Source organism: Microbispora sp. KK1-11 (assembly GCF_006874435.1).
Classification (GTDB): domain Bacteria; phylum Actinomycetota; class Actinomycetes; order Streptosporangiales; family Streptosporangiaceae; genus Microbispora; species Microbispora catharanthi.
In genome coordinates, this window is record NZ_VIRJ01000037.1 from 1 (window position 1) to 57,168 (window position 57,168).

51 protein-coding genes and 1 tRNA gene (1 of these 52 only partly in view) are annotated in these 57,168 nt (G+C 71.4%); 22 read left to right on the forward strand and 30 right to left on the reverse strand.

The features are described from left to right. On the forward strand, positions 1–576 hold a 576-nt coding region (locus tag FLW16_RS36615), incomplete at its 5' end, for a lectin (RefSeq protein ID WP_142565444.1). Positions 577–714: 138 nt separating this feature from the next. On the opposite strand, the gene FLW16_RS36620 is transcribed toward FLW16_RS36615, so the two are convergent. The 8 genes from FLW16_RS36620 to topA all read right to left on the reverse strand — a co-directional run bounded on the left by FLW16_RS36620 (position 715) and on the right by topA (position 13,745). Next, positions 715–2,883: a helicase-associated domain-containing protein gene (locus FLW16_RS36620; protein WP_142565326.1), complete on the reverse strand. Its 2,169-nt coding sequence runs from the start codon at positions 2,881–2,883 to the stop codon at positions 715–717. A 156-nt stretch (positions 2,884–3,039) separates the two neighbouring features. Next, positions 3,040–3,891, reverse strand: coding sequence for a regulatory iron-sulfur-containing complex subunit RicT (locus FLW16_RS36625; protein ID WP_142565446.1), 852 nt, complete (start codon positions 3,889–3,891; stop codon positions 3,040–3,042). A gap of 146 nt (positions 3,892–4,037) precedes the next feature. Next, entirely contained in the window at positions 4,038–5,582 is a 1,545-nt protein-coding gene (locus tag FLW16_RS36630) for a hypothetical protein (protein WP_142565328.1), read from the reverse strand. Then, the gene (locus tag FLW16_RS36635; RefSeq protein WP_260615986.1) at positions 5,579–6,091 is read right to left on the reverse strand and encodes a SigE family RNA polymerase sigma factor; all 513 of its coding nucleotides are present in this window, start codon (positions 6,089–6,091) and stop codon (positions 5,579–5,581) included. The genes FLW16_RS36630 and FLW16_RS36635 overlap by 4 nt, the downstream gene beginning before the upstream one ends. Positions 6,092–6,176: 85 nt before the next feature. Continuing rightward, positions 6,177–7,349, reverse strand: a complete 1,173-nt coding sequence (locus FLW16_RS36640) for a DNA polymerase III subunit delta' (protein ID WP_142565332.1) — start codon at positions 7,347–7,349, stop codon at positions 6,177–6,179. A 6-nt stretch (positions 7,350–7,355) separates the two neighbouring features. Then, positions 7,356–9,419 (reverse strand): dTMP kinase, encoded by a 2,064-nt coding sequence (tmk, locus tag FLW16_RS36645; protein WP_142565333.1) that lies wholly within the window; start codon positions 9,417–9,419, stop codon positions 7,356–7,358. 155 nt (positions 9,420–9,574) lie between these two features. Continuing rightward, complete coding sequence (locus tag FLW16_RS36650) at positions 9,575–10,897, reverse strand: metallophosphoesterase (RefSeq protein WP_260615988.1); 1,323 nt, start codon at positions 10,895–10,897, stop codon at positions 9,575–9,577. A 172-nt stretch (positions 10,898–11,069) separates the two neighbouring features. Then, complete coding sequence (gene topA, locus FLW16_RS36655; protein WP_142565335.1) at positions 11,070–13,745, reverse strand: type I DNA topoisomerase; 2,676 nt, start codon at positions 13,743–13,745, stop codon at positions 11,070–11,072. A gap of 268 nt (positions 13,746–14,013) precedes the next feature. Here topA and FLW16_RS44730 point away from each other — a divergent pair, with 268 nt between their 5' ends. Beyond that, positions 14,014–14,199 (forward strand): DUF5703 family protein, encoded by a 186-nt coding sequence (locus FLW16_RS44730; RefSeq protein ID WP_079320786.1) that lies wholly within the window; start codon positions 14,014–14,016, stop codon positions 14,197–14,199. A 335-nt stretch (positions 14,200–14,534) separates the two neighbouring features. Here the strand turns inward: FLW16_RS44730 and FLW16_RS45660 are convergent, their stop codons facing one another. From FLW16_RS45660 to FLW16_RS36675, 3 genes are all read right to left on the reverse strand, one after another. Then, positions 14,535–16,616, reverse strand: a complete 2,082-nt coding sequence (locus FLW16_RS45660; protein ID WP_142565336.1) for a chaplin family protein — start codon at positions 16,614–16,616, stop codon at positions 14,535–14,537. Positions 16,617–16,819: 203 nt separating this feature from the next. Then, the gene (locus tag FLW16_RS36670; protein ID WP_142565338.1) at positions 16,820–17,446 is read right to left on the reverse strand and encodes a hypothetical protein; all 627 of its coding nucleotides are present in this window, start codon (positions 17,444–17,446) and stop codon (positions 16,820–16,822) included. Positions 17,447–17,556: 110 nt separating this feature from the next. Continuing rightward, positions 17,557–18,852: a M20/M25/M40 family metallo-hydrolase gene (locus tag FLW16_RS36675; RefSeq protein ID WP_142565340.1), complete on the reverse strand. Its 1,296-nt coding sequence runs from the start codon at positions 18,850–18,852 to the stop codon at positions 17,557–17,559. A 208-nt stretch (positions 18,853–19,060) separates the two neighbouring features. Between FLW16_RS36675 and FLW16_RS36680 the strand changes: the two genes are divergently transcribed. Continuing rightward, positions 19,061–19,146, forward strand: a tRNA-Leu gene (locus FLW16_RS36680). Between the two features lie 188 nt (positions 19,147–19,334). Here FLW16_RS36680 and FLW16_RS36685 read toward each other — a convergent pair. Then, the gene (locus FLW16_RS36685) at positions 19,335–19,793 is read right to left on the reverse strand and encodes a helix-turn-helix domain-containing protein (RefSeq protein ID WP_221891462.1); all 459 of its coding nucleotides are present in this window, start codon (positions 19,791–19,793) and stop codon (positions 19,335–19,337) included. An 81-nt stretch (positions 19,794–19,874) separates the two neighbouring features. On the opposite strand from FLW16_RS36685, the gene FLW16_RS36690 reads away from it, so the two are divergent. The 3 genes from FLW16_RS36690 (at position 19,875) to FLW16_RS36700 (ending at position 22,361) form a co-directional block, all read left to right on the forward strand. Beyond that, positions 19,875–21,038, forward strand: coding sequence for an MFS transporter (locus FLW16_RS36690; RefSeq protein ID WP_142565344.1), 1,164 nt, complete (start codon positions 19,875–19,877; stop codon positions 21,036–21,038). Further along, complete coding sequence (locus tag FLW16_RS36695; protein WP_142565346.1) at positions 21,035–21,235, forward strand: hypothetical protein; 201 nt, start codon at positions 21,035–21,037, stop codon at positions 21,233–21,235. The genes FLW16_RS36690 and FLW16_RS36695 overlap by 4 nt, the downstream gene beginning before the upstream one ends. 115 nt (positions 21,236–21,350) lie before the next feature. After that, entirely contained in the window at positions 21,351–22,361 is a 1,011-nt protein-coding gene (locus FLW16_RS36700) for a YbhN family protein (protein WP_142565348.1), read from the forward strand. Between the two features lie 3 nt (positions 22,362–22,364). Here the strand turns inward: FLW16_RS36700 and FLW16_RS36705 are convergent, their stop codons facing one another. Continuing rightward, entirely contained in the window at positions 22,365–23,006 is a 642-nt protein-coding gene (locus tag FLW16_RS36705) for a TetR/AcrR family transcriptional regulator (protein ID WP_142565351.1), read from the reverse strand. A gap of 32 nt (positions 23,007–23,038) precedes the next feature. Beyond that, positions 23,039–23,587, reverse strand: a complete 549-nt coding sequence (locus FLW16_RS36710; RefSeq protein WP_142565353.1) for a DUF1707 domain-containing protein — start codon at positions 23,585–23,587, stop codon at positions 23,039–23,041. 110 nt (positions 23,588–23,697) lie between these two features. On the opposite strand from FLW16_RS36710, the gene FLW16_RS36715 reads away from it, so the two are divergent. The 5 genes from FLW16_RS36715 to FLW16_RS44120 all read left to right on the forward strand — a co-directional run bounded on the left by FLW16_RS36715 (position 23,698) and on the right by FLW16_RS44120 (position 27,318). Further along, positions 23,698–24,387, forward strand: a complete 690-nt coding sequence (locus tag FLW16_RS36715; protein WP_185949752.1) for a TetR/AcrR family transcriptional regulator — start codon at positions 23,698–23,700, stop codon at positions 24,385–24,387. Between the two features lie 34 nt (positions 24,388–24,421). Further along, positions 24,422–24,838, forward strand: coding sequence for a hypothetical protein (locus tag FLW16_RS36720; RefSeq protein WP_142565356.1), 417 nt, complete (start codon positions 24,422–24,424; stop codon positions 24,836–24,838). A gap of 349 nt (positions 24,839–25,187) precedes the next feature. Then, positions 25,188–25,415 (forward strand): hypothetical protein, encoded by a 228-nt coding sequence (locus tag FLW16_RS36730; RefSeq protein ID WP_142565358.1) that lies wholly within the window; start codon positions 25,188–25,190, stop codon positions 25,413–25,415. 393 nt (positions 25,416–25,808) lie between these two features. Further along, on the forward strand, positions 25,809–26,207 hold the full coding sequence (locus tag FLW16_RS36735) for a MerR family transcriptional regulator (protein WP_142565360.1): 399 nt from the start codon (positions 25,809–25,811) through the stop codon (positions 26,205–26,207). A gap of 100 nt (positions 26,208–26,307) precedes the next feature. Beyond that, positions 26,308–27,318 (forward strand): hemerythrin, encoded by a 1,011-nt coding sequence (locus tag FLW16_RS44120; protein WP_185949753.1) that lies wholly within the window; start codon positions 26,308–26,310, stop codon positions 27,316–27,318. Here FLW16_RS44120 and FLW16_RS36745 read toward each other — a convergent pair whose 3' ends face one another. After that, positions 27,319–30,612 (reverse strand): BTAD domain-containing putative transcriptional regulator, encoded by a 3,294-nt coding sequence (locus tag FLW16_RS36745; RefSeq protein ID WP_142565362.1) that lies wholly within the window; start codon positions 30,610–30,612, stop codon positions 27,319–27,321. 100 nt (positions 30,613–30,712) lie between these two features. On the opposite strand from FLW16_RS36745, the gene FLW16_RS36750 reads away from it, so the two are divergent. Beyond that, positions 30,713–31,558, forward strand: a complete 846-nt coding sequence (locus FLW16_RS36750) for a hypothetical protein (protein ID WP_142565364.1) — start codon at positions 30,713–30,715, stop codon at positions 31,556–31,558. A 147-nt stretch (positions 31,559–31,705) separates the two neighbouring features. Continuing rightward, positions 31,706–32,167, forward strand: a complete 462-nt coding sequence (locus FLW16_RS36755) for an ATP-binding protein (protein ID WP_221891463.1) — start codon at positions 31,706–31,708, stop codon at positions 32,165–32,167. An 18-nt stretch (positions 32,168–32,185) separates the two neighbouring features. Here FLW16_RS36755 and FLW16_RS36760 read toward each other — a convergent pair whose 3' ends face one another. From FLW16_RS36760 to FLW16_RS36775, 4 genes are all read right to left on the reverse strand, one after another. Then, positions 32,186–33,166 (reverse strand): AraC family transcriptional regulator, encoded by a 981-nt coding sequence (locus FLW16_RS36760; RefSeq protein WP_142565366.1) that lies wholly within the window; start codon positions 33,164–33,166, stop codon positions 32,186–32,188. 114 nt (positions 33,167–33,280) lie between these two features. Further along, entirely contained in the window at positions 33,281–33,598 is a 318-nt protein-coding gene (locus FLW16_RS36765) for a hypothetical protein (RefSeq protein WP_142565368.1), read from the reverse strand. Positions 33,599–33,680: 82 nt separating this feature from the next. Further along, the gene (locus tag FLW16_RS36770; protein WP_142565370.1) at positions 33,681–34,703 is read right to left on the reverse strand and encodes a LacI family DNA-binding transcriptional regulator; all 1,023 of its coding nucleotides are present in this window, start codon (positions 34,701–34,703) and stop codon (positions 33,681–33,683) included. Then, a complete protein-coding gene (locus tag FLW16_RS36775) occupies positions 34,687–37,122 on the reverse strand; it encodes a glycoside hydrolase family 3 N-terminal domain-containing protein (protein ID WP_142565372.1) in 2,436 nt (811 codons plus the stop codon). The genes FLW16_RS36770 and FLW16_RS36775 overlap by 17 nt, the downstream gene beginning before the upstream one ends. 339 nt (positions 37,123–37,461) lie before the next feature. Between FLW16_RS36775 and FLW16_RS36780 the strand changes: the two genes are divergently transcribed. The 4 genes from FLW16_RS36780 (at position 37,462) to FLW16_RS36795 (ending at position 42,609) form a co-directional block, all read left to right on the forward strand. Then, the gene (locus tag FLW16_RS36780; protein WP_260615992.1) at positions 37,462–38,826 is read left to right on the forward strand and encodes an extracellular solute-binding protein; all 1,365 of its coding nucleotides are present in this window, start codon (positions 37,462–37,464) and stop codon (positions 38,824–38,826) included. 2 nt (positions 38,827–38,828) lie between these two features. Beyond that, positions 38,829–39,749: a carbohydrate ABC transporter permease gene (locus FLW16_RS36785; protein ID WP_142565454.1), complete on the forward strand. Its 921-nt coding sequence runs from the start codon at positions 38,829–38,831 to the stop codon at positions 39,747–39,749. Between the two features lie 2 nt (positions 39,750–39,751). Beyond that, complete coding sequence (locus FLW16_RS36790) at positions 39,752–40,657, forward strand: carbohydrate ABC transporter permease (RefSeq protein ID WP_396686943.1); 906 nt, start codon at positions 39,752–39,754, stop codon at positions 40,655–40,657. A gap of 239 nt (positions 40,658–40,896) precedes the next feature. Next, entirely contained in the window at positions 40,897–42,609 is a 1,713-nt protein-coding gene (locus tag FLW16_RS36795; RefSeq protein WP_142565374.1) for a fibronectin type III domain-containing protein, read from the forward strand. A gap of 48 nt (positions 42,610–42,657) precedes the next feature. On the opposite strand, the gene FLW16_RS36800 is transcribed toward FLW16_RS36795, so the two are convergent. The 8 genes from FLW16_RS36800 to FLW16_RS36835 all read right to left on the reverse strand — a co-directional run bounded on the left by FLW16_RS36800 (position 42,658) and on the right by FLW16_RS36835 (position 50,587). Beyond that, on the reverse strand, positions 42,658–42,876 hold the full coding sequence (locus tag FLW16_RS36800) for a hypothetical protein (RefSeq protein ID WP_142565376.1): 219 nt from the start codon (positions 42,874–42,876) through the stop codon (positions 42,658–42,660). Positions 42,877–43,021: 145 nt separating this feature from the next. Beyond that, a complete protein-coding gene (locus tag FLW16_RS36805; RefSeq protein WP_142565378.1) occupies positions 43,022–43,951 on the reverse strand; it encodes a formylglycine-generating enzyme family protein in 930 nt (309 codons plus the stop codon). Between the two features lie 2 nt (positions 43,952–43,953). Continuing rightward, the gene (locus tag FLW16_RS36810; RefSeq protein ID WP_221891464.1) at positions 43,954–45,372 is read right to left on the reverse strand and encodes a sulfatase; all 1,419 of its coding nucleotides are present in this window, start codon (positions 45,370–45,372) and stop codon (positions 43,954–43,956) included. Next, the gene (locus FLW16_RS36815) at positions 45,369–46,838 is read right to left on the reverse strand and encodes a sulfatase-like hydrolase/transferase (RefSeq protein ID WP_260615994.1); all 1,470 of its coding nucleotides are present in this window, start codon (positions 46,836–46,838) and stop codon (positions 45,369–45,371) included. The genes FLW16_RS36810 and FLW16_RS36815 overlap by 4 nt, the downstream gene beginning before the upstream one ends. Further along, positions 46,835–47,833 (reverse strand): aliphatic sulfonate ABC transporter substrate-binding protein, encoded by a 999-nt coding sequence (locus tag FLW16_RS36820; protein ID WP_142565379.1) that lies wholly within the window; start codon positions 47,831–47,833, stop codon positions 46,835–46,837. The genes FLW16_RS36815 and FLW16_RS36820 overlap by 4 nt, the downstream gene beginning before the upstream one ends. Then, positions 47,830–48,615 carry an ABC transporter ATP-binding protein gene (locus FLW16_RS36825; RefSeq protein ID WP_142565381.1) on the reverse strand — a complete coding sequence of 262 codons (786 nt, stop codon included), beginning with the start codon at positions 48,613–48,615 and terminating at the stop codon, positions 47,830–47,832. Before FLW16_RS36825 ends, FLW16_RS36820 begins: the two co-directional genes overlap by 4 nt. Beyond that, on the reverse strand, positions 48,612–49,412 hold the full coding sequence (locus FLW16_RS36830; protein WP_205825849.1) for an ABC transporter permease: 801 nt from the start codon (positions 49,410–49,412) through the stop codon (positions 48,612–48,614). The genes FLW16_RS36825 and FLW16_RS36830 overlap by 4 nt, the downstream gene beginning before the upstream one ends. Beyond that, positions 49,412–50,587, reverse strand: a complete 1,176-nt coding sequence (locus FLW16_RS36835) for an ROK family transcriptional regulator (protein ID WP_221891465.1) — start codon at positions 50,585–50,587, stop codon at positions 49,412–49,414. The genes FLW16_RS36830 and FLW16_RS36835 overlap by 1 nt, the downstream gene beginning before the upstream one ends. A gap of 221 nt (positions 50,588–50,808) precedes the next feature. Here FLW16_RS36835 and FLW16_RS36840 point away from each other — a divergent pair, with 221 nt between their 5' ends. The 3 genes from FLW16_RS36840 to FLW16_RS36850 all read left to right on the forward strand — a co-directional run bounded on the left by FLW16_RS36840 (position 50,809) and on the right by FLW16_RS36850 (position 54,039). Further along, on the forward strand, positions 50,809–53,100 hold the full coding sequence (locus FLW16_RS36840) for a family 43 glycosylhydrolase (protein WP_221891466.1): 2,292 nt from the start codon (positions 50,809–50,811) through the stop codon (positions 53,098–53,100). A gap of 116 nt (positions 53,101–53,216) precedes the next feature. Continuing rightward, complete coding sequence (locus tag FLW16_RS44125) at positions 53,217–53,618, forward strand: hypothetical protein (protein ID WP_185949754.1); 402 nt, start codon at positions 53,217–53,219, stop codon at positions 53,616–53,618. 7 nt (positions 53,619–53,625) lie between these two features. Continuing rightward, positions 53,626–54,039 (forward strand): hypothetical protein, encoded by a 414-nt coding sequence (locus FLW16_RS36850; protein WP_142565386.1) that lies wholly within the window; start codon positions 53,626–53,628, stop codon positions 54,037–54,039. Here the strand turns inward: FLW16_RS36850 and FLW16_RS36855 are convergent. After that, positions 54,011–54,850: an SMP-30/gluconolactonase/LRE family protein gene (locus tag FLW16_RS36855; RefSeq protein WP_142565388.1), complete on the reverse strand. Its 840-nt coding sequence runs from the start codon at positions 54,848–54,850 to the stop codon at positions 54,011–54,013. The genes FLW16_RS36850 and FLW16_RS36855 overlap by 29 nt on opposite strands. Positions 54,851–55,072: 222 nt before the next feature. On the opposite strand from FLW16_RS36855, the gene FLW16_RS36860 reads away from it, so the two are divergent. Together FLW16_RS36860 and FLW16_RS36865 are read left to right on the forward strand one after the other, a co-directional pair. Further along, on the forward strand, positions 55,073–55,483 hold the full coding sequence (locus FLW16_RS36860) for a hypothetical protein (protein ID WP_142565390.1): 411 nt from the start codon (positions 55,073–55,075) through the stop codon (positions 55,481–55,483). 120 nt (positions 55,484–55,603) lie between these two features. Continuing rightward, the gene (locus FLW16_RS36865; protein WP_142565392.1) at positions 55,604–55,927 is read left to right on the forward strand and encodes a hypothetical protein; all 324 of its coding nucleotides are present in this window, start codon (positions 55,604–55,606) and stop codon (positions 55,925–55,927) included. Positions 55,928–55,946: 19 nt separating this feature from the next. Here the strand turns inward: FLW16_RS36865 and FLW16_RS36870 are convergent, their stop codons facing one another. Together FLW16_RS36870 and FLW16_RS36875 are read right to left on the reverse strand one after the other, a co-directional pair. Next, the gene (locus FLW16_RS36870; protein WP_260615997.1) at positions 55,947–56,306 is read right to left on the reverse strand and encodes an STAS domain-containing protein; all 360 of its coding nucleotides are present in this window, start codon (positions 56,304–56,306) and stop codon (positions 55,947–55,949) included. Next, positions 56,296–57,168 carry the 3' portion of a PP2C family protein-serine/threonine phosphatase gene (locus tag FLW16_RS36875; RefSeq protein ID WP_142565394.1) on the reverse strand. It continues 426 nt past the right edge of the window, so the window shows 873 of its 1,299 coding nt (coding positions 427–1,299); its start codon lies beyond the right edge, outside the window — the gene reads right to left on this strand; it ends in the stop codon at positions 56,296–56,298. Before FLW16_RS36875 ends, FLW16_RS36870 begins: the two co-directional genes overlap by 11 nt.

A 57,168-nucleotide genomic window follows, 5' to 3' on the forward strand; every position in this document is an offset into this window, starting at 1 on the left:
CAGACCTGGACCACCGTCTCCTGCCCCGTCACCGGCGCGACCGGCACCCACGACCTCTACCTCAGATTCACCGGCGGCAGCGGCTACCTGTTCAACCTGAACTGGTGGCAGTTCACCGGCAACGACGGGCCGCCCACCAGCCCCTCGCCGTCTCCTTCCCCGTCCTCCTCGCCGACGGGCACTCCGCAGGCGACGAACGCGATCCGGGGCGTGGGCTCGGGCCGGTGCCTGGACGTCGCCGACGCCTCACAGGCCAACGGGGCGCAGGCGCAGATCTGGGACTGCAACGGGCAGCCCAACCAGCAGTGGACCTCCACCAGCGCCGGTGAGCTGCGCGTCTACGGCAACAAGTGCCTGGATGTGAACGGCGGCGCCACGGCGGACGGGACCAGCGTGATCATCTGGGACTGCAACGGCCAGAACAACCAGAAGTGGCGCCTCAACTCCGACGGGAGCATCACCGCCGTAGGCGCGAACAAGTGCCTCGACGTGTACAACAGCGGCACCGCCAACGGCAGCAAGGTCATCATCTGGACCTGCAACGGCCAGAACAACCAGAAGTGGACCCGCACCTGACGCTGTCCCCAGTCACCCTGGCTGCCAGAGGATCGGCCAGATGAGGGGCGGCGCGCCGAGCGCCGTCCCTCGGGCCGCTCACGGCCGGGGGGACGACACCACTCGCACACCCCGGCTCTCGGACCGGCCGGCCGCACGTCACGCACGTCGGCGAGCGGCCCGCTCGATGACCGCCGCCCCGGTCTCGGACTCCAGGGCCGGGGTGTAGCCGGCGGCGCGCAACCGGGCCAGGGTCTCCTCCTCGCTCACCGCGCTGATCAGCACGGTCGGGGCGATCTTGCGCAGGCCCAGCGTGCGCAGCGCCTGAGAGCGGGCGAGTTCCTCGACGAGCGCTTCGTCGTCGGAACGGAGGCAGCACCCGGAGCGCACCACCCGGACGCGCCCGTGCGTACGGGCGGTGTCCTTGATCAGATATTCCAGCGGTTGCGGCAGGGGCGCCTCGGCCACCTCGGCGAGCCGCGCGAGCAGGGCGTCGGCCTCGTGCCCCCGATCGAAGGCCCGGCGCACGGTCGCACCCGAGAAGCGCCAGACAACGGCGTGTCCCTCCGACTCGCGGTCGGCGACGTCGTCGAGCAGTTCGGCGAGCTCCGGGCCGGGCATCCCGCGGACCACGGCCGTCAGGTCGGCCTGGAAGAAGGCCGTGGCCTGCGCGGGCGGGAGCATGGCCGCCAGGGCGGCGGTCAGCGCGGGCTCCGGCGAGGTCCAGGCCTCACCACTGAGCAGCAGATCGCGTACGACACGGCCGACGCCGGTGAGGGCGCCCCCGGCGACCAGGCCGAGCGACTCGGCCTCACGCACGACGGCGCCGACAAGCTCGTCGTCCGCCCCCGACTCGGCGAAGTGGTGCGGGCGGTGCCAGGCCGCCCGTTCCGTCACGTACGGCAGGCCGTCGGCGGATACGCCCTTGCCCGGGGGAAGCGCGGCGAGCGCCTCGAAGACGGCGGCCCTGACGCCGACCGCGTTCGGATCGTCGGGCTCGGTGAGGGCGACCGGCGTCCCGGCCTCCTCCGGCCAGAACGTGTAGACGGCCGGTATGGTCGCCCAGGTGGCGATGATCGTGACCAGCCGCTCGACGGGGGACCGCTTCAGCCAGTCGTCGTACTCCGTCGTGGGCAGCAGGCTCACGACCGGCTCGGGTAGCTTGCCGCGATGGCCCTTCGGCCGCTGCACCGGCTCGGCATGCAGGCCGAGCAGTCCGGCCTGCGTTGCCAGGTCGAGCCAGAGCCGGGTGACGTCCTCGGCTACGCCGGCCGCCTTGGCGATCCGCCTGGTGTCGCGGACCGCGAGACCGCCGGCCTTGCGAAGGACGGGAGGCTGGTCGGCGCACGCGGCGAGCACGCGTTCGATCTGGGACAGCGCGGCGGTGGCGGCCGCCTGGGCGGAACCGTCGGCCCCGGCGGCAATGGGCAGACCGGCCGGGACCGGCGGCTCCGGGGCGAACGGAACGCGCAGCTCGCCGAGGGCGGCCACGGCGACCTCGATCGGCACCTCCGCCGTGTCGTGAGGCCCGGCGGGCAGGAGGAGCCCGCGCGCGGCCAGCCAGTCGGTGTTCGGGTCGCCGGAACCTCCGGGCCGGAAGGCGTACTTCGGCGCCTGCTGGTAGCCGAAGCCGCCGCGCGCCTGATAGGCGTGGGTGAGCACCTGCGATCCGTGCCCGATGATGTCGAGCAGCCACTCCCGGGCGTCCGCGGGGGCCTGTCCGAGCAGGGCCCGCACCCGCTCCTGGTCGGTGAGCAGGCCGAGCACGTTCCGCTCCGCGCCCTCCCGCGCCCTGGCCTTTGGGAATCCCAGGGTCTCGGCGATCGCGTGGACCTCCGGAGCGTTGAAGTGCAGCCTGATGAGCTCGGCCGCCGGGCGGCCCAGCCCCGCGGTCTCGGCGAGGTGCGCGTGGACGCCTGTGGAGACGATCACCTGGTCGTCATGCGGCGGAAGCACCAACGCCGTGTCGGCGAGCGCGTCAAGAGTGGCGGCGGCGCGCGCCCGCAGGGCGGGATCGCTCCCGGCCAGCAGGTCGAGCACCTCGGCGCGGGGCACTGCCCGTGTGGCCGGGTCCGCGTCATGCCAGAGGTTGAGCAGCGGCCCGTGCCGCTGTGCCGCCAGCCACGCGACGGCCGACAGCGCCTGGTGCTGAGGAAGAGTGCAGAACCGCGCGAGCGCGAGCGCCGCACGCGGCTGGAGCAGCAGCCGGGCGAGGTCCTGCGGGGTGATGTCGTCATCGGAGGTGAACCCCACCCGGGCGAGGATCAGCCGCCGGTCCTCTGGCGGCTTCGTCTCCAGCCATGTCGCAAGGCGGCGCCGGGTGCTCATCACCGCAGCGTATTACGCCGCATCCGGTGACCAGGCCTGTCCAGCCGCGCCGTCCGCACCCGGCCGGCCTGGCAGTCGTCCGGTCTGAACAGACGGCACGCCGCGTGAACGCCCACCCCAGCCACCTGAACGCCCACCCCAGGGGAAAGCCGCCCGCTACTCCTCAGGGTCGCTCACGGCCACTGCCTGCGCGTCGCCGTACATCGCGTCATGCTGCTTGCGTGGGGCGCAGACGCTGGCCTTGGAGCAGGCGCAGCGGCGGCCGCCCTCGTTGAGGCGGACGATGACGGAGTCGGACGGCACGTTGTGCCCCACCACCGTGCCCGGGCCCTGCGGGGTGTCCACCGCGAGGCCCGTGCGCGGCGCCGACGCCCGGAACTCCTGGTAGAGCGGGTGCTCGTACTTCAGGCAGCACATCAGCCGGCCGCAGGCGCCCGCGATCCTGAGCGGGTTGACGGGCAGGTCCTGGTCCTTGGCCATCCGGACCGAGACGGGCTCGAAGTCCTTGAGGAACGTCGCGCAGCACAGGTCGCGTCCGCAGGGGCCGATGCCGCCCTGGAGCCTGGCCTCGTCACGCGGGCCGATCTGCCGCAGCTCGACCCGGGCACGCAGGTTGCGGGCCAGGTCGCGCACGAGCGCGCGGAAGTCGACCCGGTGGGGCGCGGAGAAGTACACGGTGTAGACGTTGTCGGCGTCCAGGTAGTCGACGCCGACCACCTTCATCGGCAGCTCGTGCCGTTTGATCAGGCGCTTGGACACACTGCGGGCCTCCGCCCTGCGGCGGCGGTTGGTCTCGTCGCGGGCCAGGTGCTCCTCGGCCGCGATGCCCTGGCAGACGGGCAGGCCTTCGACGTCCTCACTCACGTACTGCGGCGCCCACACGCACTCGGCGACCTCGGGCCCGGAGTCGGTCGGCACGAGGACCTTGTCGCCCACCTTCGGAGAGTGGCCGCCCGGATCGAGGTAGTAGAGCCGTCCGTAGCGGGTGAAGCTCACGGCCATCATCATGCCCAAGCGCCGGCCCTCCTCGATCCGTACGGCTAACGCGTCCGAACCCACCATACGTGCCGTACGGCACCGGCAATCATCGCCTGTGGACAACCTCCTGCGGACCGGGAGGCCCGGCCCGCCGGAGGACTCCGCCTGCGGACCGTCTACCAGGCCGCCGGCCGCGCGACGCCGCCGTCGTCCGTGAACAGCCTGCGATATCCGGATTCCGTCACCTCTCCCGTCTCGTCCGGCCCGACCACCAGAAGGAGCCGCCCGGTGCCGTCCACATCGACACGCTCGAAGACAGGCCGTCTTTCCTCATCGCGATAGAGGGTCTGCACGGCCCGCCCGGTGGCGACGTCGTACGCCACGACCTCGGCGACCGCCCCCGCGAGCTTGGTCACACCCTGCACCCGCGCCAGCTTGCTCCAGCCCACCGTGGCCAGGACACGTCCTCCGTCCGGCGTGAGGGTGACATCGTGGATCCCGCCCGTCGTCGGGGCGGACGATTCCCCCAGCGTGATCGCACGCACGTCGTCGAGGCCGCCGGGGGTGCCGGTGTCGAGCACCCACACGGTGTGGGAGATCGAGCATTCCCAGGCGACCGCCGTCGCCGGGACACCGGAGGAAGGCGCCGTGCCCGAGGCCGGAGTCTCCGCCGGGACCTCCACCGTCCTGGCCGGTATCAGGCATGTCCACCCCTTGGGGAGCGGCGGAGCGGACGGCTCGGCCGACGCCGCCTCGGGCTGCTCGCGCGGCGCGGCCCCCGTCTCCGGCTCCGCCGAAGCGACCGGGAACGGCGCCGTCCCCGGTTCTGCCGGAGTCACGCGCGGCTCCGGCAGGACGCCGCCGTCGCCTTGTGGGAGAGCCGATTCGAGAGGGGCGGGGGATCCCGAGGTCGCCTCCGGCGTGGTTTCCGGCTTCAGAGACGCTTCCGTCGGGGCGGCCGGCTGCGTGATCGCCTCCGTCGACGTCCCCCAGACCACGCCCGCCCGGCGGAACACCAGGGTGCGCCCGTCGTCGCTCATCGAGACGTCCTCGACGGCGGACGCGTGTGCGGACGTCCAGGTACGGCTGTCACCGGTCGCCGTATCCGTGACGACCAGGGACGCGCCCTTGCCGCCCGGCGTGCAGGAAGACAGCCCGTAGGCCAGCGTGGAGCCGTCCCCGTTCACCGCGAACGAGGTGACGGCGGTGCCCTCCGGCGGCGTGAACGGGAGCGCGCCGATGGAGCCGACCTCCCCGCTGTCACTGAGACTGAACCGGTAGAAGCGGGACCGGCACGCGTCCTGCTCGGCCACGGCGTAGAAGAGGCGGTTGTCCCGGGTGGCCTGCACCTGGGTGAACCGCTCGCCCTCCGGCCCCGGCACCGTGGCCGTCACGTGGCCGTCGGCGACGCTCCTGACCGCCATGCCCCCGGAGCGGATCTGCACGAGGAAGGACGGCTGGGCGGCGGGGCCCGCCGTCGTGCCGGCGGCCGTGTCCATGGTCCCGCCGCCGTGGCGCGCGACGGCCGCCCCGCCCGCGACCGCGACCGTCACGGCGGCCGCCGCCGCGACCGGAAGCAACCAGGTCCTCCCCCGCGCGGCGCCCCCGGGCGTACGACGGCGGGCGGGGGCGGCGGCCGGGTCGAACGGCGGGACGGCCTCGACCGTCTCCCCCACCGCGTGGGCGGCGTCCTGCAACCGGCGGATGACGTCGTCGTTCATCGGGTCTCTCCCAGGAGGCGGCCGAGCGCGTCGAGCGCCCGGGAGGTGGTGGACTTCACGGTGCCCCGGCTGATCTTCATGACCCGGGCCGTCTCCTCTTCGGACAGCTCGGCGTAGTAACGCAGGACCAGGGCCTCCCGCTGGCGCCGGGGCAGGCGGTGGAGGGCCTCCATGACCTCCCGCCGCTCCGCGCCGAGGATCGCGGCCGACTCGGCCGACCAGACGGGCGGGTCGTACGTGCCGGCGAACCAGGACGGCAGCCGCCGCCTGCGCAGCACGGAGCGGGCGTTGTTCAGCACCGCGGCGCGCACGTAGACGAGCGCCTTGTCCCGGTCGCGCAGGCCGTCGAAGCGCCGGTGCAGGCCGAGGAACGCCTCCTGCACGACGTCCTCGGCGCTCTCCCGGTCGCCGACCATGATCAGGGCCAGCCGGGTGAGGCCGAGGGCGTGCTCGGCGTAGAGTCCGCTGATCGTGTCGTCGGCGCCCGCCGACAGGGGCGGGACGCTCACGGGCTCCCCGGGTTGCTGATCGAGATCGAGCGTTTCGGCCTTCATGTACCAGAGACGCCGTACGCCCGCCGGGGTTGCTTGCGTCCTAGGCGGGCGAGCGGAGAGCGAGGGTCATGGCCTCGACCGCGATCTGCGGGTTCACGTTGGCCGCCAGCCGCTCCCGGCACTTCATGATCGCATCCGTACGGCGGAGCGTCTGCTCGGGGGTGGACGCGCGCGCGACGGCCTCCACCTCGTGCCTGCGGTCCTCGTTGGCCAGCTCGACCGGGGCCCCGAACTGCACGGCCAGCACGTCGCGGTAGAACGCCACGAGTTCGAGCAGCGCGAGGTCGAGGGAGTCCCGCTTGATGCGGGTCGCCCGCGACTTCTGCATGGTCTCGAGTTCCTTGAGCGCTCCCGCGCCGCCCCGCACGAGGCCCTTGTTGAGCCCCTTGCCGGAGGAGCCCTCGCCGTAGACCTTGCGCAGCTCGGCGGTCTCGACCTCGTTCAGCGCGGTCGTGGCCGCGTCGGCGTCCTCGGTGGAGGTCTTCACCAGCCGCTCGGCGGCGGTGATGCACTCCGCCACACCGGTCAGGGATCGAGGGATCGACAGCACGTCGTCGCGCCGGCGCCGCGCCTCCTCGTCCAGCGCGAGCCGCCGCGCCCGGCCGATGTCCCCCTGGGCCGCCCGCGCGGCGTCGAGCGCCACGTCGTGGGGCACCCCGTCTCGGGTCACCAGCACGTTCGCGACCGCCTCGGTGGACGGCGTGCCCAGCGTCACGACCCGGCAGCGCGAGCGGATCGTGATGATCATGTCGTCCGGTGAGGGCGCGCACAGCAGCCACACGGTCCGCGGCGGCGGCTCCTCGATGGCCTTGAGCAGCGCGTTGGCCGCCGCCTCCGTCACCCGGTCGGCGTCCTCGAACAGCACGATCCGCCAGCGGCCTTGCGTGGGCGCCCCCGCCGCCTTGAGCACGAGTTCGCGCGTCTGGCGCACGCTGTACGACAGGCCCTCGGGCCGGACGAACGTGACGTCCGGGTGCGAACCCACCTCGACCTGATGGCAGTGGTCGCAATGGCCGCATCCCTGGTCGGGACAGAGCAGCGAGGCCGCGAACGCCGTGGCGGCCGCGGACCGCAGGGCCGGCCCGGCGAACAGCCAGGCGTGGGTCATGCCCGCGCCGCGGCCTCCGGCGATGACCTCCGCGGCGGCCGACGCGGCCCGCCGCATCACGTCGATCGCCCGATCCTGCCCGACTAGATCCCCGAAAACGGTCATGTGCGGCTACCCGAAGTCACGGATGGCGGGCATCGTGCCGGTGGCCTCCTCGGCCTCCTGCGGCACCGGGTCGGGCAGGATCTCCCGCACCCGGTCCTGGATCAGGCGCGTCACCTCCCGCTGGTCAAGCGTGCCGTCCACCAGGAGGTAGCGGTCGGGGTCGGCCGCCGCCAGCGCCCGGAACTCCCGCCGCACCCGCTCGTGGAACTCCAGCGGTTCGGCCTCGATGCGGTCGGCGGGCGAGGCCATCCGCCGCAGCCCGACCGCGGGCGGCACGTCGATGAGCACGGTCAGGTCGGGGACGAGCCCGCCCGTCGCCCACCTGTTGATCCTCGCGACGTCCTCCTGGTCGAGCGACCGCCCGGCGCCCTGGTAGGCCAGCGACGAGTCCACGTACCTGTCCGAGATCACTGTCGAACCGCGCTGCAGAGCGGGCCTGATGACCTTCTCCACGTGCTCGGCCCGGTCGGCGGCGTACAGCATGGCCTCGGCCCGCGGGGACAGGCCCTGGTGGGCGGCGTCGAGCAGGATCGCCCGCAACCGCATGCCGACCTTGGTCGAGCCCGGCTCGCGGGTCTGCACGACGTCGAAGCCCTGGTCGCGCAGCCAGATCGCGAGCAGCCGCGACTGGGTGGTCTTGCCCGAGCCCTCGCCGCCCTCGAAGGCGATGAACAGACCGCGCTCGGGGTCCGCCTCCTCCGGCACGAACCGCCGCCCGCGCAGGGCGGTCAGCAGGTCGACCGCGATGGGAACCCCCGGCCGGTCGTCCATGTGCCGCAGCGCGACCACCCCGACGGCGATCGCCAGCAGCGCGCCCAGGAGCAGCACGAGGTTCGTGCCGTCGAAGCGGTAGCTGATCCCGGCGACCGCGAGGGCGTGCGTGCCGAACAGCGCGGCCAGCGTCGAGGCCACCGCCACGACCAGCAGCAGCACCACCCGGGCCAGCGACTGCAGGAAGGAGAACGTGCGGCCGCGCAGCCCGTCCTCCACCTCCAGGCCGATCACCGTGTAGCCGATGATCCAGGCGATGCCGGCGCAGGCGCCCAGCACCACGGTCAGCACGACCACGACGACCAGGTTCTGGATGAGCGCGACGGCGGCCAGCGTCAGCCCCGCGAGCACGATCGACAACCCGAACAGCCGCCGCCTGGACAGGCCCTTCAGCAGCCGCAGGCCGAAGAACATGCCGAACGCCATGCCGAGGAAGACGGCGCAGAACACGGCGCCGTACCCCGCGTCGCCGCCGCCCAGGGCCTGCACGTACGCCTTGGCGACGCCGATGACGGCGCCCCCGGCGGCGAACGCCCCGAGCATGCCGATGATCAGTCCGCGCACGACGCGGTTGCCGCCGACGAACCGCCATCCCTCGGTGATCTGCCGGAACACCGAGGGCGTGGACACGTGCCTGACGTGGTTCTTCGGAATGGCCCGCAGCGTGAAGACCATCACGGCGGAGGCGAGGTAGGCCAGCGCGTTGGCGTACAGCGCGACGCTGGTGGCCGCGACGTCGAACGACGGGGCGGCCGCCGAGATCGTCGTGACCACGCCCGACACGATCGCGAACAACGCGGCGGCCACGGGCGCGGTGCCGTACGTGACGAGGAGGTTGAGCTGGTTGGCCTCCTCGAGCCGCTCCTTGGGCACGAGGTTGGGCACGGTGGCGTCCTTGGCGGGCACCCAGAAGAGGTTCACGCACTCGACCAGGAACGTCGCGATGATCACCCACTGGTAGTTGCCGACCAGCGGGATCGACAACACCACCGCGAACCTGGCGAGGTCGGCGACGACCATCGTCAGCCTGCGGTCGAACCGGTCGGCCACCGCTCCCGCGAGCGGGCCGAGCAGGATCGCGGGCAGCATCTTGGCGACGAAGACGCCGCCGATGGCGAGGCTCTGCGCCTGGAAGCCGGACCTCGCGGTGAGGTTACCGGCCAGGGCGGTCAGCGCGATGATGTTGAGCCAGTCGCCGAGGCTGCACGTCGCCATCGCCGTCCACAGTCTGCGGAACGGCGCGTTCGCCAGCACGTGCGGCTGCTTGCGGCGCGCGGCGGCCCGGCCAGTGGTGCTCATGATGTCAGCGTATCCAGGTGCTCGCTGGGCTTGGGAGACGGACGAGCGGGCCGCTGGGGCCTGCCCGTCGCCTGAGGGTATTACGTCCGCCTCGTCCTCGCTGTCGAGATGGCACCAATGCTCTGCCCGGTTCCGCTTCCGAACATCCGGCGCGGTCAGGCGCGCAGCTCGATGAGGGTGATCTCGGGCGGCGCGCCCACGCGGACCGGCGGCCCCCAGAAGCCCGCACCGCGTGTCACGTAGACCTGGGTGTCGCCGCCGCCCGTGCGCGGCACGCTCGCCAGCCCCGCCACCACGGGCTGCTGCAGCGGCACGAGCAGGTTGAACGGCGCCATCTGCCCGCCGTGGGTGTGCCCGGACAGCTGGAGATCGACGCCGTGCGCGGCGGCCTGCGTCACCTGGACGGGTTGGTGGGCCATGAGCACGACGGGCCGGTTCACGTCGCGGCCCCCGAGCGCCTTGTCGAGGTCCGGGCCGTCGCCCGACGGCACGCCGTTGAGGTCGTTGACGCCCGCGAGGTCCAGTACGGCTCCCGCGTGCCGGATCTCGACCCGCTCGTTGCGCAGCGGCCGGACGCCCAGCGAGCGCAACTCCTCGATCCATTCCTGGGGGCCCCCGGCGGTGTAGTACTCGTGGTTGCCGGTCACGAAATACGCGCCGTAGCGGGATTCAAGGGACCCGAGCGGCGTGGCGAGACGGCCGAGCTCGGCGACCGTGCCGTCCACCAGATCGCCCACGATCGTCACCGCGTCGGCCTGCAGGCCGTTGATCATCCGGACGATCCGCTCGGTGTGCCCCCGGCCGCTCAGCGGGCCGAGGTGGATGTCGCTGACGACCGCGATGCGCAGCCCGCTCATCCGGGGGTCGAGCCTGGGCAGGCGGATCGGCACCCGCTCGATCACCGGATCGCCCAGGGCCCGGCTCACGCCGTACCCCACGGTCGCGAGCGCTCCCGCGGCCACGACCGCGGAGGCCGTGCGGGAGATGAACAGCCGGCGGTCCATCGCCGGGGCGTCCGCCGCGGCCGCCTCCGCCGCCGGCCTGCCCGTCGTGGCCGTGCCGTTGGCGGTGAGGCCTCCCCCGGCCGCGGCTCCGGCGAGGACCACCTCGTCCACCGGCGCCGTCTCCCCCTCGGCCCGCTCGGCCGAAGCCGCCGTTTCGGCCATGCCGCGGCGTCTGGACACGACGAACGTCGCGACCGCCCGGGGCACCTCCATGACCAGGCCGAACACGAACAGGTAGAACATCACGGCCAGCCACAGGTAGCCGGGCCAGGCCACGACCCGCTCCACGTCCATGCCGAGGCCGAGCCGGCTCCCGGCGAAGGTCACCACCATCACGACGGCCATGACCACGAGCGCCCATGTCAGCACCCGGCGCGAGCGCGATCCCGGCGTCGTCGACGCCCTGACGAGCCGCCACCACAGATAGGCGTGCACGACGACGACGGCCGTCACAATCATGCCGACGAACCCCACGAGAACTCCCCTCGACCGGCTGGCGATCAAGGGCCGGCTGAGACGATGCTACGAGCTCACGCCGACGGCCGCGTCCGTTGTCCACAGCCGGGGACCGGCTGTGGACAGGCGCGGCGACACGGCGCGAAGCCGCGCCGGGCATGGCACCTCCCGCGAGACGCGGAAACCGGGGTCAGGACTTCCCGGCGGGCTTCTTCGCGGTGGTCCTGGTCCGGGGCGTGCGCTTGGTGGCGGGCGCCCGCTCCCGCCGCTCGGCCAGCAGCTCCGCCGCCCGCTCCAGCGTGATGTCCTCGACCGTGTCGCCCTTGCGCAGCGACGCGTTGGTCTCGCCGTCGGTGACGTAGGGGCCGAAGCGGCCCTCCTTCACCACGATCGGCTTCTTGGAGTTCGGGTCTTCGCCCAGCTCACGAAGGGGCGGCGCGGCGGCGGCACGGCCGCGTCCACGGGCCTTCGGCTGCGCGAACAGCTCCTTGGCCTGCTCGATCGTGATCGTGAGCAGGTCCTCCTCGGACGGCAGCGACCGCGAGTCGGTGCCCTTCTTGATGTAGGGGCCGAACTTGCCGTTCTGCGCGGTCACCTCCTCGCCGTCGATCTCGCCGACGATCCGTGGAAGCTGGAGCAGCTTGAGCGCCTGCTCCAGCGTGATCGTGTCCAGGTCCATCGTCTTGAACAGCGAGCTGGTCCGCGGCTTGGGCGCGTCCGCCTTCTTCGTCCGCTTCTTGCCGTCCTCCGGCGCCGGCTCCTCGGGCAGGATCTCAGTGACGTACGGGCCGTAACGGCCGTCCTTGGCCACGATCCTGCGGCCGGTCGCCGGGTCGACGCCCAGCTCGCGGTCGCCGCTCGGGCGCGAGAACAACTCCTCGGCCTTCTCGGCGGTCAGCTCGTCGGGCGCCATGTCCTCGGGGATGTTCACCCGGGCGCCGTCGCGGTCCAGGTAGGGCCCGTAGCGGCCGACCCTGATCACGATGTCCGTCCCCCTGATCGGGAACGAGCTGATCTCCTTGGCGTCGATCTCGCCGAGGTCGGTGACCATCTCCTTCAGGCCCTCGTCGCCGTCTTCGCCGCCGAAGTAGAAGCGCCGCAGCTCGGGCACCCGCTCGGCGCGGTCGTTGGCGATGTCGTCGAGGACCTTCTCCATGTCGGCCGTGAAGTCGTAGTCGACCAGGTTGCCGAAGTGCTGTTCGAGCAGGTTGACCACGGCGAACGCGAGGAACGACGGCACCAGGGCGGTGCCCTTCTTGAACACGTAGCCCCGGTCGAGGATCGTTCCGATGATCGACGCGTACGTCGACGGCCGCCCGATCTCCCGGTCCTCCAGCTCCTTGACCAGCGACGCCTCGGTGTAGCGCGCGGGCGGCTTGGTCGAGTGCCCGAGCGCGGTCAGCTCGGCCGCCGTGAGCCGGTCGCCCTCGGTCAGCGTGGGCAGGCGCTTCTCCGAGTCGTCGCGGTCGGTCGAGGGGTCGTCCGCGCCCTCCACGTACGCCTTGAGGAAGCCGTGGAAGGTGATCGTCCGGCCGGTGGCGCTGAACTCCACGTTCTCTCCGGCGCTGGACGTGCCGCCGACCTTGACCGACACCGACTCGCCGACCGCGTCCTTCATCTGGGAGGCGACCGTGCGCTGCCAGATCAGCTCGTACAGCCGGAACATGTCCCCGGACAGGCCGGTCTCGCCCGGCGTCCGGAACTCCTCGCCGGAGGGCCGGATGGCCTCGTGCGCCTCCTGGGCGTTCTTCACCTTGCTGGTGTAGACGCGCGGCTTGTCCGGCACGTACGCCGAGCCGTACAGCTTGATCGCCTGGCTGCGGGCGGCGGCGACGGCGGTCTCCGACAGCGTGATGCTGTCGGTACGCATGTAGGTGATGTAGCCGTTCTCGTACAGCCGCTGGGCCACCTGCATCGTGTACTTGGCGGAGAAGCCCAGCTTGCGGCTCGCCTCCTGCTGCAGCGTCGTGGTCCGGAACGGCGCGTACGGCTTGCGCGTGTACGGCTTGCGCTCGACCGACCGCACGGCGTAGTCCACGCCCTCCAGGCGGCCGGCGAGGGCCGTCGCGGCGGCTTCGTCGAGGTGGAGGACGTCGGAGCCCTTCAGCCTGCCGGTGGAGGCGAAGTCGCGGCCCTGGGCCACGCGCCTGCCGTCCACACCGGTCAGCGTGGCGGAGAACGTCCGGGTGTCGTCGCCCGCCCTGCCGGTGTCGAACAGCGCCTGCAGGTCCCAGTAGTTGGCGGCGGTGAACGCCATGCGCTCGCGCTCGCGCTCCACCACCAGCCTGGTGGCGACCGACTGGACACGACCGGCGGAAAGCCGCGGCTTGACCTTCTTCCACAGGACCGGGCTGACCTCGTAGCCGTAGAGGCGGTCGAGAATGCGCCGGGTCTCCTGGGCGTCGACCAGGCGGAGGTTGAGGTCGCGGGGGTTGGAGACCGCGTCCCTGATCGCGTGGGGGGTGATCTCGTGGAACACCATGCGGTGCACCGGGATCTTGGGCTTGAGCACCTCGCGCAGGTGCCAGGCGATGGCCTCGCCCTCCCGGTCCTCGTCGGTGGCGAGGTAGAGCTCGTCGGCTTCCTTGAGAAGCTGCTTGAGCTTGGACACCTGCGACTTCTTGTCCGGGTTCACGACGTAGAGCGGCTCGAACTCGTGGTCGACGTTCACCCCGAGGCGGGCCCAGGCCTCCGTCTTGTACTTCTCCGGGATGTCATCGGCCTTCTCCGGAAGATCGCGGATGTGGCCGATGCTCGACTCGACGATGTAGCCGCGCCCGAGGTACCCGGCGATCGTCTTCGCCTTCGCGGGCGATTCCACGATCACCAGGCGGGTTCCGCCGGCGTTGCCGTTGTTGGCTGGCACGCTGCTTCCTACCTCGCTGTCCGCTGTCGTTCCCCGTGCTGCCGGGCTTCGTACTCCCGGCTCATGACACCCTCGTCGTCCGGGCCGGGGGCGCTTACCCCCGTGGGGCGCCGACGAGGCGCCGCTTTGACGGTACCTGCCGCCGCACGTTCCTCCCCCTCGGGCTACCCGGTTATGTCCGGGAATGTAACCCGCTTGGCGCTGTTATCCACGGAGACGCAGAATAGAGCCCATCGAGTTCCCTAGCACGCCCCGGAGACCAATGGCTGTGCTCGACTACTCCTATCTGGACCTATATCTCCCTCGGGGCACCCCTCGTGAGGTGGCGAGGCAGATGCTCACAGAGCATGCCGAGCACGGAGACTGGGAACTGGAGCGGCTACGCCTTTATCCCGATGGCAGCAGGCGCGTCCGGCTGCGTCGGAAGATCATACGGGCCGCCCGGACCATGTGAGCCCCGGGGGCGCGGACGCCACGGTCAAAAGGGCTTTGCCCATCCGCAATGTCGTCGGTGCCATGACCGTAAGCGCTCCATCCGTCCCGAAACAGTACCCGACAAAAGAGCTTTGCCCGCCCCGGGCCGCGCCCCCGGAACGGGCAAAGCGTTCGTGCCTCCCTCCACTGGCCGTGGGGGGGCGTCCTGGTCGCCCGCGCCGGGAGCATCTGTCGGACACTCCCTGGCGCGGGCGAGTGATATCCCTCGCCTCCGTCAGCCGCGCGCCGCCGGGTCACTTCCGTACGGCCGTCGCCGCCGGAGGCGTTCCCGTGCCGTCACGCGCGGCCGTACGACTACTTGCGGCCGAACCGGAAGCGGCGGGTGACGGCGAACAGGCTCGCCGAGGCGGCGAACATGGCGCCGATGGCCAGGGCGAGGAACGACGCCGGGTTCATCCCGGTCAGACCGACGGGCTGCTCGGCGCTCATCAGCTTGAGGGGGCTCAGCTTGCCCAGCGGCAGCACGTCGGCGCTCTTCCCGAGGTCGCCCGTCGGGAGGTTGCGCGCCGTGTCGGCGACGGGCAGCGAGGCGGTCGCGTCCTCCAGCGTCTGGTTGGTCGGCAGCGAGCGAGTCGCGTCGTCGAGCGAGCCGCCGGCCTTGGAGACGGCCGCGGGCGTGCCGCCCTTGGCGCCCTTCCCGACAGGGACGGCGGGCAGGCTCGGCGTCTCCGGCAGGCCGAGCATGTTCGGCAGGTCGCCGACGATCGGAGCGGAGGGAGTGGCGGCGGCGCTCATCGGCTGCACCGTGTGCTTGCCCGACAGCACCGACGCGCCCGGCATGGCGGGCATGACCCCGCCGCGGGCGGCCTTGTGCTGCGCGTGAGCCCAGTAGCCGTGGCCCTTCCAACCGCCGCCCACCTGAGCGCCGCCCAGGCACCCCGCGGCGGCGTCGCCGAGCACGGCGACCGAGTTGCCGCAGACGTTGATCGGCGCGGTGATCGGGGCGACGATCTGGTTGCCCGCCAGGATCCCGTGCTTGCCCGAGGTGATGTTGCCGCCCGCACCGGCACCGCCGCCGAGGACCGAGGCGCCGCCCCGGCAGCCCGCGTGGGACCGGCCGATGACGCTCACCGCGTTGCCGCAGACGTTGATCGGGGCCGTGATCGGGGCGACCACCTGGTTGCCGCCGAGGATCGAGCCGCGGCCGGACGTGACGTTCCCGCCGGCGCCCCAGCGGCCGCCGTGCTTGCTCCAGCCGCCGATCACGGTCGCGCCGCCGCGGCAGCCCGCGAAGGCGTGACCGACGATCGCGACGGCGTTGCCGCAGACGTTGATCGGCGCGGTGATCGGCGCGACCACCTGGTTGCCGCCGCCGACGCTGTGCACCCCGCTCGTGCGGTTGCCGCCCGCGCCGCCACCGGACCAACCGCCGGACCAGCCGCCGTGCCCGCCGTGACCACCGTGCCCGCCGTGACCGGGCGTGGAGCCGCCGTGGCAGCTGCCCGAGCCGTTGCCGCACACGTCGGTCGGCGTGGTGATCGGCGCGACCACCTGGGTGCCGCTGCCGGCCGAGTAGCGGCCGTCGGTGTCGTGGCCGGTCGAGCCGGGACGGTGCCAGTGACCGCCTCCGTGGTGACCGCCGTACCCACCGTGGCCCCCGTGACCGCCGTGACCGCCGTGACCGCCGTGGCCGTGTCCGCCGGAGCCGCCCACGGACGAACCGCCGCGGCAGCCCGAGAACGCGTCGCCGAGGACCGCGACGGAGTTGCCGCAGACGTTGATGGGCGCGGTGATCGGCGCGACCACCTGGTTGCCGCCCAGGATCGAGCCACGGCCGCTGGTGCGGTTGCCGCCGGCGCGCACGCCGTCACGGCCACCCCCGACGAAGGCGCCGCCACGGCACCCGGCGGTGGCGTCGCCGAAGACGGCGATCGAGTTGCCGCACAGGTTGATCGGCGCGGTGATCGGCGCGACCACCTGGTTGCCGCCCCCGATGCTGTGCGCCCCGCTGGTGCGGTTGCCGCCCGCGTTCGCGCGCCGTCCCGAGCCCTTGACCGCCGCGCCGCCCCGGCAGCCCGCGTCGGACCGGCCGAAGACGGACACCGCGTTGCCGCAGGCGTTGATCGGGGCGTTGATCGGCGCGACCACCTGGTTGCCGCCGAGGATGCTGCCCTCACCGGAGGTCCTGTTGTGTCCGGCGCCCACGCCTGCGCCCTGTGCGGTCGCGCCGCCCAGGGAGGAGGCCCGGGAGTCGCCGGCGACCGCCACCGCGTTGCCGCTGATGTCGATCGGCAGGGTCACCGGGATGTCGACCTGGTTGCCGCCGAGCACCGAGTGACTGCCGTCGGTGTCGGCGAAAGCCGTACCGCTGCCAAGGGCCATGACGCCGGCGGCCAGAAAAGCCGCGGAGGCCGAGCCCTTCGCCCACGTTCGCATGATGAATGCTCCTAGTGGTTCTTCTAGGGGGTTACCTGACAGCTCGCGACGCGTGTCCAGGCCGCATGAGCACAGCGGAGCCGTGGACGTCACGAGGATGGGAAATTCCGCGTCACCCGCGGGAGCCTGCCGCCCGGGCACCACGAGCGAGGGCAGGCTGTGGCACCGGTCGCCGTACGACGGGGACCGGCACGAAGGCGGGATCAGTCAGGAGAGAAAGACGGGTCGTCCGCCGCTGTGCGGACCACCGGGGGAACAACCGCCGCCAGTGGGGCGGGCAGCTTGGTGAAGCGCGGTTCGAACACATCCCGCGCGACATCCCCGAACAGGATGTTTCCACCGCTCGACTGCGGGACCAGGCCCTGGTCTGCGGGCGCGTGGTCCGCGGTGGAGGGCGGAGGGAGCAGAGGCTTCGACTGGCTGGTGAGCCCGTCGACCGTGCGCCCCGCCATCGCCTCGGCGTTCACCGAGACGTCGTCCGCCGCCGTGGGGAAACCGTCGATGCTCTTCCCGTGGGACTCGACCGCGCCCGGCGAGGGCGGCAGACCGAGGTCCGGGCCTGAGAGACGATCGGGAAGAACCGACCCGGCGACGTCATGTGAGGGTGCGGTCCCGGCCACGGACGTCGCCGTGCCGAAGACACCGAAGATCACACCGAGCAGCCATCCGGCGGCGATCAGCCCGCCGATGACCAGCAGGCGGCCCAGACGGGAGCCGGCCGCGAACCGCGCCATCCGGCCCCGCTCCGCAGAGCCGGGAGACGTGACGCGCACATCGGGAACGGCGGCGGGCGAGTTCGCCCCCCGCTGTTCCTGCGACGTGCGCGTCACGCGACCTCCCCAAACCGCTGAGTCAACAGTCCGCTGGGTCAACCCGGTGCGGATCCGACCCCCAACGGAGAGTTACTGTAGCGGCACGGCACGTGATCGCAAGAGCTTTCTCAGCAGTATTCGAGGAAACGGTCAAGGACCCTGACGCCAAACCGGAGCGAATCAACCGGAACGCGCTCGTCGACGCCATGGAACATCCCGGAGAAGTCCAAGTCTTCGGGAAGCCGCAGCGGCGCGAAGCCGTAGCCGCTGATGCCGAGGCGGCTGAACGCCTTGAGGTCGGTGCCGCCGCTCAGCGTGTACGGCACGGCCCGCGAGCCCGGGTCCTCCTCCTGCAGCGCGTCGGCCATCGCCTTGACCAGCGGGCCCTTGAAGGGGGTCTCGACCGCCACATCGTGGTAGACGAACTCCCTGGTCACGTTCGGTCCGAGCAGCTCGTCCACGGTCTGGAAGAACTCGTCCTCGTACCCCGGCAGGAACCTGCCGTCCACGTGCGCGGTCGCGATCTGGGGGATGACGTTCGCCTTGTAACCGGCCTGGAGCATGGTCGGGTTGGTCGTGTTGCGGAGAGTGGCGCCGATCATCCGGGCGAGCGGCCCGAGGGTGGCCACCGCCGCCTCCGCGTCCTCCGCCTTGACCTCCGTGCCGAAGACCTCCTCGAAGAACGCCTGCACGGTGGGCGTGAGCCGCACCGGCCACTTGTGGCGGCCGAGCCGGCCGACCGCCTCGGCGAGCTCGGTCACGGCGTTGTCGTCGTTGAGCATCGAGCCGTGCCCGGCCCTGCCCTTGGCGGCCAGGCGCATCCAGGCGATGCCCTTCTCCGCCGCCTCGATCAGGTACAGCCGGCCCTTCTCGGTGGTCACGCTGAAGCCGCCCACCTCGCCGATGGCCTCGGTGCAGCCCTCGAAGACCTCCGGATGCCGCTCGGCCAGCCACTGGGCGCCGTAGTGGCCCCCGGCCTCCTCGTCCGCCGTGAAGACGAGGACGACGTCCCTGGGCGGCCTGCGCCCCTCGCTCAGCCGCCGCCGCACGACGGCGAGGATCATCGCGTCCATGTCCTTCATGTCGACCGCCCCGCGGCCCCAGACGCAGCCGTCGGCGATCTCGCCGCTCAGCGGGTGGTGGGTCCAGTCGGCGGCGTCGAACGGCACGACGTCCAGATGGCCGTGGAGAACCAGGGCGTCCCTGCTCGGGTCGGCGCCCTCGACCCGGGCGACCACGTTCGCCCGTCCGGGATCGGACTCGAGGATTTTCGGCTCCAGGCCGACCTCCGACAGCTTGCCGGCCACGTACTCCGCGGCCTCGCGTTCCCCGGGCCCCGCGTTGTCCCCAGCGTTGACCGAGTCGATGCGGATCAAGTCGCGGCACAGCTCGGCGACCTCGTCCTCCCCGTAGCGTGGGGTCATTACGCCTCCTCCTGCGGGCGGGCCGCTCAGCGGCCCCCGCCTTTCCCGTCGTACGGCTCGCGCCTCCATCCTGCCGCCGTACAGGCGTGACGTTCACCCCCGGGATCCGGCGATCTACGCGAGGGCCGTTTCCCGGTATGAAGCAGGGCCGAGAGAGTGCTAACCTGTATCAGCCGACGCGGGATGACGATTCCGCGTGAGGCACCACGTCCGGGTGGCGGAATAGGCAGACGCGCTAGCTTGAGGTGCTAGTGCCCAGTGATGGGCATGGGGGTTCAAGTCCCCCCTCGGACACTCACTTCGGTGCATGTTGGGCCTGGCCTCGACTGCGATCACCCTCTCTGGGGAGTTGTAGACGAGGTTCGGGCCCATCTGTATGTAGAGGTCGTTCCGCCCGGCGGGGTCCGCCTTCCTGATGACCGCAACCAGCTCGGCCAGCCGTGGGATCACCTCCGCGAGCGCGACTGCGCTGCCCCTCGACATCAGCGGTCCTTTCGCACGGAGGTCGTGTCGATGTCAGCGGGATCGCCGCTTGAGCCCCTCGGCTGAAGCTCCGGAAGCGGGAGACCAAGTTCGTCGACGAGGACGGAGTGGGGCTCGTCGGGGGCGAAAGCATGACGTTCGCCCCACTGGCGCAGGGCCACGATGACGGTGAACAGGTCGCGCCCGGCAGGGGTGAGTGTGTAGAGCTGCCGCTTGCCCGATGGTGCGGTCTGCCGATCCAGGATGCCTCGCTCGACCAGCCGCCGGAGCCGGTCGGTGAGGATGTTGCGGGCGATGCCGGTGCGCTGCTGGAAGTCGGTGAACGACCGCGCGCCGTCCATAGCGTCGCGGACGATGAGCAGGCTCCAACGATCACCGATCACGTCGAGGGTTCGCGCTACCGGGCAGGTCGGGTCGGTCCAGGTCACATCCTCGGCACTGATCGCGATCTGAGTCATCACACCTCCCGAAGAGTTGCCGATTGAAACCATTCTGCCGTAGCTTCAATCAGTTGCAATCTGCTACTAATTGGGGGGCGGATGGGCCTGACCATCGGCCGAAGGACGTTGTTCGCCGCGGTCTGCGCGGTCGCCGTCGCGAGCATCTACGCCGCGCAGCCGGTTCTCGCCCAGATCAGAAGCGATCTGGGCGTACCGGATGCTCGCCTGGGATGGATCGTCGCTGCCGGGCAGCTCGGTTATCTGGCAGGACTGGCCGTTCTCGTCCCGCTGGGCGACGTGATCGACCGGCGCAAGCTCATGGTGGGGCACCTTCTGCTGACCGCGGTGGGTGCGGTGCTGGCCGCGACAGCCACTCGGACCTGGGTGCTGCTCGTCGGGCTGGCGGTCGCGGGCCTGTTCGCGGTAGTCGTGCAAACGACGGTCGCCTACGCCGCCGCCCTGTCCACGCCCGAGGAGCGCGGCCGCAACCTCGGCGTGGTGACCTCCGGTGTCGTCATCGGCATTCTCGGAGCACGTGTTGCGGCCGGCGCGCTGGCCGCGGTGTGGGGCTGGCGCAGCGTGTACGTCGCGCTCGCCATGCTCCTGGTGACGCTGGCGTGCCTCGTCCTGAGAACGCTGCCGACGGACACGCGCGCCGACCACGCCACGTATCGACAGGTGCTGACGTCGCTTGGCGGACTGTTCCGCGAGCGCGTGTTCATCTCGCGCGGGCTGATCGCGTTCTTCCTGTTCGCTTCCTTCGGCACGCTGTGGAGCGGCCTGACGCTACCGCTCGCGGCCGCGCCCTGGCATCTGAGCACGGCGCAGATCGGCCTGTTCGGCCTTGCCGGCCTGGCCGGCGCTCTCGGCGCCGGACGGGCGGGACGCTGGGCCGACGCCGGATTCGCGAGCGCCGTCACCGGCGGAGCACTCGTTCTCCTCACCGCCTCATGGCTGGCCATCGGGCAGGCGTTGTGGTCGCTGTGGCTCGTCGTCATCGGCGTGGTCGTGCTCGACTTCGCCGTCCAAGCCGTGCACGTGAGCAACCAGCACGTGCTCACCATGACCCACTCACGCCGCACCAGCAGCGTCGTCGGTGGCTACATGATTTTCTACTCCCTCGGCTCCGCCCTCGGGGCCACCACCACGACCACCGTGTTCGCCCGCGCCGGTTGGACCGGCTCCAGCATCCTCGGCGCGGCCTTCGCTGCCTGCGCACTCGTGATCTGGGGATTCAGCCGCCGGGGAGATCGAGGACGGTGACGAGTCGTTTCCGTGGCCGCGGTCGCGCCTGCGTGGCGGCGCGCGTCTTCGAGGCCTCGTGCCGCCGGCGGCTGCGCGTGCCGCCCCCTCGCGCGGCGGCCGCCCTGGCGCGGCGGCCCGGCCCGCCTGAGCCGACGAGGCGGATGGACGCACTCGACCGCCTGCTGTTCAAGGCCCCGGGCCCGTTCGGGAAGTGAGCGCCGGCTGCCGGAGGATCCGCCCCCGGCCGGGGAAGACCGCGATGCTAACCTAAGTCAGTCGCTTGATTTAAAGGCGCATCACACCCCGACCGCGCAACGGAGAACCCCGCGCATGTCCCCTGCCTCCGTCGCCCACGCGGCGCGCAGGCTCAGAGGCGCCGCCGCCGCCGGCGTGGCCGGAGTGGCGCTGTTCGCCCTCAGGGACAGGATTCCCGACCCGGACGCGGTCTGGGCGTCGGTCCAGAGGGTGAACGCGGGCTGGCTGGCGGTCGCCGTGGTCGCCGAGGGCCTCTCGATGAGGCTCTTCGCGGGGCTGCTGCGCCGCCTGCTCAGGAGCGGCGGCATCAGCCTCACCCGGCCGCGCTCGGTGGCCGTCGCGTACGCGCGCAACGCCGTGTCGAGCTCCCTGTCCGCCGGACCGGTGCTCTCCGTCGCGTTCACCATCCGTGAGCTCGGCCGGCTCGGTGCGTCCAAACCGCTGTCGGTGGCGACGCTCGTGCTCAGCGCCGTGTACTCGACCACCACCTTCGCCGTGCTGGGGGTGGTCGCGCTGCTGGGCGGCGACGCGACCCGTATCCCGGCGCTGATCGCGCTGGCCGCCGTCGCGGCGGCCGTCCTCGCGCTGGTGCGGCTGCGCCGGCGACGCGGCGGACGCCGTTCCGGCGCCTCCCTGCGGATCCGCGCGGCCAGGGACGCGATCAGGCCCACCGGCAGGGACCGGCTGGTCCTCGCCGTCCTGGCGCTGGCCAACTGGCTTCTCGACGTGGCCTGCCTGGCCGCCGTGTGCGCGGCGGCGGGGGTCGGGCTGGGGCCGCACACCGTGCTGCTCGGCTACGTGGCGGGCAAGATCGCGGCGACGGTCGCGGTCATCCCCGGCGGCCTCGGCGTCACCGAGCTCGGCATGGCCGCCACGTTCGTCGGAGCGGGTGTCACCGGCAGCATGGCGGCGGCCGTCGTCGCGCTCTACCGGCTGATCTCCTACTGGGCCGTGCTCGCCGTCGGCTGGATCGCCTGGCTGCTGCTCCGCGACGGGGTCCGGGCCCGGCTGGCCGCGGCCGGGCGGTGGCTGCTCGGCGTCGTCGGCCGCCATGAGGACGAGGCGGGCGTGCGCCCGGTGGGGTGAAGCTCACGAATCCCGGGAAACGGGTGCGAGCCACAGCCCGACGAGCGCGTCGATCAGCCCGGTCGCCGTGCCGTGCCAGCTGGATCTGGGCGTGGGAGCCCCTTCGGCGAGGGCGCGCTCGCGTTCCGCGCACACGTGCGTGATCAGCTGTCGTGCCATGTCGCTGCGCTCCGCCCGGACTTCTGCGGGCAGTTCGGGCAGGCAGCGGATGAACCCGTCCATCGCCTGCCGCAGCGAGGCGGGCGTCTCCTCTGCGATGATCGCGCGCAGCGAGGGATCGGTCACCACTTGGGCGATGAAGCGGGCGTACCAGGTCGGGTTGCCCTGCGCGGCCAGATGCTCGGTGACCGGGCGGACCAGGCAGGCCACCCAGTCGCGTACGTCGGCGGAGTCGCCGATCTCGGCCAGCATCCGCTCGCGTATCCGATCGACTGGCTCGGCGTGTCTGCGGGCGATCGCGCGTACGAGATCCGCCTTGGTGCCGAAGTGGTAGCCGACCGCGGCGTTGTTGCCCTGCCCCGCGGCCTCGCTGACCTGGCGGTTGGACACGGCGAACACGCCGTGTTCGGCGAACAGCCGCTCCGCCGCCGACAGAATCCGCTCGCGGGTCTCGCTGACCCGTTCGGCCCGTAACTTACCGGTCATCCTCACTACCGCATCGGAATCGACGCGGTAAGTCAAGCAATTGAATTAAACGCCTCCCGACGCTCGCGGGCGCGGACCGCCAGGGTCACGGGCACCGCGTGGCCCAGCACGCCGACGCCCCAGCCCAGGATGGGCCAGATCGGCCACGGATACCAGAAGTCCGTCGCCCGCCCGACGGCGAGCCAGATGCCCACCATGAGAAGTGATGTGCCCGCGTAGACGCCGGCGTGGATGCGCACACCGAGCCTGGCCGCCCTGGTCTTGCGGGCCCGGCGCCGCGCCCGGTCCCTCGACGTACGCAGCTTGGCCGGCAGGTCGGCGAGGAGGGCGTCGAGCTCGGTGCGGTGCCGGGCTCGCGTGGCGACGTCGAGGCGCTCGTCGAACTCCTCCTTGGTCAGATAGCCGGCGCCGAACGCGTCGCCGAGCAGTTCGACGGCACGGTCGCGCTCGGCGGCGCCGGCCCTGGGCGCGGCGGCCGGGGCGGCGGCGGACCTGGAGCGCAGCGCTGTGCCGGAGTCGATGTCCAAGGGAGCCTCCAGGGTCGGGCGGGCGATGACCGCGAACGCGAATAACCTGAGCATCGCACGAACGCTTTCGCTAACGCAATACGCTAGAGTTAACATATGTCAACAGAAGGGGAGGCAGACCGATGGAGGGGTCCTCGACGACCAGTCCTTCACGACGCCAGAGGGTGCGTGACGCCACGCTGCGCGAGCTCATCTCGGTGAGCCGCGAGATCCTGACGACCCAAGGCGTCGAAGCGCTGACGATCCGGGCGGTCGCCCGGGAGGTGGGGATGACCCCGCCCGGCGTCTACCGCTACTTCGACGGCCATCGCGCCCTCCTCGACGCGGTCATCGTGGCGATCCTGGACGAGCTCACCGAGTTCGTCGCCACCCGGGTCGGCGAGGTGGACGAGACGGACACGGCGGGCAGGCTCATCGTCGCCAGCAGGGCGTTGCGGCGCTGGGGGGTGGACCACCCCCGGGAGTTCCACCTCTCCCTGGTCGTGTCGCCGCCGGAGGAGGAGAGTCAGGCGGTCGTCCGGGCGCGAGGCCAGGTGGGCAAGCTGTTCGGAGACATCTTCGCCGGAGTCTGGCGGGACTACGGCGACGCCTCCCCCGCTCCCTGGCGCCGCGAGCCGCGGATCGAGCCGCTGGCCGAGCGGCTCGTCCAGATCCTGGAGATCACGATGCCCTCCACCACCGCCGCGACCGCCTTCACCCGCTGCTGGATGCGGCTCTACGGAATGGTCTGCCTGGAGTCGCTCGGCCTTCCGCGGATCATCGGCGACGAGGCGGGCGATCTGTTCGAGGCGGAGCTGGCCGACCTCGCGCGGGCACTCGGCCTTCCCGAGGCCGCCCTGAACAGCGGTCGCTGACGTCCCCCACCCCCCATCCCCACAGGAGTGCCCGATGACCCCTCTGCAGCTCAGTCAGCCGACCCAGTTGATCGCCGGAGCCGTCCTGCTGACCGTCGTGACCATCGAGTTCGGCGGGTGGTTCCTCACCCGGATCGTCCGCGGCGCGGTGCCGATGACGCCCTTCCAGCAGACGTTCGCCCGCGCCGGGCACGCGCACGCGGGGGTGCTGGTCACCCTCGGGCTGGTGTGCCTCCTCTTCGTCGACGCCACCGGCCTCGGCGGCGTCGCCCTGTGGACCGCCCGGCTCGGCGTGCCGGCCGCCGCCGCGCTGATGTCCGCCGGATTCTTCCTGTCGTCCCTCGGACGGGACGTGACCCGGCCGAACCGGCTGATCATCCTGCTCTGGCTCGGCGCGCTCTGCCTGGCGGCGGGCGTGCTGACCCTCGGCATCGGCCTGCTGACGACCTGACCGGGGCACCCGGTCCACGAGATGTGCATGAGACCGGATTCCGGGGGTAAGCGAGAGCGGGAGGGTGCGCTACGGGACCCGCGCGGGACGGCGGCGGACAGGTCATCCGTCACGTCCCGCGCGGGCCTCGCTCACCTGTCGTGGACGGTGACCACGTACCCGTGTACGTCTGCCTGGAACTGCTCGACCAGCGGCCGGGGCCGTCCAACGCCGAACTGGCACGACCTCCTGCTTGGCCACCTGGAGCGGATGACGGACGCCTTGGACGCCCGCCCTCGGAGTTCGCCTACTGTGACGTGAGAGTAGGGTGATGTAGGTCACGTGGTTCTCCCGGCCGGAGAGGAGGACGATGTCCGTCTACCGCGTCAGGATGTACAGCGGGTTCCAGCGCACCCTCACCGCCGACCGTGTCGTCGTCAACGGCGACAACATCTGTTTCGAGCGGAGCAGGAACGGGTCCTGGGTGGCGGCGCTCCAGCTGCCGACGCAACTGGTCACACGGGTCCGCCGGCGGTGCGTCCAGCCGGACGGCACGGTGACCTGGAGCGTCGAGGAGCCGGAGCCCAGCACCTACTGACAGCGAGCGCTCGCTCCCGCCGGACGCCGGGTGGTTATTGCTCTATAACCTTCCGTGAGAGTAGAGTCTGCCCCGCTTGCGGTGGGACTCCGCTTCGCCGCGTGCTCGCCCATCGCAGGCCTCAACGCCACCGCACGGCCCGCCCGGCCTTTCCCCCTCGCCGGGCGCGCCGTCGCGGTGGGAGCCGCCACCGTCGCCCGGCTCCGCCAGGGCGGGCCCTGGCCTTATGCTTGTCCTCCCCTCCGGCCGGACTCCCGGACGAGAGGTAACGTCGCCGAAGAGTTCCAGAGAGCTGTTCTGCGAAACCCTACCCATACGTGAGGGTAGGCCGTGAGTGGCGACGGTACCCGCACGGGAGCGGTGACCACGGGGGTAGGAAAGGTGAGCGGAGCGATGCCTGAAGGTCTGGTGCAGATCGGCGAGGTCGCCGAGCGGCTCGGGCTGTCCCTGCGCACCATCCGCCACTACGAGGAGGTCGGCCTGGTCGTGCCCGCCCGCACGCAGGGGGGTTTCCGGCTCTACAGCGAAGAGGACGTGCAGCGCCTGGCGCTGATCAGGCGGATGAAGCCGCTGGGGTTCACGCTGGAGGAGATGCGCGACCTGCTGGAGATCACCGACCGGCTCGTCCGCGGCGACGACGACCCCGGCCTGCTCGCCCGGCTGCAACTCTTCGAGAAGGCGGTCGCGGAACGCGCCGACAGACTGCGCGAGCAGCTCGCGATGGCCAGGGAGTTCGCCGAGCAGCTCCGGCGTCAACGGTTGAACGCCCCGAAGGCCACGTCCCCTCGCTGATCCGTCTCCCTCGTTCCTGCCTAAGTCCGTCCCAAGTGCCGTCTAAGCCCTGCCGCCTAAGTTCACCGGCGTAAGGAATTCCGCTGCGAGGGAGCATGGGATGTCCCTGTCGCCCGCGTCCGGCACGGCCGGGCGCACGAACTGGCCCGCCGAGATCCTGCCGGTGCTCGAGAACGCGCTCACGTGCGAGTACGCCTCGCTCACCCGGAAGGGCGCGCCGATCACCTGGCCCGTGGGGCCCTACGTCGCCGAGGACGGTCGTACGGTCGACGTCTCGACCGGCCTGACCTATCCGTCCAAGGCCGAGCGGGCCAGACGCGACCCCCGGGTGGCGCTGCTGTTCTCCGACCCCACGGGGTCGCCCGTCTCCGGCCCTCCCGTCGTGCTCGTCCAGGGCCTGGCCACCGTACGCGACGCGGATCTGCAGGCCGGCACCGATCTCTATCTGCGGCGGACGCTGGCGAAGTATCCGCAGGCGGTCGCCCGGCAGCCGTGGTTCCTCGTGCGGCGCCAGGCCTGGTACTGGGCCCGGATATGGATCGAGGTCACTCCGCTGCGCGTGCTGTGGTGGCCGCACGGGCGGCTCGACGCGCCTCCTCAGCTGTGGGAGGCGGATCCGGAGACGACCGCGCCGCCGTCGGACCCCGCCCCCGCGGGATCCGGCGCTCCGGGGTGGCTGGAGCCGCCCGCCGACTGGCGCCCGCGTGCCGACTACGCCGTCCGCCTCGGTGATCCCGTGCTGACCGTGATCGGCGAGGACGGCTGGCCCCTGCCGCTGCGTTCGCTGGGCGCGACCCGGGTGGACGACGGCTTCCTCGTGCGGACCGGCCCGCCCGGCGTCCTGGCCCGTGGACGGGCCTGCCTGACCTTCCACACCCACGGCGCCGACATGAGCGGCCAGGAGAACGTCGTGCTGGTCGGCGAGGCCACGCCCCTGCCCGACGGGGTCCACGTGCGGGTCGAGCGCGCCCTGGCCGACTTCAGCCTCAGCGGGAGCCGTCTCGGGCAGGTGCGGAAGATGATGCGGACCGCTCGCGCCCTGGCACCGCGACTCGAACGGGAGGCCGCGCGACGCGGGCAGGCCGTTCCCGTGCCCCGGCGTCCTCGCTGATCACAGGCGTGCGAGCGCGTCACGGGCCGCCTTCTCCCAATGGGGGGAGCCGGCCTGCCCGGCCACCTCGGCCGCACGGGCGTAGTGTCCCGCCGCGGCCTCGGGCCGGCCGAGGAAGACGGCGAGGTCGCCGAGCGTGTGGGCCACCGGACCGAAGGTGACCGACGCGGTGCTCATCCCGGCCATCTCCCCCTCCGCGGGAAGGAGCTGGTGGTAGCACTCTCCGGCCGCCTCGCGGTCCGCCAGCGCGATCGCGGTCGCCGACCGCGCCGCCATCATGCCCGCCCAGGTGAAGTCACGGCGCGGAAGGGCCGCCGGCCACACGGCCCTGGCCTCCTCCAGGCGGCCGGCCGCCACGAGAGCGCGGGCGTACAGCTCTCCGACCTCCTGCGGGATCCGCTCCCACACCGGGGCGAGCGCCTCCACGCACCCGTCGAACCGGCCTGCCGCCAGACGGACCGCGAAGCGCCCCACCGCGCCCATGAGGGCCGAAATCGAGGCTCCCGTCTCCATCAACCGCTCGCCCAGCGTCGTGTACGCCCTCTCGGCCTCGTCGAACTCTCCCCGCACGAGCAAGTGCAGGGCGTCGAGGAACGCGAGGATGCCGAGGGCGTGGCCGAGCTGGCCGCTCGTCGAGTGCTCCGCCGCCTGGTCGGCGTGGTGCCGGGCGCCGGCCCAGTCGTTCCGGCTCAACGCGACCATGCAGAGCGCCGCGTGGCCGAGCGTCTGGTAGCCGAGCAGCCCGGCCGACGAGGAGACCCGTAGCAACTCGTGCCCCAGTCTTTCCAGCTCCTCGCGCCTGTCCGGGGCTTGGCAGGCCCAGTATCGGGCGTTCAACGCCATGCACAGCAGGTGCGGGTCGCCGATGTCGCGGGCGATGGCCACCGCCTCCGCGCTCGCCGTTTCCACCCGGGCGGCGTCGTGTCCCTCGGCGGCGTGGCACAGCGTGACCAGCAGAAGGCAGCGCGGCTCGCCCGTCTCCCGGGGAATCGCCTCCTCGATGGCGTGCACCAGATCGCGATCGAGCCTCCGCTCCGGCTGGATGGTCCAGATGACGGGCGCGTCGAAGGCCACCGCGGCCCGGGCGACGGCCCTCGGATCGGCGGTTCTCCGGGCGACGGCCAGCGCCTTCGCCCGGGCGTCGAGCGCCCTTTCCACCTCACCGGCGTGCGCCAGCGCGGACACCAGGCGGCACATCAGGTCGAGTCGCAGCGCCTCGGGCGGGTCGGGCGCGAGGTCGAGCGCGGCCAGCGCGCCGTCCAGGAAGGCCGCCGCGTCCCGGTGGGCGTACAGCGCGGACGCCTGGGCCGCCGCGCGCGACGCGTAGTCCGCCGCGGCCGCCGCGGTGGCGGTGGTCGCGGCGGCGAGGGCGTGATGCCCCAGCGCCCCCACGTCCCCGGGCCGCACGGCCTCCAGGGCCGTCACGACCTTGCGGTGCATCCGGGCGCGCCGCAGCCGGGGAATGTCCTCGTAGAGGGTCTCGCGGACCAGCACGTGGGCGAAGCGGACCCGGCCCGGCCGGGGCTCCTCCAGCAGCCCGGCCAGCACCCCCGCCTCCAGCCCGTCGAGCACGGTCTCCTCGTCGGCTCCCGGCATCGCGATGAGCACGTCGGCGTCGACCTCCCTGCCGAGCACCGCGGCGTTGCGCAACGTCACCTGGACCGCGGCGGGGAGGTGGGCCACCCGCCGCCGGATCAGGTCCCGCACCCCGGGGGGCAGCACGTTCACCGCGGAGGGGCCGTCGATCGCGAGCAGCCGCGCCGTCTCGCTCACGAACAACGGGTTGCCGCCGGTGCGCTCGCCGACCTTCCGCGCGGTCGCCCGATCCACGTCCATGCCGGACCGCTCGGTGAGCAGCCGGGCGACCTCGTCCGGTGCGAGACCGCCCAGCTCCAGGTTCTCCACGGTCTGGACGGCGAGGGCGGCGGCCGTCGCCATCAGGTCGGCGCTCGGCTCCCCGGGCCGGTGCGTGAGCAGGACGAGGACGGGTGTCGCGGCCAGCCGTACGGCCAGATGGCGCAGCAGCTGAAGGGTCTCCTCGTCGGCCCTGTGGACGTCCTCCAGCACGATCAGCAGCGGCCCAGGCACCCCGTCCACGTAGTCGCCCACGGCCCTGGCCAGCCAGAACTGGCCGACCGGTGCTGCGTCGTCGGTCAGCAGCGGCGCCAGCCGGGCGGCGGTCTCCGGCGGGGGCGGCGTGGTCGCCGCGAGATCGCGCAGCACCTCGCTCCACGCCCACGCGGGTGGCACCCCGCCCGTCGTCTCCGGGCACCGTCCGACGACGGTCCGCCAGCCCCGCGACGACAGGTGCCCCACCAGGGCGTCGGCCAGGGTGCTCTTGCCCAGCCCGGCCTCGCCGCCGAGCCACGCGACCCGGAACCCGTCCCCGGCCTGCTCCGCGGCGGCGGTCAGGCGGGACAGCTCCCTCGTACGGCCGACCATCCTGCCGGGGGACGGCGTACGCGGCCGGTCGGGCGGCACGACCGGCGGTACGACCAGCGGTGCGGGCGCGGGCTCCCGGACGATCAGATCGAGGGAGGGGGCCTGGGCGAGGATGCCCGCCTCCAGGCTCCGCAGCGCGGGCCCGGGGTCCACGCCGAGCTCATCCGCCAGCAGGGCCCGGGTGCGGCGCAGGACCGCGAGGGCCTCCCCCTGACGGCCGGCGCGGTAGTAGGAGAGCGCCAGCAACCGGACCGCGTTCTCCCGCAGCGGGTGGGCGGCGACATGCCGTTCCAGCTCGGGGACCAGTTCGGCGTGGCGGCCGAGCGCCAGGCCCGCCTCGGCGCGGTATTCGACCGCGACCGCCCGCAGCTCCAGCAGGTGGCCCACCTCGGGCACGGCCCACTCCTGGTCGGCGAACTCCGCGTACGCCTGGCCGGTCCACAGCGACAGCGCCTCGCTGATCGTGTCGAAGGCGCCGGCGGGGTCGCGCCGGGCGAGGAGGCCGGCCGCGGCGTCGACCAGCTTGGGGAAGAGCCAGGCGTCCACGTCCTCGGTGTCGAGTGCCAGGCGGTATCCGGGCGGCGCGCTCACCAGCACGCGGGCGGCGGCCCGTGGCGCCCGCTCGGGCTCCAGGACGCGGCGCAGGTTCGAGACGTACACCTGCAGGGCGCCGAGCGCCTTCGGCGGCGCCTGCCCCTTCCACAGGTCGTCGATGAACCGGTCGGTGGACACGATGTGCCCCTGTGCGCAGACCAGCCGGGCCATCACGGCCCGGTGGAGTGACGTGCCGAGCTCGACAGGACGGCCCGCCACCTCCGCGCCGATGTGACCCAGTACAAGAACGCGCACCATAGCGGGTAAAGCATAGGTCTGTTTCCTTTTACGTCGACGGCTCGTTAGGGTGAGCGCTCGATTCCCGATCGATTCCCTCCTCGATTTCCTGGATGACTCCGTGCGCCACTATCGGTGGGGTGTTCCCGCCCTTGTCGCCGCCGCCGGATATGGCGCGGTGGTCGCAGTCGCCGCCGCGGTCGCGGCGGCCCGCGGCGACATCGGATTCCTCTGGCGGTTGACCCTCTTCGCGGAGGTCAACGAGGACGTCACGGCCGTATGGCCGAACGCGCTCGTCCTCCTCGCGGCGGGCGGGCTGTGGGGCTGGGCGCTGTGGCAGGGCCTGCGAGGCCCGGTCGCGGGGCGACCGCCGGTGACGGACCGCGGTGTGCTGCGGCTGCGCGTGGCGTTTTACGCCACGGCGGGGTCCTGGATGGCATGCGCGGTCGCACCGGCCTGGCCGTGGTGGGCGGTGGTGATCGACTCGCTGATCATGTCGGCGCTCGTGGTGCTGTTCCACCCGGTGCTGCGCCGCACCGTGGGGTTCACCGGGCTCGCCCTGGCCGCGGGCCTGCTGAGCAACACGAGCACTGCCGCCGTCGAGGTGTTCGACGTGCTCGACTGGCGCGAGGCGCGGCGAGTGGCCGACATGCCCGATCTCAGCGCCCTGGCGGGCCTGATCTGGACGGCACTGGTGTTTCTGACGCAGTGGCGGGACGGCCGCTGGCGGCGGGCGACCGTCGGGTACGGCATCGCCTCCCTGGTGGCGCCGCTCGTGCTCCTGCTGATGGCCGTCCCGCTGGAAATCGCCGGGATCTCCGGGGGCGTCCACGTCAGCGCGATCACGGCGGCCGACGCCCTGTCGGTGATCTGGCTCGCCCGTTCGGCCCACGAACTCACCGACCCATCCGCCTCACTCGCCCCGGTCGCCCCGTCAGGACCGCCGCCCGCCCAGGCGTCCGGGTAATGGTTCGTTATGCGGATACCCGGCCTCGCCTTGGGGATAGCACGCCTTTGTATGGCCTGCCTAATCTGCGATAAGTGACGCTCTTTCCGACCGTATGACGCGCTTCCGTGGAGCGTCGGGGCGCTTCGCCAGGGGAGGTGCCCGCTGGTGACCAAGGAGCACGACACGATGAACTCGCAGATCATGGACCGGGCCGACGTCTCCGCGGCCGAGGTGGTCAGTTCCGTATACACGTGTCCGGTGCCGCACTCTCCTCAGGAGGTCGGCGGCGTGCGACGCCATGCGCTCGGCGTCCTGGCGGCCTGGGGAACGCCCGGGACCACCGCGCAGGATGCCGTGCTGGTGATCTCCGAGATGGTGACCAACGCCGTACTCCACGCCCTGCCGCCGGCCGAGCTCCGGCTCTTCATCTACGCCGACGGCGATCGCCGGCTCATCCGGGTCGAGATCACCGACGGCGGAGCGGCGCCGGTGTGGCCGGGAACCACCCCGTCCCCGGACGAGAGCGGGCGCGGCGCCGTCGTCGTCGACGCCCTCGCCGTCCGGCACGGCACCGTGAAGCGTCCCTCCGGCATGACCACGTGGTGGGCGGACCTGCCGGCCCGCTGAGCAGCCGTACGCCCGCGCTCAGCGGCGCAGGGTCTCCGACGGGGACTCCCCGAAACGCCGCCGGTAGGCGAGGGCGAACCGCCCCAGATGGACGAACCCCCACCGGTAGGCGACGTCGGTGACCGTGGTGGCGCCCGGCTCGTGGACCGTGAGCTCGGCGTGCACCCGGTCGAGGCGCACCTCCCGCAGGTAGCTCATGGGCGTCGTCTCCAGCTGACGCCGGAACCCCTCCTGAAGCGCCCGCGCGCCGACGCCCACCGCCTCGGCGATCTCCTCCACGGTGAGCGGTTCCGCCGCCCGCGCCTCGATCACGTCCACGGCCCGTTCCACCGCCGTCGGCGCGACGCGGGGCTGCCCGCCCGACAGCGCCTCGCTGTAGTTGCTGGGCTGGGCCAGCAGCAACTGCGTCATCAGCAGCCCCTCCAGTTGCCTGAGCGCGACGGGCTGCTCCAGCATGGCGCCGCCTGTCTCCGCCTCTCGCCTGAGCAGCTCGACGACCGAGAGCCACGACCGGGCGGGGGGCCGGGTCAGGTCCATGCCGAGGGAGAAGGTGAGCGGCCTGCGGGGCGTGCGCCCCATGAGCTTGCCCAGGTGGGCTTCGAGCGCGGCGCGGTCGAAGCGGACGATCAGCGACTCGTGCCCGGGGGCCCATCGCATGGACATGGGCCGCGTCAGCGACAGTACGGAGGCGAGCTCGGGCGTCGACACGATCCGTTCACGGCCGTGGGACACATCCGCGGCGCCGGTCAGCGGGATCTCGACGAGCAGGTAGCTGTCCAGCGGCTGCGGCGTGATCAGCACCTCCGCGCCGTAGCCGAGCGAGTAGAGCCCGATCCCGTCGAACGTCATCCCGTTCAAGCGGGCGTCGAGCCGGACCTCCGAACTCACCGGGCGCAGCCCGTGGTCGCCGAGGTCGTTTCCGACCCGCGTACGGGCCTCGTCGACGTCGTGTGTGTGCAGCCGCAGGTGCGCGGCGAGTGGTAGCGATTGTTCGGCCATTTCCGCCTCCCCCAAGCGGGCAGGCCCCCCGTTTCCGCAGGTGGCGGGCGCGACACCAGCCTACGCGCGGCCCGCTCCAATGGGACACGGCCGCGGTGAGGATCGGCCGTACGGTCAGATCAGGCGGCGGGAGACGATCCCGCTGCCGACGTCGTGGCCGCACCACAGGCGGAAACGCTCCCCAGGGCGCAGATACTCGATCGCGTCGTCGTCGGTGGTCGCGATGGTCACCACGTGCAGCCAGTCACCGGGGGTCAGCGGCTCCTCGTCGTCCGCGGTGATCGCCACCTGGAACGGCCGGCTGAACCGGCTGCCCTCCTCCCCGGCGCAGGCGCAGATCACCAGCGACTGCGTGCGGAAGGGAAGTTCGTGCGGCAGGCCGCCCTGATCGGAGGGCAGGAGCGTGATGAGTGCCTTTGCTTGGACGGTCATCGAGACCACCAACTTTCACGCGACTGTTGCACGCGTCTATTGCATTGCGTCTATTGCATTGCGTCTATTGCTACCCCAGTCCTCACCATCCAGTGTGCGCCGGTGCGGTCGAGCCGCGCACCACGAGTTCCGTCGCGAGTTCGACATGGTGGGACTCGACCTGCTCCCCGGCCGCCAGGCGCAGCGCCGTACGCACCGCGACGGCGCCCATCTCCCGCAGCGGCTGCCGCACGGTGGTCAGGGGCGGCGAGGCCATCCGGGCGATCTGCGTGTCGTCGAAGCCCACGATGCTGAGGTCCTCGGGCACGCGCAGCCCCCGCGCCCTGGCCGCCTCCAGCACGCCCAGCGCGATGTCGTCGCAGCCCGCGAAGATCGCGGTGGGCGCCTCGGGCAGGTCGAGCAGGGCCGCTCCGCCCGCCATGCCGTCGTGGTAGTGGAAGTGCCCGGTCCGCACGTAGCCGGGCAGGACGGGAGCCTCTCCGGCCTCCATGGCGGCACGGTAGCCGTGCAGCCGCGCCTGGTTGCAGGCCGCGGTGGCCGGGCCGCCGAGGTAGGCGACGCGCCGGTGGCCGAGCGCGAGCAGGTGCTCCGTCGCGGCCATGCCACCGGCGAAGTTCGTCGAGCCGACGCTGGTCACGCGGGCCCTCGGCAGGTTGAGCGGGTCGATCACGACCAGGGGCAGCCGTGCCCGGGCCAGGGCGCTGAGCTGTCCGGCGGTCAGCTCGCCGGTGACGGCGACCAACGCCCGCCGCCCGGCCGCGACCAGGTCGCGCGCCCACCCTCCCGTGCGGTCGGCGTTGCGCCGGATGCTCACCACCACGGCCACGTCGAGATCGGCGCCGGCCTGCACCGCGCCCTGGACGATCTCGGTGGAGTACGCGTTGAGGTCGGCGTCGAACTCCACCTCGATCGTGTCGGGCGCCGCCTCACCCCGGCGCTGCGGCGGCGCGACATAGTCGTGCTGCTCCAGCAGCGACAGCACCAGGGAACGGGTCTCCGGCGCGACGTCGCTGCGGCCGTTGAGCACCTTCGACACGGTCGCGACCGACACCCCCGCCGAGGCCGCGACCGTGGCGAGAGTGGCCCGCCTACGACTGGGCGGCATCTGTTCCTCCCTGATCGGGGCCCGCCGCCGGTCGTACCTCCACGGGAGTGACCAGCCGCCGGTCGTGGCCGACGTGGCGCAGCGGGCCGGTCAGCCGTACGCGGCCCCGGCACGGCAGGTCGGACGCGGAGGTGCCCACGAAGACGTCGATGTCCCCGGGCTCGACGATCCGCCGCAGGTCGCGGCCGGTGAAGGCGGTCCTGTCCGCGTGCACGGTGAAGGTCGCCCGCGCGCTCTCGCCGGGCTCGAGCCGCACCCGGGCGAACCCGGCGAGCTGCCGCATCGGCCTGGTCACCTGCGCCAGCACGTCGTGCAGGTAGAGCTGGACGACCTCCTCGCCCGCCCGGCCGCCGGTGTTGCGCACGCCCACCGACACGGTGAACTCCCCGTCGGTGGAGACCTCGGAGTCGCTGATCTCCAGGTCGCCGACCTCGAACGCCGTGTAGGACGCGCCGTAGCCGAACGGGAACAGCGGTGTCGGGTCGAGGTTGCTGATCCCGTGGCTGTCTGAGCCCAGCGGCGGCTGCAGGTAGGTGCCCGGCTGCCCGCCCGGGGTCCGCGGGATCTGCACCGGCAGCTTCCCGCTGGGCTGCACCCGGCCGGACAGGACGCCCGCGATGGCCGCCCCGCCCTCCTCGCCCGGCATGAACGCCTGGACGAGCGCGGCGGCCCCTTCGCGCACCCGCCCCAGCGCGTACGGCCGGCCCGACACCACGACCACCACGACCGGCGTCCCGGTGGCGGCCAGCTCGACCAGCAGGTCCTCCTGCGCCCCCGGCAGCCGCAGGTCCTCGGCGTCGCAGCCCTCGCCCGAGGTGCCCTGCCCGAACAGCCCGGCGAGGTCGCCGACGACGGCCACGCACAGGTCGGACTCGCGGGCGGCCGTGAGCGCGGCGGCGAAGCCGGACCGGTCCTCGTCCCGCCAGTCGCAGCCCCGCTCGTGGACGATCTCGGCGTCCGGCAGCTCGGCCCGCAGCGCGTCGAGCAGGCTGGGCGCCTCCACGCCGAGCCCGAGGTTCGGGTGGCGGGGCAGCACGTGGTTGGGGAAGGCGTAGCAGCCCATGAACGTGCGCGGGTCGTCGGCGCAGGGCCCGACCACGGCCACCCGGCGCGGCCCCTGGCGCCCCTCCCCGAGCAGCGGCAGCGCGTCGCCCGCGTCGAGCAGCACGATCGACCGCTCGGCCAGCTCCCGGGCCAGTGCCCGGTTCGCCGGCGAGTCGAGGTCCACGGTGTCCGCGCCGGCCACCGACCCCTCCGGCGTCCAGTCCGGGTCGAGCAGCCCGAGCTGCACCTTCTGGGTGAGCAGGCGGCGCGCGGCCCGGTCCACCAGTTCCTCGGGCAGCTCGCCCCGCCGCACCCGCTCGACCAGGTGCCGGCCGAAGCCGAGCGTGTCGGGCAGCTCGACGTCGATGCCCGCGGTCAGCGCGAGCACCCCGGCCTCTTCGTGGTCCGCGGCGACCTGGTGCATCTTCGCGAGGAACGCGATCGCCCAGTAGTCCGACACGACGGTGCCGGTGAACCCCCACTCGTCGCGCAGCACCTCGGTCAGCAGCCACGGGTCGGCGGCGGCGGGCACGCCGTCCACGTCGGAGTAGGAGTTCATGACCGAGCGCGCGCCGCCCTCGGCGATGGCGGTCTCGAACGTCGGCAGGATCATGTCCATCAGCTCGCGGCGGCCCATGGGGACCGGGCCGTGGTTGCGGGCCGCCCGCGAGGCGGAGTATCCGGCGAAGTGCTTCAGCGTGGCGATGACCCCGGCCTTCTCCAGGCCGCGCACGTAGGCCGCGCCGAGCGTCGCAACCAGGTACGGGTCCTCGCCCAGGGTCTCCTCGACCCGGCCCCAGCGGTAGTCGCGCACCACGTCCAGCACCGGCGACAGTCCCTGGTGGGCGCCCACGGCCCGCATGTCCCCGCCGATGGCGGCGGCCATCCGCTCCACCAGCTCGGGGTCGAAGGTCGCGCCCCAGGCGATGGCCGCCGGGTAGACGGTCGCGCCGTAGGTGGTGAAACCGGTCAGGCACTCCTCGTGGACCAGGGCCGGGATGCCGAGCCGGGAGTGCTTCACCACCTCGCGCTGGAGCCGCACCACCTCCGCGGCGCCCTCCACCGCCGTCACCGGAGCACTGCCGAACACCCGCGTCAGGTGGCCGAGCCCATGGCGTACGGCCTCCTCGATGGGCACCGTCCCCGAGGCGGCGAACACGTCCTGCATGGGGGCCACGTTGTGCGCGTTGTCGGGCTCAATCTCCTCGGGGGCCTGCATGTCGTTGCCGATCCACCGGCTGCCGAGCTGGCCGACCTTCTCCTCAAGGGTCATCTCGGCGAGGAGGGCCTCGACCCGGTCGGCCACGGGGAGTGCAGGGTCCTGCCACGCCCGGAGCGTCCCGTCCGCCGCGTGCGTCCGATCTGGGGCCGTCATCTGCTCTCCTCAAAAAGGTTTCGAAACATTTCGGCGTCAAGGGCAGTTCTGTCGTCGATATTTCGGCCGACCATGATCACCTGGTGTGACGCCTGTTCGTCGGTACTTTACACACGCCTCACGTGGACCTGGAGAGCTCGTGAGAGCGCTCTTGACAGTCAGGTATCGCAAATCTAGATTGGCGTGCCACGCGGCTTGTGTCGAAATATTTCGAAACGAGCTGACTTCAAGAAGGAGTGGACAGTGGCACCGGGGTGCCGATCCACGTCGCCCCCGCCGCGTCCGAGTACTTTTCAACGAGCCGCGGCCAGCCTCGGCGTTCGACGTACGGAGATCAGCGTGGAGTCCAGGACATCATCCCGCCGCACCTTCCTCACCCTCTCCATGGGCCTCCCCCTCGGTGCCGCGTTGGCGGCCTGCGGCACGTCCGGCCCCGCCCCGTCCGGCGGAGGCACGGGTGGCGGCGCCGCCGGGGGCAGCGGTGGCGGCGGGGGCAAGGCCACCTACTGGTTCCTCCAGGGCCCTCCCGGTGAGGCCCCCCGCACCGCGTCCGTAGAGCGGTTCAACAAGGCCAACCCCAGCGGCCAGATCGCGATCACCACGATCCAGAACGACGCGTACAAGACGAAGATCAAGACGGCGATCGGCGCGAACCAGGCGCCCACCATCATCTGGGGCTGGGGCGGCGGCGGTCTGCGCAGCTACGTGCAGGCCGGCCAGGTCGAGGACCTCACCTCGTGGTTCGGCGAGAACGCCGCCGTGAAGGACCGGCTGTTCCCCGGCGCGTTCGGCGCCGCAACGATCGACGGCAAGATCTACGCGATGCCGTGCGAGACCGTGCAGCCGATCGTCCTGTTCTACAACAAGAAGGTCTTCGAGAAGGTCGGGGCCCAGCCGCCGCAGTCCTACGGCGACATCCTCGACCTGGTGAAGAAGTTCAACGCGGCGGGAATCGCGCCGTTCTCCCTGGCCGGCCAGTCGCGCTGGACGAACATGATGTGGCTGGAGTTCCTCTTCGACCGCATCGGCGGCCCCGAGGTGTTCCAGGCCGTCTTCGACGGCGAGAAGGACGCCTGGAACAACCCCGCCTCCATCGAGGCCCTGACCAAGATGCAGGAGCTCATCAAGGCCAACGCGTTCATCAAGGGCTTCTCCTCGGTCACCGCCGACTCCAACGCCGACCAGGCGCTGCTGTACACCGGCAAGGCCGCGATGATGCTGCACGGCAGCTGGTCGTACGGCATCCAGCAGGCGCAGGGCGGCGACATCGTCCCCAGCGGCGGCCTCGGCTGGATGAACTTCCCGGGGGTCGACGGCGGCAAGGGCGACCCGACCAACACCGTCGGCAACCCCGGCCAGTACCTGTCGATCTCCTCCAAGGCGACGCCCGAGCAGAAGGAGATCGCCAAGAAGTTCTTCGCCACCGGCGTCCTCGACGACCAGGAGCAGAAGGACTGGGTCGGCACCGGTGGCGTGCCGATCGTCAAGGGCTCCGACAAGCTGTTCGCCGGCTCCAAGGACGCCGAGTTCCTGAACTTCATCTACGGCGTCTCCAGCAACGCCAAGGTGTTCGCCCAGTCGTGGGACCAGGCGCTCAGCCCGACCGCGGCCGAGGTGCTGCTGGACAACATCGCCAAGCTGTTCCAGCTGTCGATCTCGCCGCAGCAGTTCGCCACGAACATGAACGCGGTCATCGGCAAGTGAGCATGTCCGCTATCAACGCAAGAAGGACGTCGTCCGCCGTCGCGCCCAAGGCGCGCGGCGGCGGCGTCCTGCCGTGGCTGGCCACGCCGGCGCTGGTGTTCTTCGCCGCCTTCGCGCTGATTCCGCTGATCGGGGTCCTGCTGCTCAGCTTCACGTCCTGGGACACGCTGGGCGAGATCAAGCTGACCGGGTTCGAGAGCTGGCGGGCCGTGCTCAGCGACCCCGGCCTGCCCCACGCGCTGTGGGTGACGTTCCTGATCACGGCGCTCTCCTGGGCGGTCCAGACACCGGCCAGCATCCTGATCGGCGTGTTCCTCGCGGGCCGTCAGCGCTACCGCGAACTGCTCGCGGTGCTGTACTTCATCCCGCTGCTGCTCAGCTCGGCGGCCATCGCGATCACCTTCAAGGCGCTGCTCGACCCGAACTTCGGGCTCGGCGCGGGGCTGCACATCGACCTGCTCAACCAGGACTGGCTCGGCGAGCCCGGCCTCGCCATGGGCGTCGTGATCTTCATCGTCTCCTGGCAGTTCATCCCGTTCCACGCGCTGCTCTACCAGGGCGGCGTACGGCAGATCCCGCGGTCGCTCTACGAGGCCGCGGAGCTGGACGGCGCGGGGCGGGTCCGCATGTTCTTCAACATCACGTTGCCGCAGCTCAAGTACACCGCCATCACGTCCTCGACGCTGATGGTCGTCGGCTCCCTGACCTTCTTCGACCTGATCTTCGTGCTGACCGAGGGCGGTCCCGGCGACGCCACCCGCGCGCTCGCCCTCGACATGTACAAGCGCGGCATCCAGGCCAACCTCATGGGACAGGCCTGCGTGATCGGCGTCATCCTCGTTCTCGTGGGTCTCGCCCTGGCGCTGCTGCTGCGCCGGCTGGGCGGCCGCAACCCCAACACCAGCCAGCTGGAAGGGGCCTGACCGTGACCGCGACCCACACATCGAGGGCGGCCCAGCGCACCGCGGCGCCGGGGGCGCACGGACGCCGCCGGCCGAAAACGACCTCCCAGCGCCCCAACTGGCTGGCCGGGCTGATGGGCTGGCTGTGGCTGGCGGTGGTGATCATCCCGATCTACTGGATCGTGATCACCAGCTTCAAGACGCAGTCCAACTACTACGTCACCAACCCGCTGGTGCCGCCCAGCGATCCGACGCTGGACAACTACCGGCTCGTGCTCGACCTGGACTTCCCGCTGTACTTCCTGAACAGCCTCCTCGTCGCCATCGGCACGGTGATCCCGTCGGTCCTGTTCGCGTTCATGGCGGCGTACGCGATCGTCCGGAGCGGAGGCGCCAGCCGCTTCCTCCGCGGGGTGAACTCGCTGTTCCTCATGGGCCTGGCCATCCCGCTGCAGGCGACGGTCATCCCGGTCTACCTGCTGATCATCAAGCTGCACCTCTACGACTCGCTGACGGCGCTGATCCTGCCGTCGGTCGCCTTCGCGATCCCGCTGTCGGTGCTGGTGCTGGCCAACTTCATCAGGGACGTGCCGAAGGAACTGTTCGAGTCGATGCGGATGGACGGCGCCACCGAGTGGAAGACTCTGTGGGGCCTGACCTTCCCGCTCACGCGACCGGCCGTGGTGACGGTGTCGATCTACAACGCGCTGCAGGTCTGGAACGGGTTCCTGCTGCCGCTGATCCTCACCCAGAGCCCCGACAAGCGCACGCTTCCGCTCGCGCTCGCGGCGTTCCAGGGCGGACCGTACGGCGTGAACGTGCCCGCCGTGCTGGCCTCCGTCGTGCTGACCATCCTGCCCATGCTGATCCTCTACACGGTCGGCCGCCGTCAGCTGCTCAGCGGCCTGACCGCCGGTTTCGGCAAGTAGACCGAGGGTTTCACGCTCCACCAGTGATAGGCGCAACTATCAAAGTTGCGCCTATCACTTTGGCCGCCCTTCCTGGCGAGGGCGGCGATTCGGGTCTTGTACGGCCGTCCTTCCGGGGCTACGCTCGCGCCAAAACTATTAGGAAACTTTCCTAAGAAAGGGAAGGCCACGCGACCGGCCGTCGTGTCACCCGACGCCTCCTCGCGGACGCCGATCGGCACCCCGGAAGGACGGCATTGATGAAGAAACGGCTGCTCAGCGCGTTGTTACTCACGCTGGGCCTCTGTCTGGCAGGGGTCGGGGCCGGCCCCGCCCCCGCGTCGGCGGCGTCCAGCGCGGTGCTCGCGTACGCGGCCTGGGCGCCCTACACCTCTTACGCCACAGGGACGCGGGTGACCTACAACGGCACCGACTACGAGTGCATCCAGGGGCACACGTCGCTGCCGGGATGGGAGCCGCCCAACGTCCCGGCGCTGTGGAAGGCGGTCGGCACCAGTAGCGGCGACACCACGGCCCCGTCAGTCCCGGCCGGACTGCGGGTGACGGGCACCACGTCGAGCAGCGTGTCGCTCGCGTGGAACGCCTCCACCGACGACGTCGGCGTGACCGGCTACCAGGTCTACCGCGGCTCGCAGCTCGTCACCACCGTGACGGGGACGACGTACACCGACGGCGGCCTGGCCTCGGGCACCACGTACAGCTACACGGTCAGGGCACGGGACGCGGCGGGCAACGTGTCGGCGGCGAGCGCCGCCGTCTCGGCCACGACCGGCGCGGGCACCGGCACGCCGGGGCAGCCGGGCGCCCCCACGGTGACCGGCGGCACCGACACGTCGATCTCGCTGTCGTGGGCCGCCTCAAGCGGCACCGTCACCGGCTACCGCGTCTACGAGGGCACGACCCAGCGGGCCCAGGTCACCGGCACCACCGCGACGATCGGGTCGCTCGGCGCCTGCACCACCCACACCTACACCGTCAGGGCGTACAACTCCGCGGGCGAGTCGGCGGCGAGCGCCGCCGTCACCGGCACGACCACCGGATGCTCCTCCGGCGGTGGGCTGCCCAAGCACATCCTCACCGGCTACTGGCACAACTTCGTCAACCCCGCCGTCGAGCTCAAGCTGTCACAGGTGCCGCAGGACTACGACGTGGTCGCGATCGCGTTCGGAGAGGCGACCACCACGCCGGGCCAGGTGACGTTCGCCCTCGACTCCGGCCTGTCCACCGCCCTCGGCGGATACACCGAGGCCCAGTTCAAGGCCGACGTGCAGGCGCTCAGGCAGCGCGGTCAGAAGGTCATCCTCAGCGTCGGCGGCGAGGCGGGCCACGTGCAGGTGGCGAGTTCCGGCGCGGCCACGGCCTTCGCGAACTCGGTCTACTCGATCATGCAGACCTACGGGTTCGACGGCGTCGACATCGACCTGGAGAACGGCCTCAACGCCACCTACATGGCCCAGGCGCTGCGCGAGCTGCGGGCGAAGGCAGGCTCCGGACTGATCATCATGATGGCCCCGCAGACCATCGACATGCAGTCGACCGGCATGGAGTACTTCAAGCTCGCGCTGAGCGTCAAGGACATCCTCACCGTCGTCAACATGCAGTACTACAACTCCGGCGCGATGCTCGGCTGCGACCAGAAGGTCTACAGCCAGGGGTCGGTGGACTTCATGACCGCGCTGGCCTGCATCCAGCTGCAGAACGGCCTGCGTCCCGACCAGGTCGCGCTCGGCCTGCCGGCCGGTCCCGGCGCGGCCGGCGGCGGCGTCGTCTCCCCCGGCACGGTCACCAACGCCCTGAACTGCCTGGCGCGGCGCACCAACTGCGGGTCGTTCGTCCCCTCGCAGGCCTACCCCGACATCCGGGGCGCGATGACCTGGTCGATCAACTGGGACGCCGCGAACAACTGGAGCTTCTCCAGGACCGTCAAGCCCTTCCTCGCGACCCTGCCATGAGCCGCTGGACGCCCCGCACTCGGGGGTGCGGGGCGTCCGGTCGAAGCGTCAGGCGTAGAGGAACCAGAAGTTGCCGCCGCCGGTTCCCCATTCGCAGCGGAAGGAGGTCCACCAACCCCATTGGATGCCGAGGTTGCCGCCGTTGTAACAGTCCGACTGGTAGTAGTAGGCGTACCGGATGCTGTCCGCGTGTGCCGGCGCCGTCGCGACGGACACCAGGCCGGCGGCCAGGACGGCGGAGACGAGTAGAGCCCGTACCGTACGCATGCGATCCTCCCGGGATAGACGCCCACAGGGTGAGCGGCACCCGCACTATCGCATCGCTGATCAAGGGCGGCCAGGGAGCGCCGGAGGGCACCGTTTCGACCTGCCCGGCCGCCGGGGCGGCGCTGAAAGATTCACGAACTCCTGATCACAGGGCCACGGTGCGGAATCCGGCGTTGGCCATGGAGGAGTCGGGGGTGTTCGACGACCGTGCCGAGTTGCGGTAGCGGTTGCAGTAGGAGTCGTGGCACAGGAACGAGCCGCCGCGCAGCACCCGGGCCCTGCCGCGCAGCGGACCGCGCGGGTTGTCCGAGGGCGAGTAGACGTAGTAGTCGGGCGCGTACCAGTCCGCGCACCACTCCCAGACGTTCCCCACCGTCTGCCACAGCCCGTACGCGTTGGGCGCGAACGTACGAACCGGGGCGGTCGTGAGGTAACCGTCGTCCAGGGTGTTCTCCGTGGGGAAGACGCCCTGCCAGATGTTGACCCGCCACTCGTCGCCGGAAAGGTCACCGTGCAGGTCGTCTCCCCAGGGGTAGCGGGCGCCGTCGAGGCCGCCCCGGGAGGCGTACTCCCACTCGGCCTCTGTGGGCAGCCGCCGGCCCGCCCACGAGCAGTACGCCATCGCGTCGTTCCAGCTCACGTGGACCACCGGGTGGTCGGGCTCGGCCTGCGACAGCCGCCCGGCGGGGTGGCGCCAGTCGGCGCCGCGCACGCCCACCCACCAGGGGGTGCCGGGCACGGGCCCCATCACGTCGTCGGGGTGGGCGCGCATCGCCAGGTGGAAGACGGCGGAGAAGCCGTACTCCTCCGCCTCGGTGCGGTAACCGGTCGCCTCGGCGAAGACGGCGAAGTCCGCGACCGTCACCGTCGTGGCGTCGATCGAGAACGGCGCCACGGTGACCGCGTGCACAGGCCCCTCGCCGTCGCCGGGGTTGCCGTCGCCGGTGGCGTCGCCCATCCGGAACTCGCCGCCGGGCAGGCGCGCCTGCTCGATCCCGTGCCGGCCCCCCGCGGTGAAACGAACCGGCTCACGGGGCTGTCCCGGCGTGGCGGGCGTGCAGCAGCTCCCCGACATGGTCAGATTCCTTCCGGCACCGGCTGGCTCGGGTGCGGCTCGTCGCCGAGGGCCGCCTGCGCGTGCCACATGCGGATCTTCATCTCCTCGCGGACCTCGCGGTAGGCCGGGTCGTCGTAGACGTTGCGCAGTTCCTCCGGGTCGGCCTCCAGGTCGTACAGCTCCCACTCGCCCGGGTAGGTGAACGCGCCCGTGCCGGGGATGCCCATGCCGTCGTTGTAGAAATAAATGATCTTGTAGCGGGACGTACGGTAGCCGTAGTGGGCCGGCGCCTTGTGGAAGACGTCGTCGTGCTCCCAGTAGCGGTAGTACATGCCCTCCGCGGGCGGCGGGCCCGGCTCGCCGGTCAGGTCGGCGAGGAAGCTGCGGCCCTGCATCCGGGGGTGGTGCGCCACCCCGGCCGCGTCCAGCACGGTCTGCGCGAAGTCGACGTTCGTGACGATCCCGGTGTGCACCCGGCCGCCCGGGATGCGCCGCGGATAGCTCAGCACGAGCGGCATCCGCAGCGACTCCTCGTACATGAACCGCTTGTCGAACCATCCGTGGTCGCCAAGGAAGAAGCCCTGGTCGGAGCAGTACATCAGCAGCGTGTCGTCGAGGTCGCCGCGCTCGCGCAGCCAGTCGACCACCCGGCCGACGTTGTCGTCCACCGACGCGACGACGGCCAGGTAGTCCTCCATGTAGCGCTGGTACTTCCACAGCGCCAGTTCCTCGTACGACAGCCCCTCAGGCGGGTCCTGCTTGAGGTCCTCGGCGTTGAGGTGCTCGGCGATCCGCATGGCGGCCCGCCGGGCCGACGACGAGCGCGTCGCGTAGTCGTCGTCGAACGTCGCGGGCACCGGGATGGGGTCGGTGTACATCCCCGCGTGCTTGTCGTCCGGCTCCCACGGGCGGTGCGGCGCCTTGTGGTAGATCAGCAGGCAGTAGGGATCGTCGCCGTCGAGCGAGTCGGCCCAGCTCAGCGCCATGTCCGTGATGAGGTCGGTGGCGTAGCCGGGGACGGTGCGCAGGCCCTCCTCCGACAGGAACGACGGATCGAAGTACTCCCCCTGCTCGATCAGCACGTCCCAGTAGTCGAACCCCTGGGGGTTGTGCCCCGGGCCGTCCCCCATGTGCCACTTGCCGACGATCGCGGTGCGATATCCGGCCGCCTTCAACTGGCTCACGAACGTCGGCTGCGCCGCGTCGATCGGCGTGACCAGCGTCGAGACGCCGTTCACGTGCGAGTAGGTCCCGGTCAGGATGCTGGCCCGGCTCGGCGAGCACAGCGCGTTGGTGGCGAAGCAGTTGTCGAACCGGACGCCGAGGTCCGCGATCTCGTCGATCCGCGGCGTCCGGTTGACGACCGAGCCGTACGCGCTGACCGCGTGCGACGCGTGGTCGTCGGTCAGGATCATGACGATGTTGGGACGCCTGCTCACGTGTAGGTCGCCTCGTCCAGCCCGCTCAGGGTGGGGTCGTAGGAGACGTCGCCGACGTCGTACATCGAGGTCATCCAGTGGTAGAAGTTGTCGCCCCGGTCGCGCAGCACCTGGTAGAGCCGCCGCATCAGCCGTCCGCGCACCTCCGCCATCTCGGGATGGTCGTAGACGTTGAGCAGTTCGTCCGGGTCGGTGAGCAGGTCGTACAGCTCGTTGGTCGAGTCGGGGTTGACGACCAGCTTGTAGCGGTCCGTCCTGATCATCCGCTGCGGGTACGGGAAGTGGTGCCCGTGGAACTCGCAGACGATGTCCTGCTCCCACGGCACCTCGTGGGTGGAGGCGAGCGGGACGAGGCTGCGCGAGTCGACCGCGGGGGCGGGGTCGATCCCGGCCAGCTCCAGGATGGTCGCCGTGCAGTCCAGCAGGCTGACGAACTCCGTACGGACGACCCCGGGCTCCTGGCCGGGGATCCGCAGCAGGCCGGGCGTGCGGTAGATGTCCTCGTACATCGCCGGGCCCTTGTCGTGCAGCCGGTGGGCCCCGGTGAACTCGCCGTGGTCGCAGGTGAAGAACACGGCCGTGTCGTCGTTCAGGCCGAGGCGCCGCATGGCGTCCATGACCCGGCCGATCTCCATGTCGATGAGCGCGACGTAGCCCCAGTAGACCGCGATGAGCTTGCGCGTCACCTCCAGCGGCATGGTGTCGAACGTCCAGTGCGCGCTGTAGTTGGCCTGCACCGGCGGCTTGCCGGCGAAGGTCTCGGCGATCGACTTGGGCAGCTCGACCAGCTCGGGGTCGAACATGTCGAAGTACTCGTCCGGCACGATGTACGGCAGGTGCGGGCCGAAGAAGTTGAGCTGCAGGAAGAACGGCTTCGGGTCTGCGGCGTACCGCTCCAGCATCTCGATCGCCCGGGTGGCGAGGTAGTGCTCGAACGTCGCCTCGACCGGCTGGCGCAGCCGCGCGGCGAGCAGGTTGCCCGGCCCGCCGTTCGGCAGCGTCCCGCGGATCCGGTCGTGGATCTCGTAGGGCGGCAGGTCGTTGGCCTTGAGATAGTCCAGGTAGTCGGGGTGGTCCACCGGGTTGTGCCACCCCGGCAGGTCCGGCCCGTCGAACCCGAAGTCGGCCGCCCGCCGGTGGTGCCCGACGTGCCACTTGCCGATGAGCCCGCAGTTGTACCCGGCGTCCCGGAGGGCCGTGGAGAAGGCCCACTGGTCGTCGGGCAGGTCCTCGATGTAGCCGACGTTCCTCTCGTGGTTGGCGAGCAGCTTGTGCCGGAACGGCGCCTGCCCGGTGAGCAGGCTCGCCCGCGCCGGGGTGCAGATCGCGGTGGGCGTGTACCAGCGGTCGAACCGTGTCCCGGTCCGGGCCAGCTCGTCCAGCACCGGGGTCGCGGCGAGACGGTTGCCGTACGCCCCCAGGGTGTCGGCCCGGTGCTGGTCGGTCATCAGGAACAGGACGTTCACTTGGCCGCGCCCGTGAACAGATCGCCGGTGTAGTACGTCTTCGGGTCCACGGCCGAGGGCAGCTTGCCCGCGCCGACGAAGTAGTCACCCATCCCGCTCAGCCACTTCTCGATCGTCCCGTCCTTGGTGTAGCCGTCCAGGTCGGAGAGCGACAGCACCTTCGAGTTGGCGGCGTCGGCCTTGACCTGGTCGGCCGGCAGCTTCAGCATCTCGGCGGTCGCGGCCACGGTCTCGTCGAGGTGCTCGCTGCGGTACTGGATGGCGTCGCGCAGCACGCCGATGACCTTCTCGGTCTTGTCCTTCTCCTTGGCGACGACGTCGTTGCCCGCGACGAACGCGGTCGGGAACGACACGGTGTCGGCGAAGTCCTCGTTCTTGGCCAGCTCGACCAGGTCGGGGACGCTCTTCTTGATCGTGGCGATGGCCGGATACCAGAAGCCGGCCGCGTCGATCTGCTTGGAGGTGAACGCCGACACGATGGTGGACGCGTCCATCGGGACGATCTTCACGTCGTCCTTGGTCAGCCCGGCCTTCTTCAGCGCGAGGGTGAGGATCATGTCGCCGGAGGTGCCCTCGGGCACGCCGATCGTCTTGCCCTTCAGGCCCGCCAGGGACGTGATGCCGGCCTGGGCGATGACGCGGTCGGCGTTGCCGAGCGTGTTCAGCGCGACGACCTTGGCCTTGCCGGAGGCGGGCAGCCACATGGCGCCGGGGCCGATGTAGCCGAAGTCGAGGTCGCCGGTGCCCAGCGCCTGGATCTGCAGCGGGCCGTTGGTGAACACGCTGACCTTGGCGTCGAGGCCGTGCTTCTTCCACAGGCCCTGCTTGTCGGCCACGGCGAGCAGGCTCGCGCCGTTGAAGTCGGCGATGTAGCCGAAGTCCACGTGGGTGGTGCCGCCGTCCGCGCCGCCCGCGGCACCGGAGTCGTCCGATCCGCAGGCCGCCGCCGACAGTGCCACGACGACCGCCGCGGCGGCCAGGAGTGTCTTCTTCATTTCGCGGGCTCCTTGATCTGCCGCTGGTGGTACACCGCGTGCCAGACGCGGTTGCGCAGGGCCCCGAACTCGGGGCTCAGCCTCATGTCCTCGTCGCGCGGGTAGGGGAGGTCGACGTCGATGATCTCGGCGATGCGGCCCGGCCTGGCGGCCATGACGACCACCCGGTTGGCGAGGAACACCGCCTCGTCGACGTCGTGGGTGATGAACATGACCGTCCGCCGTTCCTTGCTCCAGGTCTCCAGGAGCTGCTCCTGGAGCCGCACCCGGGTCAGCGCGTCCAGGGCGCCGAAGGGCTCGTCCATGAGCAGGATCGACGGGTTCACCGCGTACGCGCGGGCGATGGCGCACCGCTGCTTCATGCCGCCCGACAGCGTCTTGGGCAGCGCGTCGGCGAACTGCTCAAGGCCGACCAGGCGGATGAAGTGCTCGGCCCGCTCCCGCCGCTCCCCCTTGGGGACCTTCGCGGTGCGCATGCCGAACTCGACGTTCTCGCGGACGGTCAGCCACGGGAACAACGCGTACTGCTGGAAGATGACGCCGCGCTCGGGGCCGGGGCCGGTGACGGGCTTGCCGTCCACCAGCGCGGTGCCGCCGGTGGGCTGCTCCAGCCCGGCGAGGATGTTGAGCAGCGTGCTCTTGCCGCAGCCGGAGGGGCCGACCACGGTCACGAACTCGTTGTCGGCGATGTCGAGCGAGACGCCGCCGAGCGCGACGAACGGCTCCTTCCCCACCGGGAAGACCTTCTGGACGTCGCGTACGGAGATCTTGGGAGTGCTCATCGGTTCTCCTGCCAGGCCGTCAGCTTGTTGCCGGCGATCATGAGCAGCCGGTCCATGATCAGGCCGAGGACCCCGATCGCGATGATGCCGACGAAGATCGTCGGGAGGTCGTAGTAGAGCTGCGCGCTCTGCATCCGGTGACCGAGCCCGGCCTGGGCGGCCAGGAGTTCGGCGGCCACCAGCGTCCCCCAGGCCGAGCCGAGCCCGACCCGCATGCCCACGAGGATGAACGGCGTCGAGGCCGGCACCACCACGCGGCCGAAGATGGTCCCGTCGCTCGCGCCGAGCACCCGCGCGGCGTTGATGAGCGTCTTGTCCACGTTCACCACGCCCTGGTAGGTGGAGATGACGCAGGACAGGAACGCCGCGAGGAAGATGACGAAGATCTTCGGGCTCTCCCCGATGCCCATCAGGACGAGCACCAGGGGCAGCATCGCCAGCGGCGGGATGGTGCGGAAGAACTGGATCCACGGCTCGAACAGGCCGCGGGCCACCGTGTACCACCCCATGACGAAGCCGACGATCACCGCCGCGACCGAGCCGAGGGCGAACCCGGCCAGCACACGCCCGAGTGAGGCGCCGACGTCGGTGGCGAGCGTGCCGTCCTGGATCATCTTCCAGGCGGCCGAGACGACCTCGGCCGGAGTGGGGAACTGGAGCCCGGCCAGGGACAGCCCCCACCAGATCGCGATTCCGGCCACGATCGAGATGATGTTGAGGACCAGGAAGGTCCGGTTCTTGCGCGGCCGGGCGGGGGCGTTGTCGGCCCTCGTGGCGCCCGCACTGGTCACGGCCACTATCGGCCTCCGTCCGTCGTGACGTTCGCTTCGTATCCGGCGAGCAGGGGGGACTCGTGGAACAGGGCCGCGATGGCCCCGCGCGCCCCGCCGTCGTCCGAGAGCAGGGCGGGGCGGATCACGGGCGCCGAGTCGGCGCGCCATGACAGCTCGTAGGTGACGGTGTCCGCGACCTGGCGCAGCAGGGCCGGAGCGACCTGGATGATCTCGCCGCCGAGCACGATCTCGTCCGGATTGAGTGTCATGGCCGCCGTGCCGAGCACGCGGCCGACCACCATGCCCGCCTCGCGGAGCACCTGGTCCACGGTCGGGTGGGCGATCTCCACCGCGGCCTTCAGGTCGTCCAGCGTGTCCACGGGCACACCGAGCTCGCGGCACCGCCCGAGGATCGCCGGGACCGACGCGACGGTCTCCACGCACCCGTTCTTGCCGCAGCGGCACCGCGCGCCGCCGGGGACGGCGGTCACATGGCCGAGCTCCCCCGCGTACCCGTTGGAGCCCTTGACGAGCTGTCCGCCCACCACGAGACCCCCGCCGACGCCGTCGGACAGGCGCAGGTAGATGAGGTCGCGTACGGAGTCGGACTGGGCGTGCAGGGCCTCGGCCAGCCCGGCGAAGCGCACGTTGTTGTCGACGATCACGCCGGCGTGGAAGCGGGTGGCGAACACCTCGGCCACGCCGTCGGCGCTCGATCGGTCGCCCCAGCCCGGCACGCCGATGGCGATCGCCTGGAGCGCCCCGTAGTGGACGCCGGTCTCGGCGCTCAGCCGGTCGATCAGCGCGAGCCCGGCGTCGAGACGCTCGGGCCACTGTGCCGACTCCTCGTAGCGGGCGGTCCCGGACGCGATGATGTCGTGCGCGGCGTCGGCCACCAGGACGTTCACGCGGCGGTGGCCGAAGTCGACGCCCATGTACTGCCCGGAGGCCGGGTCCAGCGCGAGCCGCTCGGCCGGCCGGCCGCTGCCCACGCGCTCCACGGCGTCGGTGTCGACGACGCGGATGGCACCGCGGCCGAGGAGATCACTGGTGATCTCGGAGACCGTGGTGCGTGACAGGCCGACCCGGGCCGCGATCTCGTTACGGCTCTGCGCGCCGTTCTGACGGAGCACGCGCAACACCCGCTCCTCATGGGAGCGGCGCACGAGGGCATGCACGCCGTTGGGGGTCGTTGACACGCTGGAAACCTAAGGTTCGTCTGTTTTTTACGTCAACCATCCGACAAAAAGATTCGATAAATATGTCCGGGATCTTGACGAAAACCTCTGACCAGCACGGACACCTCCCCGACAAGCTCCCAGGCATCCTGCCGCATCCGCCGGGGGCCACTGAGGCCCCTGGGACACAGGATTCTGACGGCGTCTCGACGGAAAAATTTCGCCTGTCTACGGTGCTCGCCGTGAGACAACTGGTGATCGGAGCCTTACTCCTCGCGTCCTCCGTGGCCCCGGCGACGCTGCCCGCCCAGGCATCGACAGCGCAGGCATCGACTGCGCAGGCGGTGTCCGGCCCCACCTACACCAACCCGGTGAGCGCCGGGGCGGTGCAGACCTTCCCCGACCCCACGATGATCCGCGGCAAAGACGGCCTCTGGTACGCCTACGGCACCACGAACCCGATCGACGGGAAGAACGAGCACATCCTGCCGATGCTCACCTCCCCCGACATGGTGCACTGGACGTACGCGGGAGACGTCTACACCGGAGCCGACCACCCCTCGTGGTGGCCGAACGGCACGCGTCCCTGGGCGCCGGACATCCGGTACGTGAACGGGACCTACCACCTGACGTACGCGCTCTCCACGGGCGGCGTGGCGCTCGCGACCAGCCCGCACCCGACCGGGCCCTGGACCGATCACGGCCTGATCGTTCCGGCGGGCGGCAGCGGCTGCCCGACCGGCAACATCGACCAGGCCATGTACACCGACGTGAACGGTGACAACTACCTCTACTGGGGCAGCTACGACACGATCTGCGGCGCGAAGATGAACGCCGAGGCGACCGAGGTCACCGGCCCGGTCACGCAGATCGCCCGCGGGCGCCGCATGGAGGGCGGCTTCGTCGTCCGGCGCGACGGCAAGTACTACCTGTTCTACTCCGACGCCGGGTGCTGCGACGGCGCGTTCAGCGGCTACACCGTCAAGGTCGGCCGCTCCGACAGCCCGCTCGGGCCGTTCACCACCCCGACCGGCGTCAACCTGATGGACCTGACCAGCAAGGACGGCATCGTCCTCGCGGCCAACGGCAACGGCTGGGTCGGCCCGGGCCACAACGCCATCCAGACCGACCTCAGCGGGCAGGACTGGCTGGTCTACCACGCGATCCCCTCGTCGGCCCCCGAGTTCGGGCAGGCCACGACGACCTGGGGCACGACCATCAGCAACCTGGCCCGCCGGCCGCTGATGATCGACCGGCTCGACTGGATCGACGGCTGGCCGGTCGTACGGGCCGGGGCCGGGCCGTCCACCGGCGAGCAGCCGGCGCCGGTCACCACCTGGACCGTGGGCGGCACGTTCAACGAGGGCAAGGACGGGTGGACCGGGCCGTGGAAGCTCGCCTCCGACCCCGACTCGCTCGGCTACCTCACCGGCAAGGGCGTGACCAGCGAGCTCAGCGACGACACGGTCGAGGGCGACGTGCGGGTGGAGGCCGACCTGCGCCTCGGCGAGGGCGGCACCGCCGCCGGGCTCTTCGTGACCCGCGAGAACGGCGCGAGGAACATCACCGCGTGGCTCGACCGGGAACAGGGCGCGCTCGTGGTGACGGTCAAGGTGAACGGGAAGACGACGACCGTCTCCAGCCCGCTGCCGGCCTCGTTCGACTACGGCTCCTGGCACAACGTCGCCGCCGAGCGGCGCGGGAACGCCCTGGCCGTGTCGGTGTCGGCCGACCGGCTCGGGGACCCGCTCGCGACGGTCTCCACGACGCTGCCCGACGGCGCGCCCACCTCCGGCGCCATCGGCGTGACCACGCGCGGCGCCGCCGACGCCGACAACGTGGGCGCCGCTCCGCTGTACCAGCCGGTGACCGAGCGGGTGCCCGACCCCGTCCTGGGCAAGCAGCTCACGGCGTACTCCGACGAGTTCGACGGCACCGGCTCGCCCACCGGCTGGACCAAGGTCCGCAACCCGTCGGCCACCCTGTCGAACGGCTCCCTGGTCTGGCCGACGCAGAACGCCGAGCTGTACCTGGGCAACAACACCGCGTCGATCCTGCTCCGCGACGCGCCGCAGGGCGACTTCGCCGTGGAGACGAAGCTCACCTTCAACGGCACGAAGGGCAACCAGCAGGCCGGTCTGCTGCTGTACGAGAACGACGACCGGTGGCTGAAGCTGACCCACTCGATCCTGCCGCTGAACAACGGCGGCGGCGCGGTGCTCCACCAGACCGAGTTCGGCAAGGAGGGCCCGCGTCCGGGCACCACCCCGCCCACCGCGGTCGCCAACGCGCCCATGTTCGGCGGCCCGGCCGCGGAGACCACCTGGCTGCGGCTCGTCTACCACTACGACCAGGAGAACGGCGAGCACGACGTCCGGATGGCGTCGAGCACCGACGGCACCCACTGGATCTGGGGCGGCACCTGGTCGCTCCCGCGCACCGGTCCGGTGAAGATCGGCCTGATCTCGATGAACACGGCGGGCGCCACCGTGACGTTCGACTACCTGCGGACGTACGAGGTGACCAGCCGATAACCGGCGACCGGCCGCCCCTTCACCCAAGGGGCGGCCGCTCGACGAGCGGGGAATGATCCGGTCCGGTTTCCGCCGGGGCCGGGGCGCGGGCCCGCGGGCGGGGTAGAGGCACTTCGATGCCGATCATCCACCACACCCTCACGGGATTCCCTGGCGCCCTTCCGCGACGGCCCGCGCCGGCACCGGTCGCACTGTCCCTGGCACTGGCCCTGGCCCTGTCCCTGGCACTGGCCCTGGCCCTGTCCCTGGTGGCGCCGACGGCCGCGGGCGCGGCGGCGGCCGGTGACGGCAACGGGAACCGCTCCGCCGTACGCGTGGGCAACGGCTCGGCCAACCGCAACCTGGTGGCGATGGGCAGCACGCACCTGCGCGGCGCCCTTCACCAGTTCTCGGCGGGAGTGGGCGGGCTCAGCAGCGTGCAGGGCGGGCTGTGCAGGCCGCGCGGCCGGCTCTGCGCGCTGTCGCAGAACATCCGCGCCCGCGGCCCGTCGGGCGACGGCACCGGGCGTGGGCGGTGAACCGCTGATGCGCCGCGGTCTCGCCCTGACGGCGGTCACGATCGCGACGGCGGTGCTCGCCGCGTCGCCGCCTGCCGCCGCGCATGCGGGGGTGACCCGTGCGGCCGGGAACGGCGACCGCAACGGCAACAGCGCCGCCGTCCGCCTCGGCAACGGGATTCGCAACGTCAGCCAGCTGACGGTGGGCAGCGCGCGGAGCGGGACCGGCATCCAGCAGAGGACGGTCGGCGTCGGCGGCCTGGCCAACGCGCAGAGCATCGTCTGCCGCCGGTCGTCCCGCCTCTGCGACCTGACGCAGCGGGTGCGGGCGTCGGACCGGCAGAACGACGTGGTCCGCCTTGCGGAGGCGCGAACCCGCCGGGACACCGGGTCGGCGTCCAGGCGCCGGACGTCTACGGCCAGCCCGCGCCGGGCACCGTGACCTCGGTCGAGAGCACCCGCCCGGTCCCGGGTGGCACCATCACGGGCATGCGCCACTCGGCCGCCACGATGAACAGCGTCTTCCCGTCCTGGCCGCCGAGCGTGCAGGCGAAGCATCCCCGGTCGACTTCGACGGTCTGGAGGACCTCACCGCCCTCCCGGATCCGCACGCAGCGCTTGTTGCCGACGTCGGCGTACCAGACCGCGCCCTCCGCGTCGACGCAGATGCCGTCGGGGTGGTCCTCGCCGGTCTCGGCCCAGACCCGGCGACCGGACAGGCCGCCGTCCGCCTCGATGTCGAAGGCGATGAGCCTGTTGCCGTACGAGTCGGCGACGATCAGCGTCGAGTTGTCCGGCGTCACGGCCATGCCGTTGGGGAAGGCGATATCGTCCGCCACTTGGCGTGCCGAACCGTCGGGGCCGACGTGCACGACGTATCCGGGGGCGAACGCCTCACCGGTGGCCATGTCGAAACCGATGCGGTTGACGTAGATGTTGCCGCGACCGTCGATGACGATGTCGTTCCAGCTGCGCCCGAGACCGGTGAGGTCGGCCAGGGTCGCCAGCGAGCCGTCGGGTTCCAGCCGTTGCAGCAACCCCCGCGCGGAGTCGACGATCACCAGCCGTCCGTCGGCCTGCCAGGCCGTGCAGAGCGGAAGCGAGTCCACCCGGGCCACCACTTCGTGCGTGCCGTCCAGGTCGAGCGCGATCACCTCGTGCGCCGTCCAGTCGGAGAAGTACAGGCGGCCGTCGTGCCAGCGTGGCGACTCGACCAGCCCGAGACCGGTGAGCCACGTGCGCACGTCCGTCATCGAAGGCTCCCATCGCCGCGTCGAGTGGACAGTACGCGGCCGCTACGACAATTTCCGCGTGCTTCTCACCGGCGAGGGATCGGAGCACAACGGAGATCGTTCCGTTGGGAGGTCCTAATCCTCGTTCAGCGGCCGTGACGAGCACGCCGCCCGGGGGTAGATGCCCGGCAGGTCCGTGCGAACGGATCTCCTTTGCGGACGACAGGGAAGGCGCGGGAGAACATGGCTCGTCACAGTGCTCGTCACAGGGCTCACAACAGGGGGCGGCACGCGCTCACCGGCCCGGCGGCGCGACTGCTGGCGCTGGCCGCGCTGGCGTTCACGAGCGCCGGCCTCGCGCTCTCCCCCGCGAGCGCGGACGCGGCGACGAGCCGGGGATGGGGCGGAGGCGACGGAAACGGCGCCAACTCCAGGTATGTGATCAACAACGGCCAGAACAACCTGAACTCCCTGCTCGTCGGCAGCCAGCGGAACACGACGGGCGCTCAGCAGGTCATCACGGGCGTGGACGCGTCGGTGAACACGCAGGCCGCCAACTGCCTGCGCCGGCCCGGCTGCAGGGGCTCCCAGCATCTCCGGGGCCGCAACCAGAGCTCCCCCAGGACGAGCGGCACTGTGATCAACGGACGCTGACGTGCCGTAAAACGGCCGAGAACATGGTGGGGACACGCGCGCCTGGGAACATCGGCCGGACCCCGGCGGAGGCTACGGTGTGACCAGGCTTCGAATGGGCGGGCGGACGGGCGGTGGCGGATGCTTCATTCATGCGGCGCATCTCGGCGTGTCCCGCTGTTCGCCGTCGTCCTCGTCGCGGCCGCCGCCGCGCAGGTCCTCCTCACCGCTCCCGCGAACGCGCGGGCCGGGCGGGGGGACGGAGACGGCCCGGCCTCCGTCGGCAACGGCACCCGCAACCGGAACATCGTCTATCTGGACAGCCCCACGCGCAATCGCGGTCACCAGCACACCGCGGCCAGCACCGCGGGCGGGGCGACCAGCGTGGCGGACGGTTTCTGCCGCCGGGCCAGGAACTGCGACATCAGGCAGAACATCGCGGTCGCCGTCGCCGCGCCCCTGTAGCCCCTCTCACCTGCTCCGCTCAGTCACCCAGCGCGCGTACGGCGTCTTCGGGGCTGTCGTAGAAGGAGAGCAGCCGGTCGAGACCCATGATCTGGAAGACGCGGGCGATGTCGGCGTCCAGGCCGGCCAGGAGCAGGGCGGCGCCCGCGTCGGCGGCGCGCTGGTGGGCCGCGACCAGTGTGGCGATGCCGGTGGAGTCGCAGAAGGTCAGGCCGGACAGGTCGATCACCAGGCCGGCGTCCGGGCCGAACTTCACCTCCTCCAGGGCCGCCCGTAGGCGTGGAGTCGTGTGATGATCCAGGTCACCGGCCACCACCAGCAGGTGCGGCCCGGAGGTGTGCGGCTGGAGGCTGACGGTCAGACCGTTGTCATGCTGCACCGAGACTCCCGGAGGACGGCGTTCGAGTGGCGGGCGGGACGGACAGGGCGAGGATCGCGGTGTCGTCTGACACCCCCTTGCCCAAGGCCGTGATCAGGTCGTGGACGGTGGCAAGGAGGGCGTCGGCGCTCGTGGGCCTGGCGGCGGCGAGATACGCGGTCAGTCCGTCTTCGTCGAGCATCGAGCCGGACGGCGTCCGCGCCTCGGTGAGGCCGTCGGTGTAGAGCAGCAGGGCGTCACCGGCGTTCAGACGCGCGCTCACCTGGGCGAAGTGGGGATCGCGCAGGATGCCGATCAGCTGGCCGCCGGCCGGGTGGATGGGCTCGACGGCGCCGTTCGCCCGCACCGCCAGCGCCGGGGGATGGCCCCCGGTGGCGAGCGTGACGCCGAACCCGTCGCCGTCGGGCTGCAGGACGCCGAAGACCGCCGTGCAGTACGGCACCGGGGCCTCGCCGCCCGCGTGCTCCTGTTGCAGAACCGCGTCGAGATTGGCCAGCACCGCGTGCGGGTCGGCGTCGTAGACGGCCGCGGCGCGCAGGGTGTAGCGGACCAGTGACGTCAGCGCGGCGGCGTCGGCGCCCTTGCCGCAGACGTCGCCGAGGAAGAACCCCCACCGGTCGCCGTCGAGGGGGAACAGGTCGTAGAAGTCGCCACCCACCTCGTCGGCCGAGACGGGGTGATAGGCGGCGGCCGCGCACAGTCCGGGCACCCGGGGCAGCGTCGGCGGGAGCAGGGTGCGCTGCAGGGTGCGGGCCAGCCGCTCCGCGCCCGCGCGCAGCTCCCTTTCGATCTCGACCGTACGGTGCGTGGCCAGCCGCACCTCGAGTTCGTCCATGACGAGGCCGGCCAGGTCCCGCAGGCA

Excerpts from the sequence above, each read along its gene's own strand:
- FLW16_RS36620 (WP_142565326.1), bottom strand. The coding sequence starts at position 2,883 with ATGAGCACCCGGCGCCGCCTTGCGACATGGCTGGAGACGAAGCCGCCA.
- FLW16_RS36625 (WP_142565446.1), bottom strand. The coding sequence starts at position 3,891 with ATGATGATGGCCGTGAGCTTCACCCGCTACGGACGGCTCTACTACCTC.
- FLW16_RS36630 (WP_142565328.1), bottom strand. The coding sequence starts at position 5,582 with ATGAACGACGACGTCATCCGCCGGTTGCAGGACGCCGCCCACGCGGTG.
- FLW16_RS36640 (WP_142565332.1), bottom strand. The coding sequence starts at position 7,349 with ATGACCGTTTTCGGGGATCTAGTCGGGCAGGATCGGGCGATCGACGTG.
- tmk (WP_142565333.1), bottom strand. The coding sequence starts at position 9,419 with ATGAGCACCACTGGCCGGGCCGCCGCGCGCCGCAAGCAGCCGCACGTG.
- FLW16_RS45660 (WP_142565336.1), bottom strand. The coding sequence starts at position 16,616 with ATGCGAACGTGGGCGAAGGGCTCGGCCTCCGCGGCTTTTCTGGCCGCC.
- FLW16_RS36675 (WP_142565340.1), bottom strand. The coding sequence starts at position 18,852 with ATGACCCCACGCTACGGGGAGGACGAGGTCGCCGAGCTGTGCCGCGAC.
- FLW16_RS36685 (WP_221891462.1), bottom strand. The coding sequence starts at position 19,793 with ATGACTCAGATCGCGATCAGTGCCGAGGATGTGACCTGGACCGACCCG.
- FLW16_RS36690 (WP_142565344.1), top strand. The coding sequence starts at position 19,875 with ATGGGCCTGACCATCGGCCGAAGGACGTTGTTCGCCGCGGTCTGCGCG.
- FLW16_RS36700 (WP_142565348.1), top strand. The coding sequence starts at position 21,351 with ATGTCCCCTGCCTCCGTCGCCCACGCGGCGCGCAGGCTCAGAGGCGCC.
- FLW16_RS36705 (WP_142565351.1), bottom strand. The coding sequence starts at position 23,006 with ATGACCGGTAAGTTACGGGCCGAACGGGTCAGCGAGACCCGCGAGCGG.
- FLW16_RS36710 (WP_142565353.1), bottom strand. The coding sequence starts at position 23,587 with ATGCTCAGGTTATTCGCGTTCGCGGTCATCGCCCGCCCGACCCTGGAG.
- FLW16_RS36720 (WP_142565356.1), top strand. The coding sequence starts at position 24,422 with ATGACCCCTCTGCAGCTCAGTCAGCCGACCCAGTTGATCGCCGGAGCC.
- FLW16_RS36730 (WP_142565358.1), top strand. The coding sequence starts at position 25,188 with ATGTCCGTCTACCGCGTCAGGATGTACAGCGGGTTCCAGCGCACCCTC.
- FLW16_RS36735 (WP_142565360.1), top strand. The coding sequence starts at position 25,809 with ATGCCTGAAGGTCTGGTGCAGATCGGCGAGGTCGCCGAGCGGCTCGGG.
- FLW16_RS44120 (WP_185949753.1), top strand. The coding sequence starts at position 26,308 with ATGTCCCTGTCGCCCGCGTCCGGCACGGCCGGGCGCACGAACTGGCCC.
- FLW16_RS36745 (WP_142565362.1), bottom strand. The coding sequence starts at position 30,612 with ATGGTGCGCGTTCTTGTACTGGGTCACATCGGCGCGGAGGTGGCGGGC.
- FLW16_RS36760 (WP_142565366.1), bottom strand. The coding sequence starts at position 33,166 with ATGGCCGAACAATCGCTACCACTCGCCGCGCACCTGCGGCTGCACACA.
- FLW16_RS36765 (WP_142565368.1), bottom strand. The coding sequence starts at position 33,598 with ATGACCGTCCAAGCAAAGGCACTCATCACGCTCCTGCCCTCCGATCAG.
- FLW16_RS36770 (WP_142565370.1), bottom strand. The coding sequence starts at position 34,703 with ATGCCGCCCAGTCGTAGGCGGGCCACTCTCGCCACGGTCGCGGCCTCG.
- FLW16_RS36775 (WP_142565372.1), bottom strand. The coding sequence starts at position 37,122 with ATGACGGCCCCAGATCGGACGCACGCGGCGGACGGGACGCTCCGGGCG.
- FLW16_RS36785 (WP_142565454.1), top strand. The coding sequence starts at position 38,829 with ATGTCCGCTATCAACGCAAGAAGGACGTCGTCCGCCGTCGCGCCCAAG.
- FLW16_RS36795 (WP_142565374.1), top strand. The coding sequence starts at position 40,897 with ATGAAGAAACGGCTGCTCAGCGCGTTGTTACTCACGCTGGGCCTCTGT.
- FLW16_RS36800 (WP_142565376.1), bottom strand. The coding sequence starts at position 42,876 with ATGCGTACGGTACGGGCTCTACTCGTCTCCGCCGTCCTGGCCGCCGGC.
- FLW16_RS36805 (WP_142565378.1), bottom strand. The coding sequence starts at position 43,951 with ATGTCGGGGAGCTGCTGCACGCCCGCCACGCCGGGACAGCCCCGTGAG.
- FLW16_RS36820 (WP_142565379.1), bottom strand. The coding sequence starts at position 47,833 with ATGAAGAAGACACTCCTGGCCGCCGCGGCGGTCGTCGTGGCACTGTCG.
- FLW16_RS36825 (WP_142565381.1), bottom strand. The coding sequence starts at position 48,615 with ATGAGCACTCCCAAGATCTCCGTACGCGACGTCCAGAAGGTCTTCCCG.
- FLW16_RS44125 (WP_185949754.1), top strand. The coding sequence starts at position 53,217 with ATGCCGATCATCCACCACACCCTCACGGGATTCCCTGGCGCCCTTCCG.
- FLW16_RS36850 (WP_142565386.1), top strand. The coding sequence starts at position 53,626 with ATGCGCCGCGGTCTCGCCCTGACGGCGGTCACGATCGCGACGGCGGTG.
- FLW16_RS36855 (WP_142565388.1), bottom strand. The coding sequence starts at position 54,850 with ATGACGGACGTGCGCACGTGGCTCACCGGTCTCGGGCTGGTCGAGTCG.
- FLW16_RS36860 (WP_142565390.1), top strand. The coding sequence starts at position 55,073 with ATGGCTCGTCACAGTGCTCGTCACAGGGCTCACAACAGGGGGCGGCAC.
- FLW16_RS36865 (WP_142565392.1), top strand. The coding sequence starts at position 55,604 with ATGCTTCATTCATGCGGCGCATCTCGGCGTGTCCCGCTGTTCGCCGTC.